This is a genomic window from Pseudomonas fluorescens (genome assembly GCF_902497855.1).
Lineage (GTDB): Bacteria > Pseudomonadota > Gammaproteobacteria > Pseudomonadales > Pseudomonadaceae > Aquipseudomonas > Aquipseudomonas fluorescens_BI.
The window spans coordinates 1-56,240 of sequence record NZ_CABVHU010000024.1 but is presented as its reverse complement, the minus strand read 5'-3'; the positions used below and the strand labels follow the sequence as shown (position 1 = coordinate 56,240).

The 56,240-nt window shown below is 57.3% G+C and carries 60 protein-coding genes and 4 tRNA genes (1 of these 64 running past the window's edge); 9 read left to right on the top strand and 55 right to left on the bottom strand.

The window, feature by feature from the left end; genetic code table 11:
• Positions 1–1,118, top strand: the end of a protein-coding gene (locus F8N96_RS31605; RefSeq protein WP_150801111.1) for a DEAD/DEAH box helicase. The gene continues 3,199 nt to the left of window position 1, outside the view; only the last 1,118 of its 4,317 coding nucleotides appear in the window; its start codon lies off the left edge, out of view; the stop codon is at positions 1,116–1,118.
• 135 nt (positions 1,119–1,253) lie between these two features.
• On the opposite strand, the gene F8N96_RS31595 is transcribed toward F8N96_RS31605, so the two are convergent.
• Entirely contained in the window at positions 1,254–3,371 is a 2,118-nt protein-coding gene (locus tag F8N96_RS31595) for a mechanosensitive ion channel family protein (protein ID WP_150801110.1), read from the bottom strand.
• A 316-nt stretch (positions 3,372–3,687) separates the two neighbouring features.
• Between F8N96_RS31595 and F8N96_RS31590 the strand changes: the two genes are divergently transcribed.
• The 5 genes from F8N96_RS31590 to F8N96_RS31570 all read left to right on the top strand — a co-directional run bounded on the left by F8N96_RS31590 (position 3,688) and on the right by F8N96_RS31570 (position 9,104).
• Positions 3,688–4,896 carry an MFS transporter gene (locus F8N96_RS31590; protein ID WP_150801109.1) on the top strand — a complete coding sequence of 403 codons (1,209 nt, stop codon included), beginning with the start codon at positions 3,688–3,690 and terminating at the stop codon, positions 4,894–4,896.
• A 221-nt stretch (positions 4,897–5,117) separates the two neighbouring features.
• Entirely contained in the window at positions 5,118–6,044 is a 927-nt protein-coding gene (locus tag F8N96_RS31585; protein WP_150801108.1) for a DUF72 domain-containing protein, read from the top strand.
• Positions 6,041–6,838, top strand: a complete 798-nt coding sequence (locus F8N96_RS31580) for an endonuclease/exonuclease/phosphatase family protein (protein WP_150801107.1) — start codon at positions 6,041–6,043, stop codon at positions 6,836–6,838. Before F8N96_RS31585 ends, F8N96_RS31580 begins: the two co-directional genes overlap by 4 nt.
• Positions 6,835–8,118 carry a cardiolipin synthase ClsB gene (gene clsB, locus F8N96_RS31575; RefSeq protein WP_150801106.1) on the top strand — a complete coding sequence of 428 codons (1,284 nt, stop codon included), beginning with the start codon at positions 6,835–6,837 and terminating at the stop codon, positions 8,116–8,118. Before F8N96_RS31580 ends, clsB begins: the two co-directional genes overlap by 4 nt.
• Positions 8,118–9,104, top strand: coding sequence for a lysylphosphatidylglycerol synthase domain-containing protein (locus F8N96_RS31570; protein ID WP_150801105.1), 987 nt, complete (start codon positions 8,118–8,120; stop codon positions 9,102–9,104). The genes clsB and F8N96_RS31570 overlap by 1 nt, the downstream gene beginning before the upstream one ends.
• Positions 9,105–9,205: 101 nt before the next feature.
• Here F8N96_RS31570 and F8N96_RS31565 read toward each other — a convergent pair whose 3' ends face one another.
• The 3 genes from F8N96_RS31565 to F8N96_RS31555 form a co-directional block, all read right to left on the bottom strand.
• Positions 9,206–9,964 carry an alpha/beta hydrolase family protein gene (locus F8N96_RS31565; RefSeq protein ID WP_150766953.1) on the bottom strand — a complete coding sequence of 253 codons (759 nt, stop codon included), beginning with the start codon at positions 9,962–9,964 and terminating at the stop codon, positions 9,206–9,208.
• Positions 9,954–11,063, bottom strand: coding sequence for a DUF3182 family protein (locus F8N96_RS31560; RefSeq protein ID WP_150801104.1), 1,110 nt, complete (start codon positions 11,061–11,063; stop codon positions 9,954–9,956). Before F8N96_RS31560 ends, F8N96_RS31565 begins: the two co-directional genes overlap by 11 nt.
• A 233-nt stretch (positions 11,064–11,296) precedes the next feature.
• Positions 11,297–12,289 (bottom strand): GlxA family transcriptional regulator, encoded by a 993-nt coding sequence (locus F8N96_RS31555; protein WP_150801103.1) that lies wholly within the window; start codon positions 12,287–12,289, stop codon positions 11,297–11,299.
• 101 nt (positions 12,290–12,390) lie between these two features.
• Between F8N96_RS31555 and F8N96_RS31550 the strand changes: the two genes are divergently transcribed.
• A complete protein-coding gene (locus F8N96_RS31550) occupies positions 12,391–12,945 on the top strand; it encodes a cysteine hydrolase family protein (protein ID WP_150801102.1) in 555 nt (184 codons plus the stop codon).
• A 150-nt stretch (positions 12,946–13,095) separates the two neighbouring features.
• Entirely contained in the window at positions 13,096–15,300 is a 2,205-nt protein-coding gene (locus F8N96_RS31545; RefSeq protein ID WP_150801101.1) for an OsmC domain/YcaO domain-containing protein, read from the top strand.
• 188 nt (positions 15,301–15,488) lie between these two features.
• Here F8N96_RS31545 and F8N96_RS31540 read toward each other — a convergent pair whose 3' ends face one another.
• Entirely contained in the window at positions 15,489–16,016 is a 528-nt protein-coding gene (locus F8N96_RS31540) for a single-stranded DNA-binding protein (RefSeq protein WP_010467282.1), read from the bottom strand.
• Positions 16,017–16,025: 9 nt separating this feature from the next.
• Positions 16,026–17,423 carry an MFS transporter gene (locus F8N96_RS31535; RefSeq protein WP_150801100.1) on the bottom strand — a complete coding sequence of 466 codons (1,398 nt, stop codon included), beginning with the start codon at positions 17,421–17,423 and terminating at the stop codon, positions 16,026–16,028.
• 191 nt (positions 17,424–17,614) lie between these two features.
• On the opposite strand from F8N96_RS31535, the gene uvrA reads away from it, so the two are divergent.
• Positions 17,615–20,449: an excinuclease ABC subunit UvrA gene (gene uvrA, locus F8N96_RS31530; RefSeq protein ID WP_064680053.1), complete on the top strand. Its 2,835-nt coding sequence runs from the start codon at positions 17,615–17,617 to the stop codon at positions 20,447–20,449.
• 141 nt (positions 20,450–20,590) lie between these two features.
• Here the strand turns inward: uvrA and bfr are convergent, their stop codons facing one another.
• From bfr to birA, 49 genes are all read right to left on the bottom strand, one after another.
• Positions 20,591–21,055 (bottom strand): bacterioferritin, encoded by a 465-nt coding sequence (gene bfr, locus F8N96_RS31525; protein ID WP_059402166.1) that lies wholly within the window; start codon positions 21,053–21,055, stop codon positions 20,591–20,593.
• A 149-nt stretch (positions 21,056–21,204) separates the two neighbouring features.
• The gene (locus F8N96_RS31520; protein ID WP_150801099.1) at positions 21,205–22,659 is read right to left on the bottom strand and encodes a catalase; all 1,455 of its coding nucleotides are present in this window, start codon (positions 22,657–22,659) and stop codon (positions 21,205–21,207) included.
• 238 nt (positions 22,660–22,897) lie between these two features.
• The gene (rplQ, locus tag F8N96_RS31515) at positions 22,898–23,284 is read right to left on the bottom strand and encodes a 50S ribosomal protein L17 (protein WP_008145500.1); all 387 of its coding nucleotides are present in this window, start codon (positions 23,282–23,284) and stop codon (positions 22,898–22,900) included.
• Between the two features lie 42 nt (positions 23,285–23,326).
• Positions 23,327–24,328: a DNA-directed RNA polymerase subunit alpha gene (locus tag F8N96_RS31510; protein ID WP_003186012.1), complete on the bottom strand. Its 1,002-nt coding sequence runs from the start codon at positions 24,326–24,328 to the stop codon at positions 23,327–23,329.
• Between the two features lie 22 nt (positions 24,329–24,350).
• Positions 24,351–24,971, bottom strand: coding sequence for a 30S ribosomal protein S4 (gene rpsD / locus F8N96_RS31505; RefSeq protein WP_003210056.1), 621 nt, complete (start codon positions 24,969–24,971; stop codon positions 24,351–24,353).
• An 18-nt stretch (positions 24,972–24,989) separates the two neighbouring features.
• Positions 24,990–25,379, bottom strand: coding sequence for a 30S ribosomal protein S11 (rpsK, locus tag F8N96_RS31500; RefSeq protein WP_002555466.1), 390 nt, complete (start codon positions 25,377–25,379; stop codon positions 24,990–24,992).
• 30 nt (positions 25,380–25,409) lie between these two features.
• Positions 25,410–25,766: a 30S ribosomal protein S13 gene (gene rpsM / locus F8N96_RS31495; protein WP_003186020.1), complete on the bottom strand. Its 357-nt coding sequence runs from the start codon at positions 25,764–25,766 to the stop codon at positions 25,410–25,412.
• Positions 25,767–25,895: 129 nt separating this feature from the next.
• The gene (gene rpmJ / locus F8N96_RS31490; RefSeq protein ID WP_002555468.1) at positions 25,896–26,012 is read right to left on the bottom strand and encodes a 50S ribosomal protein L36; all 117 of its coding nucleotides are present in this window, start codon (positions 26,010–26,012) and stop codon (positions 25,896–25,898) included.
• A gap of 28 nt (positions 26,013–26,040) precedes the next feature.
• Positions 26,041–27,369, bottom strand: coding sequence for a preprotein translocase subunit SecY (secY, locus tag F8N96_RS31485; protein ID WP_064680055.1), 1,329 nt, complete (start codon positions 27,367–27,369; stop codon positions 26,041–26,043).
• Entirely contained in the window at positions 27,370–27,807 is a 438-nt protein-coding gene (gene rplO / locus F8N96_RS31480) for a 50S ribosomal protein L15 (RefSeq protein ID WP_064680056.1), read from the bottom strand.
• Between the two features lie 3 nt (positions 27,808–27,810).
• Complete coding sequence (gene rpmD / locus F8N96_RS31475) at positions 27,811–27,987, bottom strand: 50S ribosomal protein L30 (RefSeq protein ID WP_003186033.1); 177 nt, start codon at positions 27,985–27,987, stop codon at positions 27,811–27,813.
• Positions 27,988–27,989: 2 nt separating this feature from the next.
• Positions 27,990–28,490, bottom strand: coding sequence for a 30S ribosomal protein S5 (rpsE, locus tag F8N96_RS31470; protein WP_007943782.1), 501 nt, complete (start codon positions 28,488–28,490; stop codon positions 27,990–27,992).
• Positions 28,491–28,493: 3 nt separating this feature from the next.
• Positions 28,494–28,844, bottom strand: coding sequence for a 50S ribosomal protein L18 (gene rplR / locus F8N96_RS31465; protein WP_003186037.1), 351 nt, complete (start codon positions 28,842–28,844; stop codon positions 28,494–28,496).
• Positions 28,845–28,854: 10 nt separating this feature from the next.
• Positions 28,855–29,388: a 50S ribosomal protein L6 gene (rplF, locus tag F8N96_RS31460; RefSeq protein WP_003176412.1), complete on the bottom strand. Its 534-nt coding sequence runs from the start codon at positions 29,386–29,388 to the stop codon at positions 28,855–28,857.
• Positions 29,389–29,400: 12 nt separating this feature from the next.
• On the bottom strand, positions 29,401–29,793 hold the full coding sequence (rpsH, locus tag F8N96_RS31455; RefSeq protein ID WP_003186040.1) for a 30S ribosomal protein S8: 393 nt from the start codon (positions 29,791–29,793) through the stop codon (positions 29,401–29,403).
• A gap of 210 nt (positions 29,794–30,003) precedes the next feature.
• Positions 30,004–30,309 (bottom strand): 30S ribosomal protein S14, encoded by a 306-nt coding sequence (rpsN, locus tag F8N96_RS31450; RefSeq protein WP_003176414.1) that lies wholly within the window; start codon positions 30,307–30,309, stop codon positions 30,004–30,006.
• A gap of 13 nt (positions 30,310–30,322) precedes the next feature.
• Positions 30,323–30,862, bottom strand: coding sequence for a 50S ribosomal protein L5 (rplE, locus tag F8N96_RS31445; RefSeq protein ID WP_003176415.1), 540 nt, complete (start codon positions 30,860–30,862; stop codon positions 30,323–30,325).
• Positions 30,863–30,884: 22 nt separating this feature from the next.
• Positions 30,885–31,199 carry a 50S ribosomal protein L24 gene (gene rplX / locus F8N96_RS31440; RefSeq protein ID WP_003176416.1) on the bottom strand — a complete coding sequence of 105 codons (315 nt, stop codon included), beginning with the start codon at positions 31,197–31,199 and terminating at the stop codon, positions 30,885–30,887.
• 11 nt (positions 31,200–31,210) lie between these two features.
• Positions 31,211–31,579 carry a 50S ribosomal protein L14 gene (gene rplN, locus F8N96_RS31435; protein ID WP_002555479.1) on the bottom strand — a complete coding sequence of 123 codons (369 nt, stop codon included), beginning with the start codon at positions 31,577–31,579 and terminating at the stop codon, positions 31,211–31,213.
• A gap of 23 nt (positions 31,580–31,602) precedes the next feature.
• Positions 31,603–31,869: a 30S ribosomal protein S17 gene (rpsQ, locus tag F8N96_RS31430; RefSeq protein ID WP_003176419.1), complete on the bottom strand. Its 267-nt coding sequence runs from the start codon at positions 31,867–31,869 to the stop codon at positions 31,603–31,605.
• A gap of 2 nt (positions 31,870–31,871) precedes the next feature.
• Entirely contained in the window at positions 31,872–32,063 is a 192-nt protein-coding gene (rpmC, locus tag F8N96_RS31425) for a 50S ribosomal protein L29 (protein WP_008030901.1), read from the bottom strand.
• Positions 32,063–32,476, bottom strand: a complete 414-nt coding sequence (gene rplP, locus F8N96_RS31420; protein WP_007943783.1) for a 50S ribosomal protein L16 — start codon at positions 32,474–32,476, stop codon at positions 32,063–32,065. The genes rpmC and rplP overlap by 1 nt, the downstream gene beginning before the upstream one ends.
• Positions 32,477–32,488: 12 nt before the next feature.
• The gene (gene rpsC / locus F8N96_RS31415) at positions 32,489–33,175 is read right to left on the bottom strand and encodes a 30S ribosomal protein S3 (protein ID WP_003176422.1); all 687 of its coding nucleotides are present in this window, start codon (positions 33,173–33,175) and stop codon (positions 32,489–32,491) included.
• A 13-nt stretch (positions 33,176–33,188) separates the two neighbouring features.
• Entirely contained in the window at positions 33,189–33,521 is a 333-nt protein-coding gene (rplV, locus tag F8N96_RS31410; protein ID WP_003103908.1) for a 50S ribosomal protein L22, read from the bottom strand.
• 13 nt (positions 33,522–33,534) lie between these two features.
• Entirely contained in the window at positions 33,535–33,810 is a 276-nt protein-coding gene (rpsS, locus tag F8N96_RS31405) for a 30S ribosomal protein S19 (RefSeq protein ID WP_002555486.1), read from the bottom strand.
• Positions 33,811–33,826: 16 nt separating this feature from the next.
• Entirely contained in the window at positions 33,827–34,651 is an 825-nt protein-coding gene (rplB, locus tag F8N96_RS31400; RefSeq protein ID WP_003176423.1) for a 50S ribosomal protein L2, read from the bottom strand.
• Positions 34,652–34,665: 14 nt separating this feature from the next.
• Entirely contained in the window at positions 34,666–34,965 is a 300-nt protein-coding gene (gene rplW, locus F8N96_RS31395; RefSeq protein WP_002555488.1) for a 50S ribosomal protein L23, read from the bottom strand.
• Entirely contained in the window at positions 34,962–35,564 is a 603-nt protein-coding gene (rplD, locus tag F8N96_RS31390) for a 50S ribosomal protein L4 (protein WP_007896707.1), read from the bottom strand. Before rplD ends, rplW begins: the two co-directional genes overlap by 4 nt.
• 12 nt (positions 35,565–35,576) lie before the next feature.
• The gene (gene rplC, locus F8N96_RS31385; protein ID WP_003186059.1) at positions 35,577–36,212 is read right to left on the bottom strand and encodes a 50S ribosomal protein L3; all 636 of its coding nucleotides are present in this window, start codon (positions 36,210–36,212) and stop codon (positions 35,577–35,579) included.
• Between the two features lie 80 nt (positions 36,213–36,292).
• The gene (gene rpsJ / locus F8N96_RS31380; protein WP_003186070.1) at positions 36,293–36,604 is read right to left on the bottom strand and encodes a 30S ribosomal protein S10; all 312 of its coding nucleotides are present in this window, start codon (positions 36,602–36,604) and stop codon (positions 36,293–36,295) included.
• A gap of 159 nt (positions 36,605–36,763) precedes the next feature.
• Positions 36,764–37,957 carry an elongation factor Tu gene (gene tuf, locus F8N96_RS31375; RefSeq protein ID WP_007896660.1) on the bottom strand — a complete coding sequence of 398 codons (1,194 nt, stop codon included), beginning with the start codon at positions 37,955–37,957 and terminating at the stop codon, positions 36,764–36,766.
• Positions 37,958–37,989: 32 nt separating this feature from the next.
• Positions 37,990–40,095 (bottom strand): elongation factor G, encoded by a 2,106-nt coding sequence (fusA, locus tag F8N96_RS31370; protein WP_064680057.1) that lies wholly within the window; start codon positions 40,093–40,095, stop codon positions 37,990–37,992.
• A 30-nt stretch (positions 40,096–40,125) separates the two neighbouring features.
• The gene (gene rpsG, locus F8N96_RS31365; protein WP_002555493.1) at positions 40,126–40,596 is read right to left on the bottom strand and encodes a 30S ribosomal protein S7; all 471 of its coding nucleotides are present in this window, start codon (positions 40,594–40,596) and stop codon (positions 40,126–40,128) included.
• A 118-nt stretch (positions 40,597–40,714) separates the two neighbouring features.
• The gene (gene rpsL, locus F8N96_RS31360) at positions 40,715–41,086 is read right to left on the bottom strand and encodes a 30S ribosomal protein S12 (protein ID WP_002555494.1); all 372 of its coding nucleotides are present in this window, start codon (positions 41,084–41,086) and stop codon (positions 40,715–40,717) included.
• A gap of 216 nt (positions 41,087–41,302) precedes the next feature.
• Positions 41,303–45,502 (bottom strand): DNA-directed RNA polymerase subunit beta', encoded by a 4,200-nt coding sequence (rpoC, locus tag F8N96_RS31355; RefSeq protein WP_150801098.1) that lies wholly within the window; start codon positions 45,500–45,502, stop codon positions 41,303–41,305.
• A 64-nt stretch (positions 45,503–45,566) separates the two neighbouring features.
• On the bottom strand, positions 45,567–49,640 hold the full coding sequence (gene rpoB / locus F8N96_RS31350) for a DNA-directed RNA polymerase subunit beta (protein ID WP_150801097.1): 4,074 nt from the start codon (positions 49,638–49,640) through the stop codon (positions 45,567–45,569).
• Between the two features lie 219 nt (positions 49,641–49,859).
• Entirely contained in the window at positions 49,860–50,225 is a 366-nt protein-coding gene (gene rplL, locus F8N96_RS31345) for a 50S ribosomal protein L7/L12 (protein WP_150801096.1), read from the bottom strand.
• An 80-nt stretch (positions 50,226–50,305) separates the two neighbouring features.
• Complete coding sequence (gene rplJ / locus F8N96_RS31340; RefSeq protein ID WP_008145489.1) at positions 50,306–50,806, bottom strand: 50S ribosomal protein L10; 501 nt, start codon at positions 50,804–50,806, stop codon at positions 50,306–50,308.
• Positions 50,807–51,004: 198 nt separating this feature from the next.
• Positions 51,005–51,700 (bottom strand): 50S ribosomal protein L1, encoded by a 696-nt coding sequence (gene rplA / locus F8N96_RS31335; RefSeq protein WP_007896626.1) that lies wholly within the window; start codon positions 51,698–51,700, stop codon positions 51,005–51,007.
• On the bottom strand, positions 51,700–52,131 hold the full coding sequence (rplK, locus tag F8N96_RS31330) for a 50S ribosomal protein L11 (RefSeq protein ID WP_003210097.1): 432 nt from the start codon (positions 52,129–52,131) through the stop codon (positions 51,700–51,702). Before rplK ends, rplA begins: the two co-directional genes overlap by 1 nt.
• Positions 52,132–52,248: 117 nt before the next feature.
• Positions 52,249–52,782: a transcription termination/antitermination protein NusG gene (gene nusG, locus F8N96_RS31325; RefSeq protein WP_007896622.1), complete on the bottom strand. Its 534-nt coding sequence runs from the start codon at positions 52,780–52,782 to the stop codon at positions 52,249–52,251.
• A gap of 9 nt (positions 52,783–52,791) precedes the next feature.
• A complete protein-coding gene (gene secE / locus F8N96_RS31320; protein ID WP_064680062.1) occupies positions 52,792–53,160 on the bottom strand; it encodes a preprotein translocase subunit SecE in 369 nt (122 codons plus the stop codon).
• Between the two features lie 45 nt (positions 53,161–53,205).
• Positions 53,206–53,281, bottom strand: a tRNA-Trp gene (locus F8N96_RS31315).
• 172 nt (positions 53,282–53,453) lie between these two features.
• Positions 53,454–53,529 (bottom strand) — tRNA-Thr (locus tag F8N96_RS31310).
• Between the two features lie 26 nt (positions 53,530–53,555).
• Positions 53,556–53,629: transfer RNA gene (locus F8N96_RS31305), tRNA-Gly, on the bottom strand.
• A gap of 23 nt (positions 53,630–53,652) precedes the next feature.
• Positions 53,653–53,737: transfer RNA gene (locus F8N96_RS31300), tRNA-Tyr, on the bottom strand.
• 142 nt (positions 53,738–53,879) lie between these two features.
• Positions 53,880–54,320, bottom strand: a complete 441-nt coding sequence (locus F8N96_RS31295) for a hypothetical protein (RefSeq protein WP_150801095.1) — start codon at positions 54,318–54,320, stop codon at positions 53,880–53,882.
• Between the two features lie 7 nt (positions 54,321–54,327).
• Positions 54,328–55,077 carry a pantothenate kinase gene (locus F8N96_RS31290; protein WP_150801094.1) on the bottom strand — a complete coding sequence of 250 codons (750 nt, stop codon included), beginning with the start codon at positions 55,075–55,077 and terminating at the stop codon, positions 54,328–54,330.
• Positions 55,067–56,026, bottom strand: coding sequence for a bifunctional biotin--[acetyl-CoA-carboxylase] ligase/biotin operon repressor BirA (birA, locus tag F8N96_RS31285; protein ID WP_150801093.1), 960 nt, complete (start codon positions 56,024–56,026; stop codon positions 55,067–55,069). Before birA ends, F8N96_RS31290 begins: the two co-directional genes overlap by 11 nt.
• Between the last annotated feature and the right edge of the window lie 214 nt (positions 56,027–56,240).

Here is a 56,240-nt window from a genome sequence, read left to right as displayed (position 1 = left end):
TGGCACTGCAGGATTTCATGCGCTTCCTGTTTGACTGGCAGCATCTGTCCGCGACGACCCAAGGCCAGGGCAGCGCGGTGCTGCAGGCAATTGTCGGTCAGTTCGAAGGCTACCCTGCCGCGGCCTCAGCCTGGGACAGCGACATGCTGCCGGCGCGGATCAAAGGGTATTCGGCGAGCTGGCTGGATGACCTGTGTCGCAGCGGCAAACTGGTCTGGACCCGGCTGACCGCGCGCAACAAGAGCGCCAGCACGGCGCTGCGCAGCACGCCGATTCTGCTGCTGCCGCGCAGCCAGGTCGGGTTGTGGAGCAGCCTGACCGAGCAAACCCCGGTCGACGAACTGTCGCCGAAAACCCAAAAGGTTCACCAAGCCCTCAGCCAACACGGCGCCCTGTTTTTCGATGAGCTTGTTCACGAGGCGCACCTGCTGCGCTCGGAGCTGGAAATCGCCTTGCAGGAACTGGTAGGCGCCGGACTGGTGAACGCCGACAGCTTCGCCGGCCTGCGGGCGCTGATCACCCCGGCCAGTAAACGCCAGGCCCGCAGCAGCCGACGCGGGCGCGGGGCCTTTGTCGGCGGGATGGACGATGCCGGGCGCTGGGCCTTGCTGCGCCGCGGTACTCCCGCGCCGGTGGTGGATGACAAACGTCCGGCACCGACGCCTGGCGAGACCCTTGAACATATCGCCATGACCTTGCTGCGCCGCTACGGCGTGGTGTTCTGGCGTCTGCTGGAGCGCGAGGCGGACTGGCTGCCGAGCTGGCGGGAATTGCTGCGCACCTTCCACCGACTGGAGGCACGGGGTGAGATTCGTGGCGGGCGATTTGTCAGTGGTCTGGCGGGCGAGCAGTTCGCATTGCCTGAAGCGATTCCATTGCTGCGCGAAGTTCGGCGCCGGCCCCATGACGGGAGTTTGATAGCCGTGTGCGGGGTCGATCCGCTGAACCTGGCGGGCACGCTGTTACCCGGTGCGAAGGTGCCGGCGTTGGCGAGTAATCGATTGGTGTATCGCGATGGCTTGCCGGCGGCTGCGGAGATTGCCGGCAAGCAGGTTTTCTGGCTGGAGCTGGATCAGCACGCCAGTGCTGAGGTGCGTAGTAAACTGATCCGGCATTGATGTTGTCTGGCGGGGCCTCTTCGCGAGCAGGCTCGCTCCCACAGTTGATCTGTGTTTGAGCAAGGTTTTGTGACCGACACATGTCCCCTGTGGGAGCGAGCCTGCTCGCGAAGAGGTCAGCAGCTCCACCACAAATCATTGGGTCCGCGGCTGATCCGGCAGCAACACCGACGAATGCTCCATCATCGCCCTCTCATCCTCCGACTCATGCACCTGCCGCCCAGGCATCAACACCTGCTGTGGATAAGTCTGCGCAAAATGCACCCACGGGCTGTTGTCCACCAGCTTTTTCAAGCGCTGATTGAACGCCCGGCTCACTGCATATTGCCCGCCCGACACGGTGCGGAACTGCGCCGTCAGCACCACGCCGTTGAGGTCCATCTTGTCGACGCCAAACACATCCAGCGGTCCTTGCAGGTTGTACTTGAGGAACGCGTCGTCACGGATCGAATCACCCGCCTCGCGGATCAGTTCGATGGCCTTGTCCACGTCAGTGTCGTAGGTGAACTGCACCGAGAAAAACGCATAGGCGAATTGCCGCGATTGGTTGGTCACCGCCTTGATCTGACCGAACGGCACCGAATGCACAAACCCCTTGCCGTCACGCAGGCGCAAGGTGCGAATGGTCAACCCTTCGACCGTACCGGCGTGACCGGAATCGAGCACCACCCAGTCGCCGATCGACAAGGTGTCTTCAATGATGATGAACAGCCCGGTGATGACATCCTGCACCAGTTGCTGCGAGCCGAAACCGATGGCCAGGCCGACCACCCCGGCACCGGCCAGCAGTGGCGCGACGTTGATGCCCAGGTTGGCCATGGTGGTGATCGCACAGATCACCACCAGGATGATTTTGATCGCGTTGCGCAGCAGCGGCAGGATGGTTTTGACCCGCGTGCTGGGCTGCGCCGCGCGTTTGTTGACCGGCGGTTTAAGCGCTTCCTGGATCGCCGTATCGAGCACCACCCAGAGCAGCCAGGTGACCAGAAAGATCAGACCGATACTGCTCAATGAATCGCTGATCGCCCGACCCACCGAGTTGCTCTCGGCGAATTCGAACAGCGACACACCCCAGATCCGCCCGAGAATTTCAATGAAAGCCACGGCCATGACGATCCGCGACAAGGCATGCAGTAAGCTGAGAAACCGTTCCTTGTAGGCGCTGCTGCGCTTGAGCGCTGCGGCCTGGCTCGTCTTGAACATGTGTTGGAAAATCGTGCTGAGAAATACCGAGGCAATCAGCAAAATGGTGGTGAACAGCGCACAGCGCAGTGCCTTTTGGTTGTCCTCGCCGACGCCGATCAGGTTGATCGCCGAGACCATGACCATCAGCAGGATCGGCCAGTACCAGAGCCAGGAAAAAATCCGCAACGATTCCTGCAGCGAAGGCTGTTTGAGGCGTTGGGCCAGCGGTCGATTGCGGATCAGGTGCGCCACTGGACGACGCAGGCGGATCACCAGCAAACCGAAGATGATCGAGGCGAACAGACCGGTAAACACCGCAATGCTGCTGGTGATGTTGCCACCCAGTTGCCGGGCGATTTGCGGGCTGGTCAAGGCGTCGCTGAGCGCTGCGAGGAAGCCGATCAGGAACAGCGGTCTGGGGCAGTAATCGCGAATCAGCTGCACCGCCGTGCGCTTGTGTCCGGTGTTGAACATGACAATCACGCAGAGCAGCATCGAGGTGGAGAAAATGCCGCTGCTGGTGGCGTAGGCGAAACACAATGCCAGGGCGCGACCCACCGAGGCTGGCAGGAAGTGGCTGACATAGAGCGTCAAGGGCAGGCAGATCACTGCAGGCAAGGTGTAAGGCAGCAAGTAGGTGAGCAAATCCTGGCTGCGTTGACGGGTCCGCAGCCAGCGCCCCTGGTTCAGGTGTTTGGCGAGAATGCCACCGAGTACGGTGAGCAAGGCAAAGACGCCGAGCCAGACACCGGACAACATCAGAAAATCGCCCGCCACGCTCCAGCCCGAACGACTCGAGGGCCGATTGACCAGTTTGTCCACTTCATCCACCGCCCGATCGGCCCGCAGGCGCCAGGCGTCGACCAGGTTTTCGTTGAGGTCGAGCTTGTCCTGAACGTCGTCGATGCTGGAACTGATGGCCCCGAGCAGACCGCCCTGCACCAGGGGCTCGGGCTTTGCGGCTTCCTCGGCGACGTCAGGAACACCTGGCAGTGTGGCGGCTTCCAGCTCGTTGCTGCCTAAGAACAGCAACGCCCCCAGTAGTATCGCGGTCTTGAATTTGAGCAAAACGCGGAGCTCCTTGAAAAGGGTCTGTTAGGAACTGATTGGCAAATGGCGGGCAAGTTCATATACCCCCTGTAGGAGCTGGCTCGCCAGCGAAGGCGGCCTCAAGCCTTGCACCGCCAATGAAAACGCTTTCGCCAGCAAGCCGGCTCCTACACAAGCCAGCGCGCACCAAGCCGGCTCCTACAGGGGACCGCGTGATCCCGTCGGGGCGATCTTTGCGCAGAGCTCAAATATCAAATGCCCATCCCTCTATTTTTCCGCACAACCGAAACCCCGACACTGCGCTCCATCAATCAAATCCACCGGAGTTGCAGCCATGCCCATTGCCTTGCTCGCGCTGACCCTCAGCGCCTTCGCCATCGGGACGACCGAGTTCGTCATCGTTGGCTTGTTACCCACTATAGGCGCCGATCTCGGTGTCAGCCTGCCGTCCGCCGGGCTGCTGGTCAGCCTCTATGCCCTGGGTGTCGCCATCGGTGCCCCAGTGTTGACCGCCCTCACCGGTAAAGTCCCGCGCAAATTGCTGCTGTTGTCGCTGATGGTGCTGTTCACCCTCGGCAACCTGCTGGCGTGGCAGGCACCGAGCTACGAATCACTGATCATTGCGCGGATCGTTACCGGCCTGGCCCATGGGGTGTTTTTCTCGATCGGTTCGACCATCGCCACCAGCCTGGTATCGAAGGAAAAAGCCGCCAGCGCGATCGCCATCATGTTCACCGGCCTGACCGTGGCGCTGGTCACTGGCGTGCCGCTGGGGACATTCATCGGCCAGCATTTCGGCTGGCGTGAAACCTTCCTCGCCGTGTCCGCGCTGGGTGTGATCGCCTTTATCGGCAGCCTGCTCTATGTGCCGAAGAACATCACCCACAGCAAACCGGCCTCGCTGCTGGAACAATTGCAGGTGCTCAAGCAACCCCGCTTGCTGCTGGTGTATGCCATGACCGCAGTCGGCTACGGCGGCTCGTTCATCGCGTTTACCTTCCTGGCACCGATTCTCCAGGACATTTCAGGCTTCAGTGCCGGCACTGTCAGCCTGGTGTTGCTGGTTTACGGGATCTCGGTGGCGGTCGGCAATATCTGGGGCGGCAAACTGGCAGACAAACATGGCCCGATCAGCGCCCTGAAAGTCATTTTCGCCCTGCTCGCCGCGGTCCTGTTCGTGCTGACCTTTACCGCGGGCAACCCATGGCTGGCCCTGGCGACCGTGCTGGTCTGGGGAGCAGTCGCGTTCGGTAACGTACCGGGCCTGCAGGTTTATGTAGTGCGTCAGGCCGAACATCACACCCCCAATGCAGTGGATGTGGCTTCCGGCCTGAACATCGCGGCCTTCAACCTCGGCATCGCCGGTGGCGCCTGGGGCGGTGGATTGATCGTCGCTCATCTGGGTTTGATCCATACCGCGTGGATCGGTGGTCTGGTGGTATTGGTGGCGCTGGCGCTGACGGTGTGGAGTGGACGTCTTGATCGCCTCGGTCCAGTGTATGCACAACCTGAAGACGCCGCCCGCGTAGTCACCGGCCATTGATCAACCCCTGTGGGAGCGAGACCGGCTTGCCGGCGAAGCCGGCAACACATCCAACATCGATGTAACTTGACCCACCGCTTTCGCGAGCAGGCTCGCTCCCACAATTGATCGACGGTGATCAATAAAGCGTTTACCGCCCGTAGCTCCGTCGAAACTTTATCCCTTGCCCCGCAGTCAGCAAAAGACAGGGGTAGTCCGAAGACCATTAGACGGGAGGCGATATGGCGACGATTCACATTGGCATTTCAGGTTGGCGGTACACGCCCTGGCGGGGGGATTTCTACCCGAAGGGGCTGACCCAGAAGCGCGAATTGCAATTCGCGTCGCGGGCCGTTAACAGTATCGAAATCAATGGATCGTTTTACGCCCTGCAGCGGCCCGAACGTTACGCCCAGTGGTACGCCGAAACGCCAACGGACTTCGTGTTCAGTGTCAAAGCGCCACGCTTCATTACCCACATCAAGCGCCTGCGTGACGTTCACAAACCGCTGGCGAACTTTTTCGCCTCCGGAGTACTGGAACTCAAGGAAAAACTCGGTCCGATCCTCTGGCAGTTCCCGCCCAACTTCAAATTCAATGCCGAGCTGTTCGAGACCTTCCTGCAGCAACTGCCGCACGACACCGAACAGGCCGCCGCCCTCGCCCGCCAGCATGATTCCCACGTCAACGGCCACGCCAGCCTGAGGGCTCACAAAAAAAAGCGTTTGCGTCATGCCGTGGAAATTCGCAATGAAAGCTTCGTCGACCCGGCCTTCGTCCATCTGCTGAAACGCTACGACACCGCCCTGGTCATCGCCGATACCGCCGGCAAATGGCCCTATCGCGAAGATATCACCAGCGACTTCGTCTATCTGCGCCTGCACGGCGCCGAAGAACTTTATGCCAGCGGCTACACGCCACAAGCGCTGAAACGCTGGGGCGACCGCATCGAGGCCTGGCATCAGGGCAAGCAACCGAGCGACCCACAGTTGATCGCGCCGAAGCAAAAGCCCAAGGTGCGCAAATCCCGCGAGGTGTTCTGCTATTTCGACAACGACATCAAGGTCCGCGCGCCGTTCGATGCGCGCAGCCTTCTGCAACGCTTCCATCTCGATAAAACCCTCACCACTGCCCCCGGCGAGCCTGCTGCCGAAGGAGTGCTGCCATGAACAGTTCCGAGCAGCTCAGCGTAGCGGATGATCAGGCACAAACCATTGAGCCGGTCAGTCGGTTCACCGTACTGACCGTCAACACCCACAAGGGCTTCACCGCCTTGAACCGGCGCTTCATCCTCCCCGAATTGCGCGAAGCGGTGCGTAGCGTGTCGGCCGACGTGGTGTTTTTGCAGGAGGTTCACGGCACCCACGAACATCATCCGGCGCGTTACAGCAATTGGCCGCAGATGCCGCAGTATGAGTTCCTCGCCGACACCCTGTGGCCGCAGTTCGCCTATGGACGCAACGCGGTCTACCCGGCGGGGGATCATGGCAATGCGCTGCTGTCGAAATTCCAGATCATTCGCCATGACAATCTCGACGTGTCCATCAGCGGGCATGAAAACCGGGGCATCCTGCATTGCGTGCTGCGCCTGCCCGGCGACGGTCAGGAAGTGCACGCCATTTGCGTGCATCTGGGCCTGCGCGAAAGCCACCGTAATGCACAGCTCAAGCTGCTGGCCAGCCGTCTTGCAGAGTTGCCGGCCAAGGCCCCGGTGGTGGTTGCCGGTGACTTCAACGACTGGCGCCAGCGCGCCGATGCACTGCTCAAGCCCTGTGGCCTGCGAGAAGTGTTCGCCGAACTCCACGGCAAACCGGCGCGCAGTTTCCCGGCACGCCTGCCGGCGTTGCGCCTGGACCGCATCTACGTGCGCAACCTCAAGGCCAGCCGTCCGCAAGTATTGGCGTCGCGCCCCTGGTCCCACCTTTCCGATCACGCACCGTTGTCGGTGGAGATCGAGCTATGAGCAGCCCATCGATGGAAAAAACCAGCGTGGAACACTTATCCGCCACCCCACCTGTGCGTGAACCCGGCACGGTCGATGTCGAGTACGGCTGGCAGGGCAACAATCTCGTGGAGCTGCTGGAAAACGGCGAAGCGTATTTCCCTCGGGTGTTCGACGTCATGCGCCAGGCCAAGAGTGAAATCCTCCTGGAAACCTTCATCGTGTTCGAGGACAAGGTTGGCAATGAACTGCAGCAAGTGCTGATCGACGCCGCCAGTCGCGGCGTGCGGGTCACCGCCAGTCTGGACGGTTTTGGCTGCGGCGAACTGAGCACCGCCTTTCTCGCGGCGCTGAGCGAGGCCGGCGTGCGTATCCAGATATTCGATCCCGCCCCCAAGCACTTCGGCATTCGTACCAACTGGTTCCGTCGCCTGCACCGCAAGATAGTGGTGGTCGACGGCACCATCGCGTTCATTGGCGGGATCAACTTTTCTGCCGACCATCTGGCCGACTTCGGTCCCGAGGCCAAACAGGATTATTCGGTGGAAGTGCAAGGCCCGGCGGTGGCCGATATCCATCACTTCGCACTGCTGCAAAGCGGCCGGCCAGCCCGGGCCAAATACTGGTGGCAACGTCGAAGGCAGCGGCGCCAGGAACTGGCCTTCACCGATCACGACGGCCAGGTGCGACTCGTCTATCGCGACAACGGTGAACACACCACCGATATCGAAGAGGTTTACCGCCAGGTGCTGCGCAGCGCCCAACGGCGGGTGGTGATCGCCAACGCCTACTTCTTTCCGGGGTATCGCCTGCTGCGCGAAATCCGCAACGCGGCCCGGCGTGGCGTCGATGTGCGTCTGATCCTGCAAGGCCAGCCCGACATGCTGGTGGCCAAACTCGCGGCGCGCATGACCTATGACTACCTGCTCAAATCCGGCGTGCGGATTTATGAATACTGTGACCGCCCGCTGCACGGCAAAGTCGCGCTGGTGGATGAGGACTGGAGCACGGTGGGTTCGAGCAACCTGGACCCGTTGAGCCTGTCCATGAACCTGGAAGCCAACGTGTTGATCCGCGATCGCGCCTTCAATCGCGACCTGTTCGATCGTCTCGAGGACCTGAGCGACCATCACTGCAAAGCCATGTCCGCGGACAAGTCACCCCGCGGACGGGTCTGGCACATGACCGTCGGTTTTCTGGTGTTTCACTTCCTGCGGCACTTCCCGGCCTGGGCCGGTTGGCTGCCGGCGCACAAGCCGCGCCTGAAACCTTTTTCCCACACCGCCCGGAGTGACACCTGATGAGCCACTCTGAAACACAACCGGCCACCCACGCCGACCACCCACACAAGTCGCGCTGGAGCCGCTGGAAAAAACCGCTGACGATGCTGTTTTTCCTGGCGCTGATCGTACTGTTCACCATGCTCGCCCAGCGCATCGAGTGGGATGAAGTGTTCAGCAACCTCGCTGATTTCAAGGTTCGCACGCTGATCATCGCGTCCGGGGTGACGTTGGTCAGTTTTCTGGTCTACGCCTGCTTCGACCTGATCGGCCGTACCTACATTCGCCAGGACCTGACCTGGAAGCAAATCCTGCCGGTGGGGATCATCAGCTACGCCTTCAACCTCAACCTGAGCGCCTGGGTCGGTGGCGTTGCCATGCGGTATCGCCTGTACTCGCGTCTCGGGGTGAGCAAAGGCAACATCGCGAAGATCCTCGGCCTGAGCCTGGCGACCAACTGGTTCGGCTACATGGTCATTGCCGGTGCAGTGTTCACCAGCGGGCTGGTGCGGATGCCGCCAGGCTGGAAGCTCAGCACCGGTGCGTTGCAAGGGGTGGGCGTGGTGTTGCTGTTGGTGAGCGCGGGGTACCTGGTGGCGTGTCAGTTTTCCCGGCGCCGGGAATGGTCGATCCGCGGGGTGGAAATCAATCTGCCGTCCCTGCGTATGGCGATCCTGCAACTGGCCCTCGGGGCGCTGAACTGGTCGCTGATGGCTGCGGTGATTTTCACCCTGTTGCCGAGCAAACTGGACTATCCGCTGGTGCTGGGGGTGCTGTTGATCAGCGCGATCGCCGGAGTGATCACGCATATTCCTGCGGGGCTTGGGGTGTTGGAGGCGGTGTTCGTGGCGTTGCTGCAACATGAGGCTTCACGGGGGAGTCTGGTGGCAGGGTTGCTGGCGTATCGGGCGATCTATTTCATCTTGCCGCTGTTGATTACGGTGGTGATGTATCTGGTTGTCGAGGCCAAGGCCAAGTCGTTGCGGATTGCGAAGAAACCCAAGTGATCGCCTGGGTCTGTCATGGCACCTTCGCGGGCAAGCCTCGCTCCCACGGACTTGGGTCTTTGTAGGAGCGAGGCTTGCCCGCGAAGAACCCACCGCCGATCTCAAGTCGATTGAATAATGCTCAACCGCTCGCCCACCACCATCTCTGTAATCCAGTCCACCAGGATCGAGGTGTACGCCTGTTGCGAAACCGGGTCGCTCAAGGCGTGATCCGATCCGTCGATAATCCGGTGTGTCAGGGAATGCGTCTGCTGACAGGCCGCCCGGTAACTCATGATGGTGGCGTGCGGCACATAGTCATCGGTCTCGGACTCGACCAGCAGCACGTCCCCGGTAAAGTGCGAACAGGCATGCAGCGCACGATTGCTGTCGGCGCGAACCAGCGTGCTGCGATAGTCACGCAGATCGAGCTTGTCCAGGTCACGCTTGGGGGTATTCCATTGATCGTCGCGATACAGCGCCGGCACCCGCAGCGCCAACCAGCGTACCGGGCGCAACGACGTCAGGATCGACGCCAGATAACCCCCATAGCTGGTGCCGACCACGGCAATCGCCGAGGTATCGAGCGCCGGATGGGCCAGCAGCCGGTCATAGGCCGCCAGCAGGTCGCGCAGGTTGTCCTCACGCGTCACCCGTGTCAGCGGAATGCCAGTGCCACCGGTGTGCCCGCGCAAGTCGAACGTCAGGCACACACACCCCAGGCCAGCGATGCCTTTTGCCCGTTCCAGATCCCGCTCCTGGCTGCCACCCCAGCCGTGCACGAACAACACGCCCGGGACTTTTGACTTGGGGCTGAGAAAGGTCCCGGTCATCTGTTCATCATCGATGTCGATCTGAATGGTTTCGCTTCTAGCCGTCATAGGATTTAACCGTTACGTACTTGAGTAGAAAGTCACTGTTCTGCGCCGGCCCGCGGTAGACCTCGATGGCGTCCGCGGGCAGGGGCTGATCGATGTACGTCTCCACCGAAGACACGCGAATCGCACGCATCCCCGGATCGTTGACGAAGCTCTGCAAGGCCGCCACTTCGGCACTGCTGGCACCGCCCATGCGCCAGGATTGCTCCAGCACACCGCTGCGCGACTTGCCGTTGCTGTCCAGTCCCTGGGCAATATCGTAGTTGCGCCGCGAGGCGTAGAAACCTGGATAGGATTCATCCGCGGCGCTGTCGAAGACCTGCGCTTGCCGGATCGCCAGTCGCACATCGTCAGGCAGTGCCAGCTCGAGCAAGTCATCGTAATAACCCTGGACCACGAGCAGATTGGAGCCTCCATAAACCTGCTCGCCTTGACCGTCTTCGGTCAAGTATTGATCACCGCAGTAACTCAGCACCTTGTCGCCGATAAAGCTCTGGCCGACGCTGTGGGTGATGACATTGGCCAGATCCTGCTCGAGCACCACGCCTTCGGTGAACAGCGTTCTCGCATCGGGTCTGGCAAGAATCCCATCGAACTGGTCGAGGCTCTTGATCACTTCCTGACCGCGTCCGGCGCAGGCATGGATGGGCTTGAGGCGAATGGGGCCGGTGTAGAGCAGGTGTTCTGCCGCAGGACGCGCATCGTCCAGAGAAAAAACACTGAGACCATCAAGCACAACACTGCGCACGCGCTCGGAAAACAGCGACGACCACCCTGGCGGGGCGTGGGCATTTTTACTACGCAACCCGTGGCTGATGGCTTTGGTGCAGATGAAGTCGTGGTCGACGTACCCGCCCCACAAATCATCCGGCCCTTTCACGCCCAACTCCAGGGCGGCCGCGGTGCCTACCAGGGTCTGGGTCGGTAATAGATAAAGGTCATGGCCGCGGTGTAATCGAGGGTCGTAACTGCCACCGAATTTGAGCCCGAGGATTTGCGCCAGCCAACGGGCCAGCGCGCGATTGGTTTCGACTTCGTGCTGTGGAGCGTCGGGGCGCACCGAATGGGCGACCACCAGTTTCTTGCGGTTTGCTGGGGTCATGCATCCCCCTTCAATCGGCACGTGATGAATGTAGTGTCAGGGGTGCAGAGATCAGGCCAAGGATGGCTGGTAAGAAACGGTTTTCAAATCAGGCAGTTGTGGGAAGAGTGATGGCACTAAGCCTGTTTTAATCTGCACGAAACCAGTCAAGACTCCTGCATTTTGCACGAATGACACACATCAATTGTAGGACTGAGCCCCTCACCACAACAGCGTATTCAGGGGTGAGGCGTCTATCGGGTTGCAGCACTGGATGCCACCCCAAACCGCGCCCGATATTCACTCGGCGCCAACCCGGTAATCTTTTTGAACATCGCCCGAAACGCCCCAGGATCCTGATACCCGACGGTCCAGGCAATGTGATCGATTGTGCCGTTGGTGAACTCAAGCATCTCCCGCGCCTTGCCCACCCGCAGATGCTGGCAGTACTCGGTGGGTTTCAAGCCGGTCGCCGCGCGGAATCGGCGCAGGAAGGTGCGCTCTTCCAGCCCTGCCCGCTCGGCCATCGCCGTCAGCGACACATCGGTCGCGCCAGTGCTTTGCAGCCAATGCTGAACCTTGAGTATCGACGCATCGCCATGGCTGAGAATCGGTGCAAAATTGCTGCCGCACTCGCTCGCGCTGTCGCTGTGTTCCACCACCAGGAAACGCGCAGTACTGGTGGCGATGCTCGGCCCGAGCAGACGGTTCACAAGACGCAAGCCCAGTTCGGACCAGGCCATCAAGCCGGCCGTCGTGATCAAGTCGCCGTCATCGACGATGGGCGTATCGGCCTTGAGCCTGATCGCCGGATAACGCTCGGCGAACGTCTTGGCCGATGTCCAGTGGGTGGTGGCGCTGCGACCGTCGAGCAAGCCGCTTTCAGCCAACAGAATCGAGCCCACGCAAACGCCGCCCAGGATCGCGCCATTGGCATGTTGCTGACGAAGCCAGCGGATCAACGCCTGGGGTGCCTGGCCTTCGGAAAAACCGGCGATCGCCGGCGGGATCAATACTGCAACCAATGCGCTATCCAGGACGGGATGACTGTCGTAGACCCGCTCGGGCACCTGCTCGCCATCGACCTGCCAATGGCTGATCCTCAGCTGCGGCAACCGCGCACTCTGGTGCTCGGCGGCAATCCGGTTCGCTACGGCGAACAAGTCCGTCAACCCGTGCACCGCCGCCAACTGCGCGCCGGGATACATCAGCACAGCCAGTTCGACGATTGCCCTTTCTGCGTCCATTGTCAGTTTTCCCCTTGCTATTGTCGGTGCAGCCAATCCTCGGGCGGCCGGCCAGACCCGATACTTCATTCCACACCAACCCACACTTCAAGGAAACAGTCATGACCCGACAAGCTCTCATCGTAGTCGATATCCAGAACGACTACTTTCCCCAAGGCAAGTGGCCGCTGGTGGGCGCCGATGCCGCGGCGGACAACGCTGTACGCTTGATCAAAGCCTTCCGTGACGCCGGTGATTCGGTGGTACACATCCGCCACGAGTTCACCTCCGACGACGCGCCGTTCTTCACGCCAGGCTCAAAAGGCGCAAAGCTGCACCCCAAAGTCCTCAACCGCGCCGACGAGCCGGTCGTGCTCAAGCACTTCGTCAATTCGTTTCGCGAAACCGAACTGAAATCGATCCTCGACGAGCAAGGCATCAAGGAGCTGGTGGTGGTCGGCAGCATGAGCCACATGTGCGTCGATGGCATCACCCGCGCGGCGGCCGACATGGGCTACACCGTCACCGTCATCCACGACGCCTGTGCCTCCCGCGATCTGGAGTTCAACGGTCTTACCGTTCCGGCAGCCCACGTGCACGCGGCCTTCATGTCGGCCTTGGGTTTTGCCTATGCGAGTGTGGTGTCCACCGACGAGTTCCTGGGGGCCAGTCGCTAAACGCCTCACTCCAAAACCAAAAGGCCAGTAGCGTTCGCAGGATTCTGGCCTTTTTTGTAAACCTGGCTCAGGACAGAGAACCACAAGACTTACCGCTGAAAAGCCGGATAATGGCGGCCAATCGTCTAGCCGTTATTCTGGTAATCCCCCATGGAAATCAAGGTCAACTTTCTCGACAACCTTCGACTTGAAGCCAAGTTCGATGACTTCACGGTGGTGGCCGATCAACCTATCCGCTACAAGGGCGATGGCTCGGCACCGGGTCCGTTCGACTACTTTTTGGCGTCATCGGCTTTGTGTGCGGCCTATTTCGTGAAGTTGTACTGCGACACTCGCAGCATTCCCACCGAAAACATCCGCTTGTCGCAGAACAACATTGTTGATCCGGAAAACCGCTACAACCAGATTTTCAAGATTCAGGTCGAGTTGCCCGCGGACATCTCGGACAAGGACCGCCAAGGCATCCTGCGCTCCATCGACCGTTGCACCGTGAAAAAAGTGGTGCAAGCCGGGCCTGAGTTTGTGATCGAAGAGGTCGAAAACCTCGACGCCGATGCCCAGGCATTGCTGATGCCTGCCGCCAACTCAGAGGCGAGCACTTATATTGCCGGTAAGGATCTGCCGCTGGAGCAAACCATTGCCAATATGTCGGCCATCCTGGCAGACCTGGGCATGAAGATTGAAATCGCCTCGTGGCGCAATATCGTGCCCAATGTGTGGTCGCTGCATATCCGCGATGCGCACTCGCCGATGTGCTTCACCAACGGCAAGGGTTCGACCAAGGAAGGCGCGTTGGCGTCGGCGCTGGGCGAGTTCATCGAGCGACTCAACTGCAACTTCTTCTACAACGATCAGTTCTGGGGCGAAGACATCGCCAACGCCGCGTTTGTGCACTACCCGAATGAGCGCTGGTTCAAGCCTGGCCGTAAAGATGCACTGCCGGCGGAAATTCTCGACGAGTACTGCCTGAAAATTTACAACCGCGACGGCGAGCTGCGTGGTTCCCATCTGATCGATACCAACTCGGGCAACGAAGAGCGTGGCATCTGCTCGCTGCCGTACGTGCGCCAGTCGGACGGCGAGGTGGTGTACTTCCCGTCCAATCTGGTGGAAAACCTGTTCCTGAGCAACGGCATGAGTGCCGGTAACACCCTGGCCGAAGCCCAGGTGCAGTGCTTGTCGGAGATCTTCGAACGCGCGGTAAAACGCGAAATCATCGAAGGTGAATTTGCCCTGCCGGATGTGCCGGCCAACGTGCTGGCGAAGTATCCCGGGATACTGGCCGGTATTCAGGCACTGGAAGAACAAGGGTTCCCCGTGCTGGTAAAGGATGCGTCCCTGGGCGGTGAATTCCCGGTGATGTGCGTCACGCTGATGAACCCGCGTACCGGCGGTGTGTTCGCCTCGTTCGGTGCGCATCCGAGCCTGGAAGTGGCGCTGGAGCGCAGCCTGACCGAATTGCTGCAGGGCCGCAGCTTCGAAGGCCTCAACGACTTGCCCCAGCCGACGTTTGAAGGCCATGCCGTGACCGAGCCGAATAACTTCGTCGAGCACTTCATCGACTCCAGCGGCGTGGTGTCGTGGCGCTTCTTCAGCTCGAAGTCGGATTACGAATTCGTGGAGTGGGACTTCTCCGGCCAGGGTGAAAACTCGAATGCCGAGGAAGCCGCGACCTTGTTCGGCATTCTCGAAGGCATGGGCAAGCAAGTGTACATGGCGGTCTACGAGCATATCGGCGCTAAGGCCTGCCGCATCCTGGTACCGGACTATTCGGAGATTTATCCGGTAGACGATCTGATCTGGGATAACACCAACAAAGCGCTGTTCTTCCGCGCCGACATCCTGAACCTGCATCGCCTGGACGAAGACGAGCTGCGAGCGCTGGTCGAGCGTCTGGTGGAAAGCGAACTGGACGACTACACCGACATCACCAGCTTGATCGGCATCGAATTCGACGACAATACCGCCTGGGGTCAGCTGACGATCCTGGAGTTGAAGCTGCTGATTTATCTCGCCTTGCAGCAATATGAAGAGGCGAAAGAAGCGGTGGAAATGTTCCTGCAGTACAACGACAACACGGTTGAGCGCGGCTTGTTCTACCAGGCCATCAACGTGGTGCTGGAGATGAAGCTGGACGAAGACCTGGAACTGGAAGACTACGAGGCTAATTTCCGCCGGATGTTTGGCAACGAGCGGATGGATGCAGCGATCGGATCGGTCGACGGCAGCGTGCGCTTCCATGGCTTGACGCCGACCAGCATGAAACTGGAGGGGCTCGACAGGCACCTGCGCCTGATTGAGAGCTACAAAAAGCTGCACACGGCACGGGCCAACGTCACGACGTTATCCCGTTGACCGCAATCCTGTAGGAGCCAAGCTTGCTGGCGAAGAACGATGACGCGGTAAATCAGGAAAACCGCGTTATCGTTCTTCGCCAGCAAGCTTGGCTCCTACAAAATGAGGTGCAAAAGAAAACCCCCGACCAGTCCAGAGGATTGATCGGGGGTTTCGGGGCTAAACCTTACAAAGGTCTAAGCCATATCCTAGAACGGGATATCGTCATCAAAGCTGTCGAAATCCGGAGCTGGTTGCGGCGCGGCCTGCTGTGGAGGCGGAGCCTGGCGCGACTGTTGCGGTGCCGACTGCTGCGGACGCGGAGCCTGTTGGCGCGGGGCCGGGGCGGACTGCTGGTAGTTATTGCCCCCGCCTTGTTGGTCGCCCTGCTGTGGACGGCCGCCCAGCAGTTGCATGGTGCCTTGCATGTCGACCACGATTTCAGTGGTGTAACGCTTGATGCCGTCTTTTTCCCACTCGCGGGTCTGCAGCTTGCCTTCGATGTAGACCTGCGAACCTTTACGCAGGTATTCGCCGGCGATTTCCGCCACCTTGCCGAACATCGACACACGGTGCCACTCGGTTTTCTCGACCTTCTGACCGGTTTGCTTGTCGGTCCACTGTTCGCTGGTCGCCAGACTCAGGTTGGTCACGGCGTTACCGTTCGGCAGGTAGCGAACTTCGGGATCCTGGCCGCAAGTGCCGACCAATATGACTTTGTTAACCCCACGGGCCATAACGTTCTCCTAGGCTTCGCACGCTGTCGCGGCCGGGTTGTTCACCAGACGCTCGAGGGTGGTGCGATCCAATAGTTCTGTGTCCAATTTGATGTAAATGGCCGCTTCATCCGCGACTATCACTGCATCTGTTACCCCTACGACGGCCATCAGGCGCTCGACCAGACCCGCTTCGCGGATTGCCTCGGGCGACAGCGGCAAGCGCAGGCTCGTGACGTAGGGAGGTTCGCGCATGGTAACAGCAAAGGCCAACCAGAGGGCAGACAGCCCGGCGCATCCGAGGAAGACAACCGACAAACCGCCATGCTGGAACAGCCAGCCGCCGAGGATCCCGCCCAACGCCGAACCGAGGAACTGGCTGGTGGAGTAAACTCCCATCGCCGTGCCCTTGCCGCCCGCCGGTGAAACCTTGCTGATCAGCGATGGCAACGAAGCTTCCAGCAAGTTGAACGCGGTGAAGAACACCACCGTCCCGATCACCAGGGCCCGCAAGCTATCGCCGAACTGCCAGAAGAATAGCTCAGTGAGCATCAGCGTCAGCACCGCGCCCAGTAAAACTCGTTTCATTTTGCGTTTCTTCTCGCCGTAGATGATGAACGGGATCATGGCGAAGAAGGAAATCAGCAGCGCGGTCAGGTACACCCACCAGTGCTGCTCCTTGGGCAGCCCGGCTTTTTCGACCAGGGCCAGGGGCAATGCAACGAAGCTCGACATCAACATCGCGTGCAACACAAAAATGCCCAGGTCCAGGCGCAGCAGGTCCGGATGCTTGAGCGTCGGCAGCAGCGCCTGACGCGCGACGCCGGACTCGCGATGCTGCAGCGGTCCGGTGGAGCGCGGCACCATGAACATCACAATCAGGATGCCCAACAGCGCCATGCCGCCCGTGGCCAGGAACAGCCCGGACAGACCGAAGGCGCGCGTCAGCAACGGCCCCACCACCATGGCGACAGCGAACGACAGGCCGATGGTCATGCCGATCATGGCCATGGCCTTTGTCCGATGCTGTTCACGGGTCAGGTCCGACAATAGCGCCATCACCGCCGCTGAAATCGCCCCGGCACCTTGCAGGATGCGTCCGGCGATCACGCCCCAGATCGAATCGGCATTGGCCGCCAGCACGCTGCCGAGGGCGAATACGATCAGTCCCAGGTAAATCACCGGTCGGCGACCGATGCGGTCGGAAATGAAACCGAAAGGAATCTGGAAGATCGCCTGGGTCAGGCCGTAAGCGCCAATCGCCAGCCCGATGAGGGCCGGGGTCGCTCCCGCCAGATCCATGCCATAGGTCGCCAGTACCGGCAACACCATGAACATGCCAAGCATACGGAACGCGAACACCAGGGCCAGACCGCTTGCTGCGCGTGTCTCACTGCCACTCATGCGTTCGCTGTGGGGATCGTGCATGGAAAAACCTCATGTGAACCGGCGGCGATTCTACCAGTCCCATCGATTGACAGGGTATATCGCGACGCTTTGACGCGCTTCGCTGACAGACTCTTCATGTAAGGCAACAATCCGCTCGTTTGATAGTGTGCATCCATCCAGTATTTGGCCGTATACTCCTACGTTTTCGACGCCCGCCAAGCGAGGCCACTTTGGACAAGATCCTGATTCGTGGGGCCCGAACCCACAACCTGAAGAACATCGACCTGACCCTGCCACGGGACAAACTGATCGTTATCACCGGCCTGTCCGGATCCGGCAAATCGTCCTTGGCCTTCGACACGCTGTACGCTGAAGGCCAGCGCCGCTACGTCGAATCGCTTTCGGCCTACGCCCGGCAGTTCCTGTCGATGATGGAAAAACCGGACGTCGACACCATAGAAGGTTTGTCGCCAGCCATCTCCATCGAACAGAAATCGACCTCGCACAACCCGCGCTCGACGGTCGGCACCATCACTGAAATCTACGACTACCTGCGCCTGCTCTACGCTCGCGTGGGAATTCCCCGCTGCCCGGATCACGACATTCCACTGGAGGCCCAGACCGTCAGCCAGATGGTCGACCTGGTCCTCGCGCAACCGGAGGGCAGCAAGCTGATGCTGCTGGCCCCGGTGATCCGCGAGCGTAAAGGCGAACACCTGTCGGTTTTCGAGGAACTGCGAGCCCAGGGTTTCGTGCGGGCCCGGGTCAATGGCAGGCTGTGCGAGCTGGACGAGTTGCCGAAGCTGGATAAACAGAAGAAGCACACGATCGATGTGGTGGTCGACCGTTTCAAAGTGCGCGCCGACCTGCAACAGCGTCTGGCAGAGTCGTTCGAGACCGCGCTGAAGCTGGCGGACGGCATCGCCCTTGTGGCGCCGATGGACGACGAGCCGGGTGAAGAGATCATCTTCTCCGCGCGTTTCGCCTGCCCGATCTGCGGCCACGCCATCAGTGAGCTCGAACCCAAGCTGTTCTCTTTCAACAACCCGGCCGGTGCTTGCCCGACCTGCGATGGCCTGGGCGTGAAGCAGTTCTTCGACATCAAGCGACTGGTCAATGGCGAGCTGACCCTGGCCGAGGGCGCGATTCGTGGCTGGGACCGGCGCAACGTCTATTACTTCCAGATGCTCGGGTCGTTGGCTTCGCACTACAAGTTCAGCCTGGAAGTGCCGTTCAACGAACTGCCGGCCGATCAGCAGAAGTTCATCCTGCACGGCAGCGGTTCGCAGAACGTCGACTTCAAGTACCTGAACGACCGGGGCGATATCGTCAAACGCTCGCACCCGTTCGAAGGCATCGTGCCGAACCTGGAGCGTCGCTACCGAGAGACCGAGTCCGCCTCGGTGCGGGAAGAACTGGCCAAGTTCCTCAGCACACAACCTTGCCCTGATTGCCGTGGTACCCGTCTGCGTCGCGAAGCGCGGCACGTTTGGGTAGGCGAGAAAACTTTGCCGGCAGTGACCAATCTGCCGATCGGCGATGCCTGTGAGTATTTCGGCGTGCTGAAGCTGACGGGCCGCCGCGGCGAAATTGCCGACAAGATTCTCAAGGAAATCCGCGAGCGCCTGCAGTTCCTGGTCAACGTAGGTCTTGATTATCTGTCGCTGGACCGCAGTGCGGATACGCTGTCTGGCGGCGAGGCCCAGCGGATTCGCCTGGCCAGCCAGATCGGTGCCGGCCTGGTGGGGGTTCTGTACATCCTCGATGAGCCGTCGATTGGCCTGCACCAGCGGGACAACGACCGGTTGCTCGGCACGCTCAAGCACCTTCGGGATATCGGCAACACGGTGATTGTGGTCGAGCACGACGAAGATGCGATTCGCCTGGCCGACTACGTGGTCGACATTGGCCCGGGCGCTGGCGTGCATGGCGGGCATATCGTCGCCGAAGGCACACCGGCCGAGGTCATGGCTCACCCTGACTCGCTGACGGGCAAGTATCTGTCGGGACGAGTGAAGATCGCCGTTCCCGCTAAACGCACACCGCGTAATAAAAAGTTGTCGCTGTCGCTCAAGGGCGCGCGCGGCAATAACTTGCGCGATGTCGACCTCGACATCCCGATCGGCCTGCTCACCTGCGTGACCGGCGTGTCCGGTTCGGGCAAGTCGACGCTGATCAACAACACGCTGTTTCCGTTGAGCGCCACCGCACTCAACGGTGCCACGACCCTGGAGGCTGCCGCCCACGACAGCATCAAGGGCCTCGAGCATCTGGACAAGGTGGTCGACATCGACCAGAGCCCGATCGGGCGCACGCCGCGCTCCAACCCGGCGACCTATACCGGGCTGTTCACGCCGATTCGCGAACTGTTCGCCGGTGTGCCGGAGTCCCGCTCGCGTGGATACGGTCCAGGGCGCTTCTCTTTCAACGTGAAGGGCGGGCGCTGCGAGGCCTGTCAGGGCGATGGCCTGATCAAGGTGGAGATGCACTTCCTGCCGGACATCTATGTCCCGTGCGACGTCTGCAAGAGCAAGCGCTACAACCGCGAAACGCTGGAGATCAAGTACAAGGGCAAGAGCATCCACGAAACCCTGGAGATGACCATCGAGGAAGCCCGGGTGTTCTTCGACGCGGTGCCGGCGTTGGCGCGCAAGCTTCAGACGCTGATGGATGTGGGCCTGTCGTACATCAAGCTGGGGCAATCGGCGACTACGCTATCGGGTGGTGAAGCCCAGCGGGTGAAACTGTCCCGCGAGCTGTCCAAACGCGATACCGGCAAGACCTTGTACATCCTCGATGAGCCGACCACCGGCCTGCACTTCGCGGATATCCAGCAACTGCTCGACGTGCTGCATCGTCTGCGCGACCACGGCAATACCGTGGTGGTCATCGAGCACAACCTCGACGTGATCAAGACAGCCGACTGGTTGGTGGACCTGGGGCCGGAGGGCGGTTCCAAGGGCGGGCAGATCATTGCTGTCGGCACGCCGGAGGAAGTGTCGGAGATGAAGCAATCGCATACCGGCTTCTATCTCAAGCCGCTGCTGGAGCGCGACAGGGCCTGAATCAAGGCCCATGAAAAAGCCCCTGTCACTTTGTCGGTGACAGGGGCTTTTTGTTAAGAACCTGCAGGAGCCAAGCTTGCTGGCGATAGCGGTCTCATGGACGCCTTCGCCGGCAAGCCGGGCTCCTACGGTTCCGCGGCATCAGAACTGCGATTGCAGGTAATTCTCCAGCCCGATCAACTTGATCAGACCCAACTGCTTCTCCAACCAGTAGGTGTGATCTTCTTCGGTGTCATTGAGCTGGATACGCAGCATCTCGCGACTGACGTAGTCCTTGTGCTGCTCGCAGAGCTCGATGCCCTTGCAGAGTGCTGCGCGTACTTTGTATTCCAGGCGCAGGTCGGCAGCGAGCATGTCGGGCACGGTGGTGCCGACATCCAGGTCATCCGGGCGCATACGTGGCGTGCCTTCGAGCATCAGGATCCGGCGCATCAGCGCATCGGCATGCCCTGCTTCTTCTTCCATCTCGTGGTTGATACGTTCGTAGAGCTCGGTGAAACCCCAGTCCTCGTACATCCGCGAATGGATGAAATATTGATCACGCGCCGCCAGTTCGCCGGTCAGCAACGTGTTGAGGTAATCGATTACGTCTGGGTGGCCTTGCATCGCCCTACATCTCCCTGCTTTAAAGTCTGTAGTTTGAACCAACCTGAGCGCAAGGTCACTCACTTGACGCTATAAAAGCGAAGATATTCTGAGAAAAGCAGCTTAAATAACGCAAAAACCGCCCAAATGAGGGCGGTTCTGCTTCTCGTTTAGACTTCGTTAAGCTGTACGCCCAACGCCTGTGCGATTGCTTCTCCATACGCCTGATCGGCCCTGAAGAAATGCTGCAATTGTCGGTCAACCACATCACCGGAAACACCTGCCATGGCACCGGCAATATTGTTTACCAGCAGGGTTTTCTGCTCGGCGCTCATCAAACGGAACAGCGCACCGGCGTGGCTGTAGTAATCGGTATCTTCGCGGTGATCGTAACGATCCGCCGCACCGCTGAGGGCCAGGGCGGGCTCGGCGTAACGAGTCACTTGCTTCGGCGATTCGACGTAGCTGTTGGGTTCATAGTTAGGTGCCGCACCGCCATTGGCGCCGAACACCATCGACCCATCACGCTGGTAGCTGTTAACCGGACTGCGCGGCGCGTTCACCGGCAGTTGCTGGTGGTTGGTGCCGATACGGTAGCGATGCGCATCCGCGTAAGCGAACACCCGACCTTGCAGCATGCGGTCTGGCGACAGCCCGACGCCGGGCACCATGTTGCTTGGACCGAATGCCGCCTGCTCCACTTCTGCGAAGTAATTCAGTGGATTGCGGTTGAGTTCCAACTCGCCGACTTCGATCAGCGGAAATTCTTTCTGCGACCAGGTCTTGGTCACGTCGAAAGGGTTCTCATAGTGCGCCGCGGCTTGAGCCTCGGTCATGATCTGAATACACACGCGCCATTTCGGGAAATCACCGCGCTCGATCGCCTCGAACAGGTCACGCTGTGCGTAATCTGGATCGGTACCGGCCAAGCGTGCCGCCTCAGCCGGCGCCAGGTTCTTGATCCCTTGTTGGGTCTTGTAGTGCCATTTCACCCAGTGCCGCTCGCCATTGGCGCTGATCAGGCTGTAGGTGTGGCTACCGAAGCCGTGCATGTGACGATAGCCGTCAGGAATGCCGCGGTCCGAGAACAGGATCGTCACCTGGTGCAGCGCCTCGGGGGAGTGCGACCAGAAGTCCCACATCATCTGCGCGCTTTTCAGGTTGCTTTGCGGCAAGCGCTTTTGGGTGTGGATAAAGTCCGGGAATTTGAGGGGATCACGGATGAAGAATACGGGCGTGTTGTTGCCGACAATGTCCCAGTTACCTTCCTCGGTATAGAACTTCAGGGCGAAGCCGCGCGGGTCGCGCTCGGTGTCGGCTGAACCGCGCTCCCCGCCGACGGTGGAAAACCGCAGGAAGGTTGGGGTTTGCTTGCCAACGGACTCAAACAGCTTGGCGCTGGTGTACTCGGTGATGTCGCGTGTCACAGTGAACGTACCGTAAGCACCCGAGCCTTTGGCGTGCACACGACGCTCAGGAATGTTTTCACGGTTGAAGTGGGCAAGCTTCTCGATCAGGTGGAAGTCGTCGAGCAGCAGCGGGCCTCGAGGGCCGGCGGAACGGGAATTCTGGTTATCGGCGACAGGAGCGCCACTGGCGGTGGTAAGCGTTTTACTTTGGCTCATGCGATCTCATCCTTTGTCAGTCTTGAACTGCCGGCTAATCGGCTTGGGACGGAGTATTGACCATTGATCAGGAAAGCTACCAATTTATTAAGTCGCAGAGATCAATAGAAAAATACTACCAATCATCCCGTTCGCATAATGACGGCATGAATCGCAGGAGAGCTTGTACAGATCGCGCGTTTCTCACAGACACAAAAAACCGGGCGCTAGGCCCGGTTCTTTGTTTCAGACTGACGTCTTACTCAGCGGATACAGCTTCACCACCGGCAGGACGATCAACCAACTCGACGTACGCCATAGGCGCGTTGTCGCCAGTGCGGAAGCCGCACTTGAGGATGCGCAGGTAGCCACCCTCACGGGTAGCGTAACGCTTGCCCAGGTCGTTGAAGAGCTTACCAACGATAGCTTTCGAACGAGTACGGTCGAAAGCCAGACGGCGGTTAGCCAGGCTGTCTGTCTTGGCCAAAGTGATCAGCGGCTCAGCAACGCGACGCAGTTCTTTAGCTTTCGGCAGTGTAGTTTTGATCAGCTCGTGCTCGAACAGCGACACTGCCATGTTTTGAAACATGGCCTTGCGGTGCGAGCTAGTGCGGCTCAGGTGACGACCACTTTTACGATGACGCATGGTTCATTCCTTACCAAACACAACGTTCGGTGATTACGACGATCAGGCAGTCGCCTTGTCGTCCTTCTTAAGACTTGCAGGCGGCCAGTTGTCGAGGCGCATGCCGAGGGACAGACCGCGGGAGGCCAGAACGTCCTTGATTTCAGTCAAGGATTTCTTGCCCAGGTTCGGAGTCTTCAACAGCTCTACTTCGGTACGCTGAATCAGGTCACCGATGTAGTAGATGTTTTCCGCCTTAAGGCAGTTAGCCGAACGTACAGTCAGTTCCAGATCGTCAACCGGGCGAAGCAGGATCGGATCGATCTCGTCTTCCTGCTCGACAACCACTGGCTCACTGTCACCTTTGAGATCGACGAACGCAGCCAACTGCTGTTGCAGGATGGTTGCAGCACGACGGATAGCCTCTTCAGGATCCAGGGTACCGTTGGTTTCCAGATCAATAACCAGCTTGTCCAGGTTAGTACGCTGCTCGACACGGGCGTTTTCCACCACGTATGCGATACGGCGAACCGGGCTGAACGAAGAGTCAAGCTGCAAGCGACCGATGCTGCGGCTTTCGTCTTCATCGCTCTGACGCGAGTCTGCCGGTTCATAACCACGACCACGAGCTACGGTGAGCTTCATGTTCAAGGCGCCGTTAGACGCCAGGTTAGCGATTACGTGATCGGGGTTAACGATCTCGACATCATGATCCAGCTGAATATCGGCAGCGGTAACCACCCCCGAACCCTTCTTCGACAAGGTCAGCGTAACTTCGTCACGGCCGTGCAGCTTGATAGCCAGACCTTTAAGGTTCAACAGGATTTCAATTACGTCTTCCTGTACACCTTCGATGGCGCTGTACTCGTGGAGCACACCGTCAATCTCGGCCTCGACTACTGCACAGCCGGGCATTGAGGACAACAGGATGCGGCGCAGCGCGTTGCCCAGGGTGTGGCCAAAACCACGCTCGAGAGGCTCGAGAGTGATCTTGGCGCGGGTTGGACTGACAACCTGCACATCAATATGGCGGGGTGTCAGGAACTCATTTACCGAAATCTGCATGGATGCACCTATTTTCTAGCCCTTACTTGGAGTAGAGCTCGACAATCAGGCTTTCGTTGATGTCGGCGGACAGATCACTGCGAGCTGGAACGTTCTTGAAAACGCCCGACTTCTTCTCAGTGTCTACTTCTACCCATTCTACGCGGCCACGTTGGGCACACAGATCGAGAGCTTGGACAATGCGAAGTTGGTTCTTTGCTTTCTCGCGAATCGCGACCACGTCACCAGCACGAACCTGGTACGACGGCACGTTTACGGTCTGACCGTTAACGCTGACGGATTTGTGCGATACCAGCTGACGGGATTCGGCACGAGTAGAGCCAAAACCCATACGGTATACAACGTTGTCCAGACGGCATTCGAGCAGCTGCAACAGGTTTTCGCCGGTTGCGCCTTTCTTGCCAGCAGCTTCTTTGTAGTAGCCGCTGAATTGACGCTCGAGAACGCCGTAGATACGACGGACCTTCTGCTTTTCACGCAGTTGGGTGCCGTAATCGGACTGGCGACCGCGGCGTTGGCCGTGGATACCAGGTGCTGCTTCGATGTTGCACTTCGATTCGATCGCGCGCACGCCGCTCTTCAGGAAGAGATCGGTGCCTTCGCGACGAGCGAGTTTGCATTTTGGACCAATGTAACGAGCCATTCTTTACAATCTCCTGGATTACACGCGGCGCTTCTTCGGCGGACGGCACCCGTTGTGCGGGATTGGCGTCACGTCGGTGATGCTGGCGATCTTATAGCCACAGCCGTTCAAAGCACGGACAGCAGACTCACGACCTGGACCTGGACCCTTGACGTTAACGTCGAGGTTTTTCAGGCCGTATTCCAGCGCAGCTTGACCAGCACGTTCAGCAGCTACTTGAGCAGCAAACGGGGTGGACTTGCGGGAACCGCGGAAACCCGAACCACCGGAGGTAGCCCAAGAAAGCGCGTTACCTTGACGGTCGGTGATGGTCACGATTGTGTTGTTAAAAGAAGCATGGATGTGGGCGATGCCATCAACCACTGTCTTTTTAACTTTTTTACGAGGACGAGCAGCAGGTTTTGCCATGATAATTTTCCTGTCGATTCGCTGGGGCGATTACTTGCGGATCGGCTTACGCGGACCTTTACGGGTACGCGCGTTAGTCTTGGTACGCTGACCGCGTACTGGAAGACCACGACGATGACGCAGACCGCGATAGCAACCGAGGTCCATCAAACGCTTGATTTTCATGTTGATTTCGCGACGCAGGTCACCTTCAGTGGTGAACTTCGCCACTTCGCCACGCAGCTGTTCAATCTGCTCGTCGCTCAGATCCTTGATCTTTGCGGCTGGGTTTACCCCAGTCACTGCACAAATTTTCTGTGCAGTTGTGCGACCAACACCATAGATGTAGGTCAGCGAGATAACAGTGTGCTTGTTATCTGGAATGTTAACGCCTGCAATACGGGCCATTCAGTGGGACTCCAATTGACAGCTACCTACGCCCCGGAAGCCAAGAAATAGGGCGCGAGATAATATCGCTGTAATAACAAATAATCAACCCGGCAGCGCACTAGCTGCCGGGCTTCAAGCGGATCACACTCAGCCTTGGCGCTGTTTGTGACGCGGTTCCGCGCTGCAAATTACTCGAACAACACCTTCGCGGCGAATAATCTTGCAGTTGCGGCACAGCTTTTTCACCGATGCACGAACTTTCATCACCAACTCCTCGAACCTTATGGGGTACTCAGCGCAACATGCCGCTGCCGTAGCCCTTCAGGTTGGCTTTCTTCATCAGGGATTCGTACTGGTGCGAAACGAGGTGCGATTGTACTTGGGACATGAAGTCCATCACAACCACGACGACGATCAGCAACGAGGTCCCGCCAAGGTAGAACGGAACGTTTGCTGCAACCACCAGGAACTGGGGCAACAGGCACACGGCCGTCATATATAGAGCACCGAACAGGGTCAAACGGGTCAGAACGCCATCAATGTAGCGCGCCGACTGCTCGCCTGGACGGATGCCCGGAATAAAGGCACCGGACTTCTTCAGGTTTTCCGCTACGTCTTTCGGATTGAACATCAACGCCGTATAGAAGAAGCAGAAGAAAATAATCCCTGCACTAAACAGCAGAATATTCAACGGCTGACCAGGAGCGATCGACTGCGAGATGTCCTGCAACCAGCCCAAACCTTCGGACTGGCCGAACCAGGTACCCAACGAAGCCGGGAACAGCAAGATGCTGCTCGCGAAAATGGCCGGAATAACACCGGCCATGTTCACCTTCAGCGGCAAGTGGCTGGTCTGCGCAGCGAAGACCTTACGGCCCTGCTGGCGCTTGGCGTAGTGAACAGCAATACGACGCTGACCACGCTCAATGAACACCACGAAACCGATAATCGCTACTGCCAGCAAACCGATGGCAACCAGGGCGAAAATGTTGATATCACCCTGACGCGCAGACTCGAAAGACTGCCCGATCGCTCTCGGAAGACCGGCGACGATACCTGCGAAAATCAACATCGAGATACCGTTGCCAACACCACGCTCAGTAATCTGCTCACCCAGCCACATCATGAACATCGCACCAGCCACAAACGTGGATACCGCGACGAAATGGAAGCCAAAGTCACCAGTGAACGATACGCCCTGCCCCGCCAGACCAATGGACATGCCAATGGCCTGAACAAGAGCGAGGACGACAGTGCCGTAGCGGGTGTACTGGGCGATCTTGCGACGCCCAGCTTCACCTTCCTTCTTCAACTGCTCCAGTTGCGGGCTGACGGCGGACATCAGCTGCATGATGATCGATGCCGAAATGTACGGCATGATCCCCAGTGCAAAGATGCTCATCCGTTCCAGCGCGCCGCCGGAAAACATGTTGAACAAGCTAAGAATGGTCCCCTCATTCTGTCGAAACAGGTCCGCGAGTCGGTCCGGGTTGATACCTGGAACCGGGATGTGTGCGCCTATTCGGTAGACGATAATCGCCAGGAACAGAAAACGCAGACGAGCCCAGAGTTCAGACATACCGCCTTTGCCGAGCGCAGAGAGAGCACCTTGCTTAGCCATTTATTCCTCGAACTTGCCGCCAGCTGCTTCGATAGCCGCACGCGCACCTTTGGTGGCGCCGATTCCCTTTCCGATGGTGACAGCGCGAGTAACTTCGCCGGACAGCATGATTTTCACACGCTGTACGTTGACGTTGATCACGTTGGCATCTTTCAGGGACTGCACGGAGACGATGTCGCCTTCCACTTTAGCCAGCTCGGACAGACGCACTTCTGCGCGGTCCATGGCCTTCAGGGAAACGAAACCGAACTTCGGCAGGCGACGATGCAGCGGCTGTTGACCGCCTTCAAAGCCTGGAGCAATGGTGCCACCGGAGCGGGAGGACTGACCTTTGTGGCCACGGCCACCGGTCTTGCCCAAACCACTACCGATACCACGGCCCGGACGATGCTTTTCGCGACGGGAACCCGGCGCTGGACTCAGATCATTGAGTTTCATCGATTAACCCTCGACACGCAGCATGTAGTAAGCCTTGTTGATCATCCCGCGATTCTCGGGAGTATCAAGTACTTCTACAGTGTGACCGATGCGACGCAGACCCAGACCCTTAACGCACAGTTTGTGGTTAGGGATGCGGCCGGTCATGCTTTTGATCAGCGTAACTTTAACGGTAGCCATGATCAGAAGATCTCCTTGACGCTTTTGCCACGCTTGGCGGCAATGGATTCAGGAGACTGCATGGCCTTCAAACCTTTGAAAGTGGCGTGAACCACGTTTACCGGGTTAGTCGAGCCGTAGCACTTGGCCAGAACGTTCTGAACGCCAGCAACCTCGAGGACAGCACGCATAGCGCCGCCAGCGATGATACCGGTACCTTCAGAAGCAGGCTGCATGTACACCTTCGAAGCGCCGTGACCGGACTTCATTGCGTACTGCAGCGTGGTGCCGTTCAGATCAACTTGGATCATGTTGCGGCGAGCAGCTTCCATTGCCTTCTGGATCGCAGCAGGCACTTCACGTGACTTGCCACGGCCGAAGCCAACACGCCCTTTACCATCACCAACCACGGTCAACGCGGTGAAAGTGAAGATACGGCCGCCTTTAACGGTTTTGGCTACGCGGTTAACTTGAACCAGCTTCTCGATGTAGCCTTCGTCGCGCTTTTGGTCGTTATTTGACATAACTTAGAACTCCAGCCCAGCTTCACGAGCAGCATCAGCCAGCGCCTTGACGCGGCCGTGGTACTTGAAGCCAGAGCGGTCGAAAGCCACCTGCGAGACGCCAGCGGCTTTTGCACGCGTAGCGACCAGCTGGCCAACCTTAGTGGCCGCGTCGATGTTGCCAGTGGCGCCATCACGCAGTTCTTTATCCAAAGTCGAGGCAGATGCCAGGACTTTGTTGCCGTCGGCCGAAATGACCTGGGCGTAGATGTGCTGCGACGAGCGGAACACGCAGAGACGCACGACTTCGAGTTCGTGCATTTTCAGGCGTGCTTTGCGAGCGCGACGCAGTCGAGTAACTTTTTTGTCGGTCATTTGCTATGCCCTACTTCTTCTTGGCTTCTTTACGACGGACGACTTCGTCCGCGTAGCGCACACCTTTGCCTTTGTACGGCTCTGGTGGACGGAAGTCGCGGATCTCGGCGGCCACTTGACCTACCAGCTGCTTATCGATGCCCTTGATCAGGATATCGGTCTGGCTAGGAGTCTCAGCGGTGATGCCTTCCGGCAGTTCATAATCCACTGGGTGCGAGAAGCCAAGAGCCAGGTTCAGCACTGTGCCTTTTGCTTGCGCTTTGTAACCAACACCGACCAGCTGGAGCTTGCGCTCGAAGCCTTGGCTTACGCCTTGGACCATGTTGTTTACCAACGCACGAGTGGTACCAGCCATTGCGCGAGTCTGTTGATCGCCATTGCGAGCAGCGAAACGCAGCTCACCGGCTTCTTCAACGATCTCAACGGACGAATGGATGTTCAGTTCGAGAGTGCCCTTGGCACCCTTCACCGAAAGCTGTTGGCCTGCGAATTTGACTTCGACACCGGCTGGCAGCTTAACGGGGTTCTTAGCGACGCGTGACATGCTTATCCCCCCTTAGAACACAGTGCAAAGAACTTCGCCGCCGACACCGGCAGCGCGCGCAGCACGATCCGTCATCACACCTTTGTTGGTGGAGACGATAGACACACCGAGACCGCCACGAACTTTCGGCAGATCATCGACGGACTTGTACTGACGCAGGCCTGGACGGCTAACGCGCTTCACTTCTTCGATGACCGGACGGCCTTCGAAATATTTCAGCTCGATAGACAGCAGTGGCTTGATTTCGCTGCTGATCTGATAACCCGCAATGTAACCTTCGTCCTTCAGGACTTTGGCAACAGCTACCTTCAAAGTAGAAGATGGCATGCTTACGACGGACTTTTCAGCCATCTGGGCATTACGGATTCGAGTTAGCATGTCCGCTAACGGGTCCTGCATACTCATGGGCTAGACGCTCCTAATACACAAAAAATTAGCCTTGCGGCTACTACGTGTCGCCGAGTACATCCATGCGAAAAAAGCACGGGCTCAGGCGAGCCGGGTATTCTAGACACACCCCACAAATGAATCAAGCCCCAAAAGGGGCTTGATTCAAGTTCAAGGTCACCGGTGGTCAGGATCTTGCGATTCCAACCACCGAGACTTTGACAGTGCTTACCAGCTGGCTTTAACCAGACCAGGTACGTCACCACGCATTGCAGCTTCACGCAGCTTGTTACGGCCAAGGCCGAACTTGCGGTAAACGCCGTGTGGACGACCGGTCAGGCGGCAGCGGTTACGCATGCGCGAAGCGCTTGCGTCACGTGGCTGCTTCTGCAGAGCGACTGTAGCTTCCCAACGTGCTTCTGGACTTGCGTTCAAATCAACGATGATAGCTTTCAGTGCTGCACGCTTCTTGGCGTACTTGGCAACCGTGAGCTGACGCTTCAGCTCGCGGTTTTTCATGCTCATCTTGGCCATTTTCCTACTCCAATCAGTTGCGGAACGGGAATTTGAAAGCACGCAACAGGGCGCGACCTTCATCATCGTTCTTGGCAGTGGTGGTCAGGGTAATGTCCAGACCGCGGAGAGCATCGATCTTGTCGTAGTCGATTTCCGGGAAGATGATCTGCTCTTTAACGCCCATGCTGTAGTTACCACGACCATCGAAGGACTTGGCATTCAGGCCGCGGAAGTCGCGAACCCGAGGCAGGGAGATCGACAGCAGACGATCCAGGAATTCGTACATACGCTCACGGCGCAGGGTCACTTTGACGCCGATCGGCCAACCTTCACGGACTTTAAAGCCAGCGATGGATTTCCGAGCGTAAGTCACAACGACTTTCTGACCGGTGATCTTTTCCAGGTCGGCAACAGCGTGCTCGATGACTTTTTTGTCACCGACTGCTTCGCCCAGACCCATGTTCAGGGTGATTTTTGTAACGCGTGGAACTTCCATCACGTTCGAAAGCTTAAGTTCTTCCTTAAGTTTCGGTGCGATTTCCTTCCAGTAAATCTCTTTTAGTCGTGCCATGGTCTCATCTACCTAGCAGTGTTCAAGCATCAACCGCTTTTTGGGTCGACTTGAAGACACGAATTTTCTTGCCGTCTTCTACCTTGAAACCAACGCGATCAGCCTTGTTGGTTTCGCCGTTGAAAATGGCGACGTTAGAAGCATCCAGTGGAGCTTCTTTTTCGACGATACCGCCTTGCACGCCCGACATCGGGTTAGGCTTGGTATGACGCTTTACCAGGTTCAGACCGCCAATAACCAGACGGTTGTTAGCGAGAACCTTAAGCACCTTACCGCGCTTACCTTTGTCTTTGCCGGCGATCACGATGATCTCGTCGTCACGACGAATCTTTTGCATGTCGGATCTCCTTACAGCACTTCTGGGGCGAGCGAGACGATCTTCATGAACTTCTCAGTACGAAGTTCACGGGTCACTGGCCCAAAGATACGGGTGCCGATCGGCTCTTGCTTGTTGTTCAGAAGAACAGCAGCGTTGCCATCAAAGCGGATAATGGAGCCATCAGCACGACGTACGCCGTGACGAGTGCGGACTACAACAGCAGTCATCACTTGGCCTTTTTTCACTTTACCGCGAGGAATTGCTTCCTTCACGGTAACTTTGATGATGTCACCGATACCAGCGTAACGACGATGGGAGCCACCCAGCACCTTGATGCACATAACGCGGCGTGCGCCGCTGTTATCGGCCACATCGAGCATGGATTGAGTCTGAATCATATAATTTCTCCGACCCCTAGTCCTTAGACTTCCACAGCGCGTTCGAGAACATCAACCAGCGCCCAAGACTTGGTCTTGGCCAAAGGACGAGTTTCACGAATAGTGACTTTGTCGCCGATGTGGCACTGATTGGTTTCGTCGTGCGCGTGCAGCTTAGTCGAACGCTTAACGTATTTACCGTAGATCGGGTGCTTTACGCGACGCTCGATCAGAACGGTGATGGTCTTGTCCATTTTGTCGCTGACAACACGGCCAGTCAGCGTACGGACGGTTTTTTCGGCTTCAGCCATGATTACTTACCTGCCTGCTGTTTGAGCACAGTCTTCACGCGAGCGATGTCACGCTTAACTTGCCGGAGCAGGTGAGACTGCCCCAACTGGCCAGTTGCTTTCTGCATGCGCAGATTGAACTGGTCGCGCAGCAGGCCGAGCAGTTGCTCGTTAAGCTGCGGCGCGTCTTTTTCACGAAGTTCGTTCGCTTTCATCACATCACCGTCCGTTTAACAAAAGCGGTGGCGAGCGGCAGCTTTGCAGCAGCCAGGGCAAAAGCCTCACGCGCCAGCTCTTCAGAAACACCCTCGATTTCATACAGGACTTTGCCTGGCTGAATCTGGGCAACCCAGTACTCGACACTACCCTTACCTTTACCCATCCGAACTTCGAGGGGCTTTTTGGAAATAGGCTTGTCCGGGAATACACGGATCCAGATCTTGCCGCCACGTTTAACGTGACGGGTCAGTGCACGACGCGCTGACTCGATCTGACGAGCGGTGAGACGACCACGAGCTACAGACTTCAGCGCATACTCGCCGAAGCTGACTTTGCTACCGCGCTGAGCCAAGCCACGGTTGTGGCCAGTCATCTGCTTGCGGAACTTCGTACGCTTTGGTTGCAACATTTGGCGTACCCCTTACTTAGCAGCTTTTTTACGAGGCGCTGGTGCTTGTGGTTTCAGTTCTTCTTGGCGACCACCAATTACTTCGCCTTTGAAGATCCAAACCTTTACACCGATCACACCATAAGTGGTGTGAGCTTCGTAGTTGGCATAGTCGATGTCGGCACGCAGGGTGTGCAGTGGCACACGACCTTCGCGATACCATTCAGTACGTGCGATTTCAGCACCGCCGAGACGACCGCTCACTTGGATTTTGATGCCTTTGGCACCAATGCGCATGGCGTTCTGTACAGCGCGCTTCATAGCGCGACGGAACATTACGCGACGCTCCAGCTGCTGAGCTACGCTCTGCGCAACCAACATACCGTCGAGTTCCGGCTTGCGGATTTCTTCGATATTGATGTGCACAGGCACACCCATTTGCTTGGTCAGGTCCTGACGCAGTTTCTCAACATCTTCACCTTTCTTCCCGATAACGATACCTGGACGAGCGGTGTGGATGGTGATACGTGCAGTTTGAGCCGGACGATGGATATCGATACGGCTTACGGACGCGCTTTTTAGTTTGTCTTGGAGATACTCACGCACCTTCAGATCAGCGAACAAATAGTCCGCATAAGTCCGACCGTCTGCGTACCAGACGGAGGTGTGCTCCTTGACGATTCCCAGGCGAATGCCAATGGGATGTACTTTCTGACCCATCTCTTCGACTCCGTTACTTGTCAGCAACCTTGACAGTGATATGGCAAGACCGCTTGACGATGCGATCAGCACGGCCTTTGGCACGTGGCATGATTCGCTTCAGCGAACGCCCTTCGTTGACGAAAACGGTGCTGACTTTAAGGTCATCAACGTCTGCGCCTTCGTTATGCTCGGCGTTGGCTACGGCCGACTCCAGCACTTTCTTCATGATCTCGGCGGCTTTCTTACTGCTGAAAGCCAACAGGTTGAGCGCTTCGCCCACCTTCTTCCCGCGGATCTGGTCGGCGACCAAGCGGGCTTTCTGGGCGGAGATTCGAGCGCCCGACAACTTAGCGGCTACTTCCATCGTTCCTTACCCCTTAACGCTTGGCTTTCTTGTCTGCCACGTGCCCACGATATGTGCGGGTACCGGCAAACTCGCCCAGTTTGTGGCCGACCATGTCTTCGTTCACGAGAACTGGAACATGTTGACGACCGTTATGCACTGCAATGGTCAAACCGACCATTTGTGGCAGGATCATCGAACGACGCGACCAGGTTTTCACTGGTTTGCGATCGTTCTTTTCCGCCGCCACTTCGATCTTCTTCAGTAGGTGAAGATCAATAAAAGGACCTTTTTTCAGAGAACGTGGCACTGTCGTATCCCTCTATTTACTTGCGACGACGGACGATCATTTTGTCGGTACGCTTATTACCACGAGTCTTCGCGCCCTTAGTCGGGAAGCCCCATGGCGATACCGGATGACGACCACCAGAGGTACGACCTTCACCACCACCATGTGGGTGGTCAACCGGGTTCATGGCAACACCACGAACGGTTGGGCGAACGCCACGCCAGCGTTTGGCACCAGCTTTACCCAGCGAACGCAGGCTGTGCTCGGAGTTCGAGACTTCACCCAGGGTCGCGCGGCATTCAGCCAGCACTTTACGCATCTCACCAGAACGCAGACGCAGGGTCACGTAGACACCTTCACGAGCGATCAGCTGAGCCGAAGCACCAGCGGAACGAGCGATCTGTGCGCCTTTACCTGGCTTCAATTCGATGCCGTGTACGGTGCTACCAACTGGAATGTTACGCAGTTGCAGAGCGTTGCCCGGCTTGATCGGTGCCAGAGCACCTGCGATCAGCTGGTCGCCAGCACTCACGCCTTTAGGCGCGATGATGTAGCGACGCTCGCCATCTGCGTACAGCAGCAGAGCGATGTGAGCAGTACGGTTTGGATCGTATTCGATACGCTCGACAGTGGCAGAGATGCCATCTTTGTCGTTACGACGGAAATCGACCAGACGATAATGCTGCTTATGGCCACCACCGATGTGACGAGTGGTAATGCGACCATTGTTGTTACGACCACCAGTCTTCGATTTTTTCTCGAGCAGCGGTGCGTGAGGAGCGCCTTTATGCAGCTCCTGGTTGACCACCTTGACCACAAAACGGCGGCCAGGGGAAGTCGGTTTGCATTTAACGATTGCCATGATGCACCCCTTCCTTACTCAGCACTGCTGCTGAAATCGAGATCTTGGCCTGGCTGAAGGGAGATAACTGCCTTCTTCCAGTCATTACGCTTGCCCAGACCGCGAGCAGTGCGCTTGCTCTTACCCAGAACGTTCAGGGTAGTAACACGCTCTACTTTCACGCTGAACAGGCTTTCGACGGCCTTCTTGATTTCCAGCTTGGTTGCGTCAGTTGCAACCTTGAAAACGAACTGGCCTTTCTTGTCAGCCAGAACCGTAGCCTTCTCGGAAACGTGCGGGCCAAGCAGAACTTTAAATACGCGTTCCTGGTTCATCCCAGCAGCTCCTCGAATTTCTTCACGGCCGACACGGTGATCAACACCTTGTCGTATGCGATCAGACTAACTGGATCGGAACCTTGCACGTCACGTACATCAACGTGTGGCAGGTTGCGAGCAGCCAGGTACAGGTTCTGATCAACCACTTCAGACACGATCAAGACGTCAGTCAGGCCCATGCCGGTCAGTTTGTTCAGCAGATCTTTGGTCTTCGGTGCATCAACAGCGAAGTCCTGAACCACAACCAGACGATCAGTACGCACCAGCTCAGCAAGGATGGAACGCATTGCTGCGCGATACATCTTCTTGTTCAGCTTCTGGGTGTGATCCTGAGGACGAGCTGCGAAAGTGGTACCGCCGCCACGCCAGATTGGGCTACGGATAGTACCGGCACGAGCACGGCCAGTACCTTTCTGACGCCATGGGCGCTTACCGCCACCACGAACGTCGGAACGGGTCTTTTGCTGCTTGGAACCCTGACGGCCGCCGGCCATGTAGGCCACGACTGCTTGGTGAACCAGCGTCTCGTTGAATTCGCCGCCAAATGTCAGTTCGGAAACTTCGATCGCTTGAGCGTCATTTACATTTAATTGCATGTCAGCTTCCCCTTAACCGCGAGCCTTGGCTGCTGGACGTACAACCAAGTTGCCGCCAGTAGCGCCAGGAACAGCACCCTTGACCAACAACAGATTGCGTTCAGCGTCCACGCGCACTACTTCGAGGGACTGCACGGTCACGCGCTCAGCGCCCATATGACCGGACATTTTTTTGCCCTTGAATACACGACCAGGAGTCTGGCACTGGCCGATAGAGCCTGGAACGCGGTGGGACACGGAGTTACCGTGGGTATTATCTTGCCCGCGGAAATTCCAACGCTTGATCGTACCCTGGAAGCCTTTACCCTTGGACTGACCGGTTACATCAACCAGTTGACCAGCGGCGAAGATTTCAGCGTTGATCAGATCGCCGGCCTGGTACTCGCCTTCTTCAAGGCGGAATTCCATTACGGTACGACCAGCGGCAACGTTCGCTTTAGCGAAGTGGCCAGCCTGAGCTGCTGTAACACGCGAAGCACGACGCTCGCCTACAGTGACTTGCACTGCACGATAGCCATCGGTCTCTTCAGTTTTGAACTGGGTGACGCGATTCGGCTCGATCTCAATGACCGTGACCGGAATGGAGACACCTTCTTCGGTGAAAATACGGGTCATACCGCATTTACGACCGACTACACCAATAGTCATGTTGTAAACCTCATGAGTGTACGGGGCTTTCACCCGCTATGGCCGCCCATTTCAGAGCGTTACACGACTAAGACCGAGTCTTAGCCGAGGCTGATCTGCACTTCCACACCGGCCGCAAGATCAAGCTTCATAAGTGCATCAACGGTTTTATCCGTTGGCTGGACGATGTCCAGAACGCGCTTATGAGTACGGATCTCGTACTGGTCACGCGCGTCTTTGTTGACGTGCGGGGAGACCAGAACGGTGAACCGCTCTTTACGGGTAGGCAGTGGAATTGGACCACGCACTTGAGCACCAGTACGTTTCGCGGTTTCCACGATTTCCTGGGTGGATTGGTCGATCAGGCGATGGTCAAAAGCCTTCAACCTGATACGGATTTGCTGATTTTGCATTGGATTTCAGACTCCGGCTGCTATTCCCACCGAGCGCAATACGCCCGTTAAAAGGAGGCGCAATTCTATAGACGCCCCATATGGGTGTCAACCCAATAAAAAAGCCCCCCGCTGAGCGGGGGGCTTTTTCAACTCATCGAAGCTTACTCAAAAAAGAGCTTACTCGATGATTTTGGCTACGACGCCAGCGCCGACGGTACGACCGCCTTCACGGATAGCGAAACGCAGACCGTCTTCCATTGCGATGGTCTTGATCAGGGTGACAACCATTTTGATGTTGTCGCCTGGCATTACCATTTCAACGCCTTCCGGCAGTTCGCAGTTACCAGTCACGTCAGTAGTACGGAAGTAGAACTGTGGACGGTAGCCTTTGAAGAACGGAGTGTGACGACCGCCTTCTTCTTTGCTCAGTACGTAGACTTCAGCTTCGAACTTGGTGTGCGGCTTGACCGAACCTGGCTTGACCAGAACCTGACCACGCTCAACGTCGTCACGCTTGGTACCACGCAGCAGAACGCCGCAGTTCTCGCCAGCACGACCTTCGTCGAGCAGCTTACGGAACATTTCAACACCGGTGCAGGTGGTGACGGTAGTGTCACGCAGACCAACGATTTCCAGTGGATCCTGAACCTTGACGATACCGCGCTCGATACGGCCAGTTACAACAGTACCGCGACCGGAGATCGAGAATACGTCTTCGATTGGCATCAGGAACGGCTTGTCGATAACACGGACTGGATCTGGAATGTAGCTGTCCAGAGTCTCAACCAGTTTACGAACGGCAGTGGTGCCCATTTCGTTGTCGTCTTGGCCGTTCAGAGCCATCAGAGCCGAACCGATGATGATCGGAGTGTCGTCACCTGGGAAGTCGTAAGTGCTCAACAGATCGCGCACTTCCATCTCAACCAGTTCCAGCAGCTCTGCGTCGTCAACCATGTCAGCCTTGTTCAGGAAGACAACGATGTACGGAACGCCAACCTGACGGGACAGCAGGATGTGCTCACGGGTTTGTGGCATCGGACCATCAGCGGCCGAGCAAACCAGGATAGCGCCGTCCATCTGAGCAGCACCGGTGATCATGTTCTTCACATAGTCAGCGTGACCTGGGCAGTCAACGTGAGCGTAGTGACGGATCAGCGAGTTGTATTCAACGTGCGCGGTGTTGATGGTGATACCACGAGCCTTTTCTTCCGGAGCGCTGTCGATCTTGTCGAAAGCAACAACGGCCGAACCGAAAACTTCGGAGCAGACGCGAGTCAGAGCAGCGGTCAGCGTGGTTTTACCGTGGTCGACGTGACCGATGGTGCCAACGTTGACGTGCGGGAGGGTACGGTCAAATTTTTCTTTAGCCACGACAATTAACTCCTAGCCTAAAGGGGGCTGAATCAGCCTTGTTTTTTGGTAACAGTTTCGACGATGTGCGACGGAGCTGTATTGTATTTTTTGAATTCCATAGAGTAGCTTGCGCGACCTTGGGACATGGAACGGACGTCGGTCGCATAACCGAACATCTCACCCAACGGAACTTCGGCACGAATTACTTTGCCGGAGACCGTGTCTTCCATACCCAGGATCATGCCGCGACGACGGTTAAGGTCGCCCATCACGTCACCCATATAGTCTTCAGGTGTAACAACCTCTACCGCCATGATTGGCTCAAGCAACTCACCACCGCCCTTCTGGGCCAGTTGCTTGGTTGCCATGGAAGCAGCCACCTTGAACGCCATCTCGTTGGAGTCGACGTCGTGGTAGGAACCATCAAACACGGTAGCCTTCAGGCCGATCAGCGGATAGCCGGCGACAACGCCGTTCTTCATCTGCTCTTCGATACCCTTCTGGATAGCCGGGATGTATTCCTTAGGAACCACACCACCCACTACTTCGTTCACGAATTGCAGACCTTCCTGACCTTCGTCAGCAGGAGCAAAGCGAATCCAGCAGTGACCGAACTGGCCACGACCGCCGGACTGGCGAACGAACTTGCCTTCAATTTCGCAGTTCTTCGTGATGCGCTCACGGTACGAAACTTGAGGCTTACCGATGTTGGCTTCGACGTTGAACTCACGGCGCATCCGGTCAACCAGGATGTCCAGGTGCAACTCGCCCATGCCGGAGATGATCGTTTGACCAGTCTCTTCGTCGGTTTTAACGCGGAAAGATGGATCTTCCTGAGCAAGCTTGCCCAGAGCGATACCCATTTTTTCCTGGTCGTCCTTGGTCTTAGGCTCTACGGCAACCGAAATAACCGGCTCCGGGAAGTCCATGCGAACCAGGATGATTGGCTTGTCAGCGTTGCACAAAGTCTCACCAGTGGTGACGTCCTTCATGCCGATCAAGGCCGCGATGTCGCCAGCGCGTACTTCCTTGATTTCTTCACGGGCGTTTGCGTGCATTTGCACCATACGACCCACGCGCTCTTTCTTGCCTTTAACCGAGTTGATCACGCCGTCGCCGGAGGCCAACACGCCCGAGTAAACGCGGACGAAGGTCAAGGTACCCACGAATGGGTCGGTAGCGATCTTGAACGCCAGCGCCGAGAACGGCTCGCTGTCGTCTGCGTGACGCTCCATTTCCTTGGTCTCGTCATCCGGGTCGGTACCCTTGATGGCAGGAATGTCGGTAGGAGCAGGCAGGTAGTCGATCACGGCGTCGAGAACCAGGGGAACGCCCTTGTTCTTGAAGGAAGAACCGCAAACAGCCAGGACGATCTCACCAGCGATAGTACGCTGACGCAGAGCGGCCTTGATTTCCGCGTTGGTGAGTTCTTCACCTTCGAGGTACTTGTTCATCAGCTCTTCGCTGGCTTCGGCCGCAGCCTCAACCATGTTGCCGCGCCATTCGTCAGCCAGTTCCTGCAGTTCAGCAGGGATAGGCTTGCGAACTGGAACCATGCCTTTGTCAGCGTCATTCCAGTAAACAGCTTCCATGGCCAACAGATCGATCTGACCCTGGAAGTTGTCTTCGGAACCGATAGCCAACTGGATTGGCACCGGGGTGTGACCCAGACGCTGCTTGATCTGACCGATCACGCGCAGGAAGTTGGCACCAGCACGGTCCATCTTGTTTACGTAAACAAGACGTGGAACGCCGTACTTGTTGGCTTGACGCCATACGGTTTCCGACTGAGGCTCAACACCCGAGGTGCCGCAGAACACAACGACCGCGCCGTCGAGAACACGCAGGGAACGTTCAACTTCAATAGTGAAGTCAACGTGGCCCGGGGTGTCGATGACGTTGAAGCGGTATTGGTCCTTGTGCTGCTTCTCGGAACCCTGCCAGAAGGCGGTGATGGCAGCAGAAGTAATGGTAATACCACGCTCCTGCTCCTGCACCATCCAGTCTGTGGTCGCGGCGCCGTCATGCACCTCGCCCATTTTGTGACTTTTGCCAGTGTAAAAAAGGACGCGCTCGGTGGTGGTGGTTTTACCAGCATCCACGTGAGCAACGATACCAATGTTACGGTAGCGGTTAATCGGTGTAGTACGAGCCATAAAGCCCTCGCAAAATTAGTGACGCTAAAATTAGAAGCGGTAGTGCGAGAAAGCCTTGTTGGCTTCAGCCATACGGTGCACGTCTTCACGCTTCTTAACTGCAGCACCTTTGCCTTCGGCAGCGTCCAGCAGTTCGCCAGCCAAACGCAGAGCCATAGACTTCTCGCCGCGCTTGCGAGCGAAGTCTACCAACCAGCGCATTGCCAGAGCGTTACGACGGGACGGACGAACTTCAACCGGAACCTGGTAAGTAGCACCGCCTACACGGCGCGACTTTACTTCGACCAGCGGAGCGATGGCGTCGAGAGCTTTCTCGAAGATTTCCAGGGGGTCGCTGTTCTTGCGTTCTTTAACTTTTTCCAGCGCGCCATAAACGATACGCTCGGCAACGGCTTTCTTGCCGCTTTCCATCACGTGGTTCATGAACTTGGCCAGGATCTGGCTGCCGTATTTTGGATCGTCAAGCACTTCGCGCTTGGCTGCTACGCGTCTTCTTGGCATGGATAAGCCCTCAAACGGTCTTCAGGTTCGCTCGGAATCGGTGCCCTTTCGGGACGCCTCCGACCTTACTCTTATCGACTCAGAAAAATAGAAAATCGTTTTTTACAAAAAGCCACTACTACTTAGGCTTCTTGGTACCGTACTTCGAACGACCCTGGTTACGACCTTTAACGCCGGAAGTATCCAGAGAACCGCGTACGGTGTGGTAACGAACACCTGGCAAGTCTTTTACACGACCGCCGCGGATCAGTACCACGCTGTGCTCTTGCAGGTTGTGGCCTTCACCGCCGATGTACGAGGAAACCTCGAAACCGTTGGTCAGGCGCACACGGCATACTTTACGCAGTGCCGAGTTAGGTTTTTTCGGCGTGGTGGTATACACACGGGTGCATACGCCACGACGTTGCGGGCAGTTCTGCAGCGCAGGCACGTCGGATTTCTCGACGATACGCTTACGCGGCTGACGTACCAGCTGGTTGATAGTTGCCATCTACTAGCTCCACTGTTGTCTTGCGACGCTATTGTCTTGCAAGAAAAGCAAAATGGCAGGAACGAGTTCCCGCCAAATTTAGGGGTACAAGAGTCTAAAGAGGATCTTGCCCCCAGTCAAGGCAAGGCCCCGACCTCCCCGCTCATCCAACCTCGACAAATTGTCTCGATTCGATGAACGGAGCGACCAGGGCCTTACGCTCATTTACCGCAGAACTCAGTTACCGCTCGAGTTCAGCGCTTCGGTCAGTGCAGCTTCCACTTCACTGGCGCTTACGCGCAACGGTTTGTCAGCATCACGGCGGCGCTTGCGCTCGCTGTGGTAAGCCAGACCGGTACCGGCCGGGATCAGACGACCCACGACCACGTTTTCTTTCAGGCCGCGCAGGTAATCGCGCTTGCCGGTTACCGCCGCTTCGGTCAGTACGCGGGTGGTTTCCTGGAAGGAAGCCGCCGAGATGAACGATTCGGTGGACAACGACGCCTTGGTGATACCCAGCAGTACGCGAGTGAACTTGGAAACGAATTTCTCGTCGCCAGCCAGACGCTCGTTCTCTACCAGAACGTGAGTCAATTCCATCTGGTCGCCCTTGATGAAACTGGAATCGCCGGATTCAGCGATTTCAACTTTACGCAGCATCTGACGCAGGATGGTCTCGATGTGCTTGTCGTTGATCTTCACGCCTTGCAGACGGTAAACGTCCTGGATCTCGTTCACGATGTACTTGGCCAGCGCACTCACACCCAGCAGACGCAGGATGTCGTGTGGATCGCTCGGGCCGTCGGAGATAACTTCGCCGCGGTTTACCTGTTCGCCTTCGAAGACGTTCAGGTGACGCCACTTCGGAATCAGCTCTTCGTACGGATCGCTACCGTCGTTCGGGGTAATGACCAGACGGCGCTTGCCCTTGGTCTCTTTACCGAACGCGATGGTGCCGCTGACTTCAGCCAGAATCGAGGCTTCTTTCGGACGACGGGCTTCGAACAAGTCGGCAACACGCGGCAGACCACCGGTGATGTCACGGGTTTTCGAAGTCTCTTGCGGGATACGAGCGATAACATCACCGATCGCAATCTTCGCACCGTCCGCTACACCGACCAGGGCGTTGGCTGGCAAGAAGTACTGAGCGATAACGTCAGTGCCTGGCAGCAACAGATCCTTGCCGTTGTCATCAACCATCTTCACAGCAGGACGGATATCTTTACCGGCGGCTGGACGGTCTTTGGCGTCGAGTACTTCAATGTTGGTCATACCGGTCAATTCGTCAGTCTGACGCTTGATCGTGATGCCTTCTTCCATGCCCACGTAGGTCACGGTACCTTTCATTTCGGTAACGATTGGGTGAGTGTGCGGATCCCACTTGGCCACGATTGCGCCAGCGTCGACCTTGTCACCCTCTTTAACCGAAATCACGGCACCGTACGGCAGCTTGTAACGCTCGCGCTCACGACCGAAGTCGTCAGCGATTGCCAGCTCACCGGAACGGGACACCGCAACCAGGCAACCATCCACTCGCTCAACGTGCTTCAGGTTATGCAGACGGACGGTACCGCCATTCTTCACCTGAACGCTGTCGGCTGCGGAGGTCCGGCTTGCCGCACCACCGATGTGGAACGTACGCATGGTCAGCTGGGTACCCGGCTCACCGATGGACTGGGCAGCGATAACGCCGACCGCTTCACCGATGTTCACCTGGTGACCACGAGCCAGGTCACGGCCGTAGCACTTGGCGCAAATGCCGTAGCGGGTTTCGCAGCTGATCGGCGAACGCACGATCACTTCGTCGATGCTGTTCAGCTCGATGAACTCGACCCACTTCTCGTCTACCAGCGTGCCGCCAGGAACGATAACTTCCTCGGTGCCCGGCTTGAATACGTCACGGGCAATGACACGACCCAATACGCGCTCACCCAACGGCTCGACAACGTCACCGCCTTCAATGTGCGGGGTCATTACCAGGCCATGTTCGGTGCCGCAATCGATCTCGGTCACAACCAGATCCTGCGCCACGTCTACCAGACGACGAGTCAGGTAACCGGAGTTCGCAGTTTTCAACGCGGTATCCGCCAAACCTTTACGAGCACCGTGAGTGGAGATGAAGTACTGAAGTACGCTCAAACCTTCACGGAAGTTCGCAGTAATCGGCGTTTCGATGATGGAACCGTCCGGCTTGGCCATCAGGCCACGCATACCGGCGAGCTGACGGATCTGCGCAGCAGAACCCCGTGCGCCCGAGTCGGCCATCATGTACATCGAGTTGAAGGATTCCTGGTCGACTTCGACGCCATGACGGTCGATGACTTTCTCTTTCGAGAGGTTGGCCATCATCGCCTTGGAAACTTCGTCGTTCGCCTTGGACCAAAGGTCGATCACTTTGTTGTACTTCTCGCCCTGAGTTACCAGGCCGGAGGCGTACTGACTTTCGATCTCTTTCACTTCGTCGGTAGCAGCACCGATGATGCGGGCTTTTTCATCCGGGATAACGAAGTCGTTAACACCGATGGAAACGCCGGAAATGGTCGAATAGGCAAAACCGGTGTACATCAACTGGTCAGCGAAGATCACGGTCTCTTTCAAACCAACCACGCGGTAGCACTGGTTGATCAGCTTGGAGATCGCTTTTTTCTTCATCGGCTGGTTGACGACGTCGTACGACAGGCCAGGTGGAACAACCTGGAACAACAGCGCACGGCCGACAGTGGTGTCGACGATACGGGTGTTCTTGACGCTGCCACCATCACGATCGTTGACGGTTTCGTTGATCCGCACTTTGACCTTGGCGTGCAGTGCGGCTTCGCCGGCACGGAACACACGGTCAACTTCTTGCAGATCCGCGAACACACGACCTTCGCCCTTGGCGTTGATCGCTTCACGAGTCATGTAGTACAGACCCAATACAACGTCCTGCGACGGAACGATGATTGGCTCACCGTTGGCTGGCGACAGAATGTTGTTGGTCGACATCATCAACGCACGCGCTTCGAGCTGGGCTTCCAGCGTCAGCGGTACGTGCACGGCCATTTGGTCGCCGTCGAAGTCGGCGTTGTACGCAGCACAGACCAGCGGGTGCAGCTGGATAGCCTTACCTTCGATCAGTACCGGTTCAAACGCCTGGATACCCAGACGGTGAAGGGTCGGTGCACGGTTGAGGAGAACCGGGTGTTCACGGATCACTTCAGCGAGAACGTCCCAAACCTCTGGCAGCTCGCGCTCGACCATCTTCTTGGCAGCTTTGATGGTGGTAGCAAGACCACGCATTTCCAGCTTGCCGAAAATGAACGGCTTGAACAGCTCGAGAGCCATTTTCTTCGGCAGACCGCACTGGTGCAGACGCAGGGTCGGACCTACGGTAATTACCGAACGACCGGAGTAGTCAACACGCTTACCGAGCAAGTTCTGACGGAAACGACCTTGTTTACCCTTGATCATGTCAGCCAGGGATTTCAGAGGACGCTTGTTCGAACCGGTGATAGCGCGGCCACGACGACCGTTGTCGAGCAGTGCGTCGACAGCTTCCTGCAACATACGCTTTTCGTTGCGCACGATGATGTCCGGAGCGGACAGATCCAGCAGGCGCTTCAAGCGGTTGTTACGGTTGATCACTCGACGATACAGATCGTTGAGGTCGGAAGTCGCGAAGCGACCGCCATCGAGCGGGACCAGTGGACGCAGATCTGGCGGCAGAACCGGCAGAACGGTCAGCACCATCCATTCTGGAAGGTTGCCGGAACCCTGGAAGGCTTCCATCAACTTCAGACGCTTGGACAGCTTCTTGATCTTGGTTTCGGAGTTGGTTTGCGGAATTTCTTCGCGCAGACGGCCAATCTCGTGTTCCAGGTCGATAGCGTGCAGCAGTTCACGGACAGCTTCGGCACCCATGCGGGCATCGAAATCGTCGCCGAACTCTTCCAGCGCTTCGAAGTACTGCTCGTCGTTGAGCAGCTGACCTTTTTCAAGGGTGGTCATGCCTGGATCGATAACGACGTAGCTCTCGAAGTAGAGAACGCGTTCGATATCACGCAGGGTCATGTCCATCAGCAAGCCGATACGCGACGGCAGCGATTTCAGGAACCAGATGTGGGCAACCGGCGAGGCCAGTTCGATGTGCGCCATGCGCTCACGACGAACCTTGGCCAGCGCGACTTCAACGCCGCACTTCTCGCAGATCACACCACGGTGCTTCAAGCGCTTGTACTTACCGCACAGGCACTCGTAATCCTTTACCGGGCCAAAGATCTTGGCGCAGAACAGGCCGTCACGCTCAGGTTTGAACGTACGGTAGTTGATGGTTTCCGGCTTTTTAACTTCACCGAACGACCATGAGCGGATCATCTCAGGCGAGGCCAATCCGATACGGATGGCGTCGAACTCTTCGACTTGACCCTGGTTTTTCAGCAAATTCAGTAGGTCTTTCAAGGCCTTTCCTCCTGGCGGAGCAGAGAGCGGGCAATCCTGCCCCGCTCTCGATTCGCGTCACGTGTTATTCGGTTTCCAGATCGATATCGATGCCGAGGGAACGAATTTCCTTGATCAACACGTTGAAGGACTCGGGCATGCCCGGCTCCATACGGTGATCGCCATCCACGATGTTTTTGTACATCTTGGTACGGCCGTTCACATCGTCCGACTTCACTGTGAGCATTTCTTGCAGAGTGTAAGCAGCACCGTATGCTTCCAGTGCCCAGACCTCCATCTCCCCGAAACGCTGACCACCGAACTGCGCCTTACCACCCAGCGGCTGCTGGGTAACCAGGCTGTACGAACCGGTAGAACGCGCGTGCATCTTGTCGTCTACCAAGTGGTTCAGCTTCAGCATGTACATGTAGCCAACAGTCACCGGGCGCTCGAACTTGTTGCCGGTACGGCCGTCGGTCAGCTGCATCTGGCCGCTTTCTGGCAGGTCCGCCAGTTTCAGCATGGCCTTGATTTCGCTTTCCTTGGCACCGTCGAATACTGGAGTGGCCATTGGAACGCCGCCACGCAGGTTCTTCGCCAGATCCAGGATTTCCTGGTCGGAGAAGCTGTCCAGATCTTCGTTGCGACCGCCGATCTCGTTGTAGATCTCGTGCAGGAACTTGCGCAGATCGGCAACTTTACGCTGCTCTTCGATCATGCGGTTGATCTTCTCGCCCAGGCCTTTGGCCGCGAGGCCCAGGTGGGTTTCAAGGATCTGACCAACGTTCATACGCGAAGGTACGCCCAACGGGTTGAGGACGACGTCGACCGGGGTGCCATTGGCATCGTGCGGCATGTCTTCAACCGGCATGATCACGGAGACCACACCTTTGTTACCGTGACGACCGGCCATCTTGTCGCCCGGCTGGATGCGGCGACGGATTGCCAGGTAAACCTTGACGATTTTCAGCACGCCTGGAGCCAGGTCATCGCCCTGCTGCAGTTTGCGCTTCTTGTCTTCGAACTTGTCGTCCAGCAGACGACGACGATCAACGATGTAGGCCTGGGCCTTCTCGAGCTGCTCGTTCAGAGCATCTTCAGCCATGCGCAGTTTGAACCACTGGCCATGCTCAAGACCGTCGAGCACTTCGTCGGTGATGTCCTGACCTTTCTTCAGGCCGGCGCCGCCTTCGGCTTTGTGGCCGACCAGAGCGGAACGCAGACGTTCGAAGGTCGCGCCTTCAACGATACGGAACTCTTCGTTCAGATCCTTGCGGATCTCGTCGAGCTGAGTCTTCTCGATCGACAGTGCACGAGCATCACGCTCAACGCCGTCGCGGGTGAAGACCTGTACGTCGATGACAGTACCCTTGGTGCCGGTAGGCACGCGCAGGGAGGTGTCTTTAACGTCGCTGGCTTTTTCACCGAAGATGGCACGCAGCAGTTTTTCTTCCGGAGTCAGCTGGGTCTCGCCTTTCGGAGTGACCTTGCCAACCAGGATGTCGCCTGCGCCTACTTCGGCACCTACGTAAACGATACCGGCTTCGTCCAGCTTGTTCAGTGCCGCTTCACCCACGTTCGGGATGTCGGCAGTGATTTCCTCTGGCCCAAGCTTGGTGTCACGTGCCACACAGGTCAGTTCCTGGATGTGGATCGTGGTGAAGCGGTCTTCCTGAACCACACGCTCGGACAGGCAGATGGAGTCTTCGAAGTTGAAGCCGTTCCATGCCATGAACGCGATGCGCATGTTCTGACCCAGTGCCAGTTCACCCATGTCGGTGGACGGACCGTCGGCCATGATGTCGCTGCGCTGAACCCGATCACCTTTACGCACCAGCGGACGCTGGTTGATGCAGGTGTTCTGGTTGGAGCGGGTGTATTTGGTCAGGTTGTAGATGTCGACACCGGCTTCACCGGTTTCAACTTCGTCATCGGCAACACGAACCACGATACGGCTGGCGTCGACGGAATCGATCACGCCGCCACGACGAGCCACGACGCAAACGCCGGAGTCACGGGCTACGTTACGCTCCATGCCGGTACCGACCAGCGGCTTGTCAGCGCGCAGGGTTGGTACAGCTTGACGCTGCATGTTCGAACCCATCAACGCACGGTTGGCGTCGTCGTGCTCGAGGAACGGGATCAGCGACGCTGCAACCGAAACTACCTGCTTCGGCGATACGTCCATCAAGGTGACATCTTCCGGCGCCTTGACGGTGAACTCGTTCAAGTGACGAACAGCTACCAGCTCGTCGATCAGGACTTTCTTGTCGTTCATCGTGGCCGAAGCCTGAGCGATCACGTGATCAGCTTCTTCGATGGCGGACAGGAACACGATCTCGTCGGTGACCAGAGCGTCTTTCACCACACGGTACGGGCTCTCGAGGAAGCCGTACTGGTTGGTGCGCGCATAGGCGGCCAGGGAGTTGATCAGACCGATGTTCGGACCTTCCGGCGTTTCAATCGGGCATACACGACCGTAGTGAGTCGGGTGTACGTCACGCACTTCAAAGCCGGCACGCTCACGAGTCAAACCGCCAGGGCCGAGTGCAGACACACGACGCTTGTGGGTAATCTCGGACAGCGGGTTGTTCTGGTCCATGAACTGGGACAGCTGGCTGGAACCGAAGAACTCTTTCACCGCCGCAGCCACTGGCTTGGCGTTGATCAGGTCTTGCGGCATCAGGCCTTCGCTTTCAGCCATCGACAGACGCTCTTTGACCGCACGCTCAACACGTACCAGGCCAACGCGGAACTGGTTCTCGGCCATTTCGCCTACACAGCGAACACGACGGTTACCCAGGTGGTCGATGTCATCGACGATGCCTTTACCGTTACGGATGTCGACCAGAGTCTTCAGCACCGCGACGATGTCTTCCTTGCACAACACGCCCGAACCTTCGATCTCGGTACGACCGATACGACGGTTGAACTTCATCCGGCCGACCGCAGACAGGTCATAGCGCTCAGGGCTGAAGAACAGGTTGTTGAACAGGGTCTCGGCAGCGTCTTTGGTTGGCGGCTCGCCTGGACGCATCATGCGATAGATCTCGACCAGCGCTTCCAATTGGTTGCTGGTGGAGTCGATCTTCAGGGTGTCGGAGACGAACGGACCGCAGTCGATATCGTTGGTGTACAGAGTTTCGATGCGAACAACCTGGGCCTTGGCGATTTTTGCCAGGATCTCGGTGTTCAGCTCGGTGTTGCACTCTGCCAGGATTTCGCCGGTTGCCGGATGCACGATGGCCTTGGCGGTAGTGCGACCCAGGACGTAGTCCAGAGGCACTTCCAGGGTCTTGAGACCGGCTTTTTCGATCTGGTTGATGTGGCGCGCAGTAATACGGCGACCAGCCTCAACGATGACCTTGCCCTTCTCGTCCTGAATATCAAGAACAGCGATTTCACCACGCAGACGCGAAGCAATCAGCTCCAGACTGAGGGTTTCGCCGCTCAGGTGGAAGACGTTGGTGGTGTAGAACGCGTCGAGCACTTCTTCGGTGGTGTAACCGAGCGCACGCAGCAATACCGATGCAGGCAGCTTGCGACGACGGTCGATACGCACGAACACGCAGTCTTTCGGGTCGAACTCGAAGTCCAGCCACGAACCGCGGTAAGGAATGATGCGCGCGGAGTACAGCAGTTTGCCGGAGCTGTGCGTCTTGCCACGGTCGTGGTCGAAGAACACGCCCGGGGAACGGTGCAGCTGGGAAACGATTACTCGCTCGGTACCGTTGATTACGAAGGTACCGTTTTCAGTCATCAGGGGGATTTCACCCATGTAGACTTCTTGCTCTTTGATGTCCTTGATCGCTTTGTTCGACGATTCTTTGTCGAAAATGATCAGGCGCACTTTTACCCGCAAAGGTACGGCGTAAGTCACACCGCGCAATACGCATTCTTTGACATCAAATGCCGGTTCGCCCAGGCGATAACCGACGTACTCCAGCGCAGCATTGCCGGAGTAGCTGATGATCGGGAAAACGGATTTGAAGGCCGCATGCAGGCCCACGTCGCGGAACTTATCTTTGGTCGCTCCCGCCTGCAAGAATTCACGATACGAATCCAGCTGGATTGCCAGGAGATACGGCACATCCATGACGTCCGGCAACTTGCTAAAGTCCTTGCGGATACGTTTTTTCTCAGTATATGAGTAAGCCATCAGCGTTCCCCAGCTTGGTCACCTGCTTGTTTGGCCCCTCCCGACGGGAGCAGCCAGAAAATCGTGCAAACCCCATGGTTTGCGCCACCGCATCGGGTGGTTACAGCTCGTTACCAGCACCGACCCAGTCGGCTGCCAATAACGGAAAAAGGCCGGTGGCAAGAGCCACCAGCCATCAGCCTTCGCTTAGCGCTCGGGCTGGAGACGCAAGGTCGATGCTTACTTCAGCTCGACTTTAGCGCCTGCTTCTTCCAGAGTTTTGGCGGCTTTGTCAGCTGCGTCTTTCGAAACAGCTTCCAGAACCATGCCAGGAGCGCCGTCAACTACAGCCTTGGCTTCTTTCAGGCCCAGACCGGTCAGTTCACGTACTGCCTTGATCACGTTAACTTTCTTCTCGCCAGCTTCCAGCAGCATGACGTTGAATTCAGTTTGTTCTTCAACAACGGCAGCAACAGCAGCAGGACCAGCGGAAGCAGCGGCAGCAGAAACGCCGAACTTCTCTTCCATGGCCTTGATCAGCTCAACGATTTCCAGAACGGATTTTTCGCCGATTGCTTCGATGATTTGCTCGTTAGTCAGAGACATGACTATAAATTCCTGTATTGGGGTGACAGCCTACGCGGCCATCGAAATAAACAAAAAACGCTGAAAGGAGTCGCTCAGCCTTAGGCTGCAGCGGCCTCTTTCTGGTCGCGAAGAGCCGCCAGAGTACGAGCCAATTTGCTGGTTGCGCCTTGAATCACGCTCATCAGCTGAGAAATTGCTTCGTCACGGGTCGGCAGGCTTGCCAGTACGTCGATCTGATTAGCTGCGAGGAACTTGCCCTCGAACGCAGCTGCCTTGATCTCGAACTTGTCCTGACCTTTTGCGAACTCTTTGAAAATACGGGCAGCAGCGCCCGGATGATCTTTGGAGAATGCAATCAAGGTCGGGCCGGTGAACACGTCGTTGAGCACGTCATATTGAGTGCCAGCAACGGCGCGCTTGAGCAGGGTGTTACGTACAACACGTACGTAAACGCCAGCTTCACGAGCCTCTTTACGGAGTCCGGTCATAGCGCCTACTGTTACGCCACGGGCATCAGCCACGACAGCGGACAGAGCAACTTGGGCAGCCTTGTTGACTTCAGCGACGATGGCCTTCTTGTCTTCAAGTTTAATTGCCACGGGAAAAACTCCTGCTTGTTACCGTTTCATCCAACCGAAGCCGGATGTCGTTTTGGTGTCTGATTCGGTAAGGAACCGGGAGCACCATCTGCGTAGGCTTGAGGTTTAAGACTTGCGTCGCCTACGGTCTTGGATAGCCCCCGCCAGGCAGGGACCCCAATCTTTCAATTGGCGCAATCGCTTGCGCCAATCTGTGTCTTACGCGTCGAGCGAACCTTGGTCGATGACCAGGCCTGGACCCATGGTGGTGCTCAGGGTAACGCGCTTGACGTAAATACCTTTCGAGGAAGCCGGCTTGATACGCTTCAGATCAGCGATCAGGGCTTCAACGTTTTCCTTCAGCTTGACGGCATCGAAGCCGACTTTGCCAACGGAGGTGTGGATGATGCCGTTCTTGTCGGTGCGATAACGAACCTGACCAGCCTTGGCGTTTTTAACCGCGGTAGCTACGTCTGGGGTTACGGTGCCGACTTTAGGGTTAGGCATCAGGCCGCGTGGACCGAGGATCTGACCCAACTGGCCTACAACGCGCATGGCATCCGGGGATGCGATCACTACGTCATAGTTCAGGTCGCCGCCTTTCATTTCGGCAGCCAGATCGTCCATACCTACACGGTCAGCGCCGGCAGCCAGAGCGGCCTCGGCAGCTGGACCCTGGGTGAACACAGCAACGCGAACGGTCTTGCCAGTGCCGTGTGGCAGCACAGTAGCGCTACGAACGACCTGGTCGGATTTACGCGGGTCAACACCCAGGTTTACAGCAACGTCGAACGACTCGCTGAACTTGACGGTCGACAGCTCAGCCAGCAGGGCAGCAGCGTCTACAAAATTGTAGGACTTGCCTGCTTCGATTTTGCCGGCGATAGCCTTTTGACGCTTGGTCAGCTTAGCCATTACACACCCTCCACGTTAAGGCCCATGCTACGAGCAGAACCGGCGATAGTACGCACGGCTGCATCCATATCAGCTGCAGTCAGATCCGCGTTTTTGGTTTTCGCGATTTCTTCCAGCTGAGCACGGGTCACGGTGCCAACCTTAACGGTGTTCGGACGAGCGGAACCGCTGGTCAGACCGGCCGCCTTCTTCAGCAGAACCGAAGCAGGAGTGGATTTGGTTTCGAACGTGAAGCTACGGTCGCTGTAGACAGTGATGATCACTGGAGTCGGCAGGCCTGGCTCAATACCCTGAGTACGGGCGTTGAAAGCCTTGCAGAATTCCATGATGTTCACGCCGTGCTGACCCAGGGCAGGACCAACAGGTGGGCTTGGGTTAGCCTGAGCGGCCTTCACTTGCAGCTTGATGTAAGCGGTAATTTTCTTGGCCATGAGGCACTCCAATTACGGGTTCAAACGCCTCGAAAGGCTCCCCGGTTACTTGCGCGTTTATCCCAGTGACGACAAAACCCCACAGCCTGAGGCTGCGGGGTTGGGATGCTTGCTCAGCTAGACTTTTTCGACCTGGCTGAACTCAAGCTCTACCGGAGTAGAGCGTCCGAAAATAAGCACTGCCACTTGGATCCGGCTCTTTTCGTAGTTAACTTCTTCAACCGTGCCGGTAAAATCGGCGAACGGTCCGTCATTGACCCGCACCGACTCACCTGGCTCGAACAACGTCTTCGGCTTCGGCTTGTCGCTACCGTCAGCAACGCGACGCAGAATCGCTTCTGCCTCTTTGTCTGTGATCGGCGCAGGCTTATCAGCGGTACCGCCAATGAAACCCATCACCCGAGGTGTATCCTTGACCAAGTGCCAAGTACCCTCGTTCATGTCCATCTGGACCAGCACATAACCTGGGAAGAACTTGCGCTCGCTTTTGCGTTTCTGGCCATTACGCATTTCAACCACTTCTTCAGTGGGAACCAGAATTTCGCCAAAGCCATCTTCCATGCCAGCCAGCTTTACGCGCTCTACCAACGAGCGCATGACATGCTTCTCGTAACCGGAGTAAGCATGCACAACGTACCAACGCTTAGCCACGGGACACCCTTAGCCGACAATCAAGGAAACAAGCCAGCCGAGCAGGGAATCAAGCCCCCACAACAGCAACGCCATAACCAGGACAACAGCCACAACGATCAACGTGGTCTGCGTGGTTTCTTGGCGAGTTGGCCATACGACTTTACGAATCTCGGTGCGAGCTTCCTTCACCAGTACAAAGAAAGACTTGCCCTTGGCTGTCTGCAGGCCTACAAAGGCAGCTACAGCAGCAATGACAAGCAAAGCAAGTACGCGGTACAGGATCGGCGAAGCAGAGTAGTACTGATTGCCAACAACGCCAACAACCACCAAAGCAGCTACTGCTAGCCACTTGAGCAGATCGAAGCGAGAGCCTTGAGCTTCAGCTTTAGGAGTCATCTATGAAGATCCTGTGAAAAGAAAGCCAAACCCACCAAGTGAATCTGGCAGGTCAGGAGGGAATCGAACCCCCAACCTACGGTTTTGGAGACCGTCGCTCTGCCAATTGAGCTACTGACCTAAAACAAAATCAGGCCGACCATTATGCCGGCCCGAAGAAGACTTTACAACAATTTACTCGGCGACCCTGGCTGTGGCGTCCGCCCTGACGGCACGACCGCCACCGCGAACAACCAACGACAACCTGGACCACTTAAAACAAAGGCAGATATTTTCATATCTGCCTTGTTATATGGAGCTCTTGAGCGGATTTGAACCGCTGACCTCACCCTTACCAAGGGTGTGCTCTACCAACTGAGCTACAAGAGCGTAACACCGTGCAAAACCTGCAAACTTGGAGCGGGTAGCGGGAATCGAACCCGCATCATCAGCTTGGAAGGCTGAGGTTCTACCACTAAACTATACCCGCGAGGCTTGCAGCTCTCGCTAAAATGGTGGAGGGGGAAGGATTCGAACCTTCGAAGTCGTAGACGTCAGATTTACAGTCTGATCCCTTTGGCCGCTCGGGAACCCCTCCTAAGCGAGCCGGCATTCTATACTACGCCGGCCTTCTGTCAAGCATTTTCTCATTAAAAACCTGAGGTTAGCTGCGTTGACTTCGCTTCGTAGCGTTAACCGTTAAAGGTGTTCACTGCGGAGCGGGCGCCATTCTATGCAAACTATTGAGCGGGTGCAACCCCCTCACAGGGCATTATTTTATGTTTTAACTCATTGAATTCTCTGGAAAGGTTTTTCAGCTGCGAATCATCCAGCCAACGCCGGCTTTCGGGCGCCACACGCACCCAGTAACCAGCAGATTCGGCGTAATCCTTGGGCAATGACTGGAATTTGACCTCCATGCCACTCAATCGCCGCTCGACCGCCTGAGCGGCCTCCTGACGCGCAAAACCACCCAGATAAAGGCAACCATCATCCGCCCGGGGCGATTTGTTTTTATCTCGCGCCGCGTCAGTCGCCTCACTCAACAGGCGGATATCCTGCTGCGAACCTCGATACAAGCTCAACGGAGTTACATCTTTCGCACGCAGAGGCGCCTCTTGTTGATGCCAGATGTAATAGAACACATTGAGAACGAGTAGCAGCAGGAACAACCAACGCATAAAAACCTCAGGACAAGGGACATGCCATAGCCAAGCCTACGAACACCAGGTCTGGAACCACCCTGGCTTCAGGCACGATCCCGGAAACCAGGTCTGCATCCCCCCCAGTGAGGAACACAGTAAAATCATCCCCCCAGTAGCTGCGCGCCATCTCCAGCTGGGTCAGGACAAAGCCCCTGAGCATCAGCGAGCATCCTCGCTCCACCGCCTCGACGGTGGTACGACCCGGCACGAGACTTTCCAGGGCGCGCTCAGCGGCGAGATCCCCGTAACGGATTCTACGCGTATGGGTCCGCAGCTGATTGCGCATCAGCGGCATTCCCGGGCAGATGAATCCGCCGAGATGCTCCCCGTCGCCGGCAATGAAGTCGGCAGTGACCGCGGTACCGAAATCGAGCACCAGGCAGGCACCCGAGGCCAGGTGAAACCCGCCGAGCATCGCCAGCCAACGATCGAGCCCCAGCCGTTCGAATTCCTCATACCCGTTGCGAACACCGGACATTTCACGAGCCGGCGCGGCACAGACCACCGACACTCCGAAAGCTTGCGTCAGCAGCGCAATCAACGCCTGGGTTTCTTCAGGGGTCCTGACACTGACCAACCGGCAAAACCTGAGAGCGAGCCCCTTGAGCGCCTTCAAGCTCTCCAGCAAAGCGAGGTCCGAATCAACGACGCCCTCACCCACCACCCGACGCACATCTGCTTCGAGCACCCGCCACTTGATGAAACTGTTTCCACAGTCGAGCTCAAGAATCATCACGCAACCTCAGACTGAGCTCACCGCCACTAAAGACTTTTTCCACACCATCCACCTTCAAGCGCAAGGCACCCTGGCTATCAATACCCAGCACTTCGCCATCTATTTGATTAACGCCAGCAATCAGCGACACAGCGCGCCCCTGCCACAGATTATTTTGCTCCCACTCCGCCTGGATAGCTGAAAATCCGCCGACCTGATGACGACTCAAATAGGCCTGGAGCCTCTCCCCCAAGGCCGCAACGAGCTGATTGCGATCAAACACCTTGCCCGACTCAAGACGCATAGACGTCCACTGCTGATCAACCTCATCGGTCATCTGCATGTTCACATTAATCCCGACACCCAGGACCACGTGACAGACATCAGCAGGATCCCCCACCAACTCGAGCAGTATCCCTGCGATCTTTTTTTGCCCTACCAGAACATCATTGGGCCACTTCAGCCCCGCTGCCGAAATGCCAAGCTCTCGCAAGGCCTGCATTACCGCAAGCCCGACGACCAGGCTCAAGCCCTCCAGCTGCCGCATTCCCCCCTCGATACGCAACACCAGGCTGTAATAGATGTTTTCCGCAAAAGGGCTGGCCCATTTTCGCCCTCGTCGCCCTCGCCCGGCAGTCTGCCGCTCGGCAAGCACCAGGAATGGCGCAGCCTGGCCGCGCTCGATGGCGCGCAAGGCTTCGGCGTTGGTGGAGTCGATTGAGTCGAAGACCAGAACAGGCCAGTCACAAGAAGGGGCCAGCTCTCTGATGCCGAGAGGATCAAGCAGCGTCAAGGGTGCAGCCAGCTGATACCCGCGCCCGCGCACCTTGTGAATGGACAAGCCAAGTTCAGCCTCCAGATGCTGAAGCTGCTTCCATACCGCGCTACGACTGATACCCAAGGCAATGCCCAGGGCCTGGCCGGAATGAAACCGACCATCTTTAAGAAGCTCTAACAACGTCAGCATGCAAGTCTCGCCTCACAATGAGGCCCGCATGATAGCCATGCACCGAGCCGTTGCATAGAAAACCCGGGGGTCGGATTTTCCGGCGGACAAAAACAAAACCCCTACCTGCATACGCAGATAGGGGTTTCGGAATTTAATCTTGACGATGACCTACTCTCACATGGGGAAACCCCACACTACCATCGGCGATGCATCGTTTCACTGCTGAGTTCGG

Excerpts from the sequence above, each read along its gene's own strand:
- rpmJ (WP_002555468.1), bottom strand. The coding sequence starts at position 26,012 with ATGAAAGTTCGTGCATCGGTGAAAAAGCTGTGCCGCAACTGCAAGATT.
- bfr (WP_059402166.1), bottom strand. The coding sequence starts at position 21,055 with ATGCAAGGCCACCCAGACGTAATCGATTACCTCAACACGTTGCTGACC.
- rpoB (WP_150801097.1), bottom strand. The coding sequence starts at position 49,640 with ATGGCTTACTCATATACTGAGAAAAAACGTATCCGCAAGGACTTTAGC.
- secE (WP_064680062.1), bottom strand. The coding sequence starts at position 53,160 with ATGACTCCTAAAGCTGAAGCTCAAGGCTCTCGCTTCGATCTGCTCAAG.
- fusA (WP_064680057.1), bottom strand. The coding sequence starts at position 40,095 with ATGGCTCGTACTACACCGATTAACCGCTACCGTAACATTGGTATCGTT.
- F8N96_RS31565 (WP_150766953.1), bottom strand. The coding sequence starts at position 9,964 with ATGACGGCTAGAAGCGAAACCATTCAGATCGACATCGATGATGAACAG.
- rplO (WP_064680056.1), bottom strand. The coding sequence starts at position 27,807 with ATGAAACTCAATGATCTGAGTCCAGCGCCGGGTTCCCGTCGCGAAAAG.
- rplF (WP_003176412.1), bottom strand. The coding sequence starts at position 29,388 with ATGTCACGCGTCGCTAAGAACCCCGTTAAGCTGCCAGCCGGTGTCGAA.
- rpsQ (WP_003176419.1), bottom strand. The coding sequence starts at position 31,869 with ATGGCTGAAGCCGAAAAAACCGTCCGTACGCTGACTGGCCGTGTTGTC.
- rpsJ (WP_003186070.1), bottom strand. The coding sequence starts at position 36,604 with ATGCAAAATCAGCAAATCCGTATCAGGTTGAAGGCTTTTGACCATCGC.
- rplW (WP_002555488.1), bottom strand. The coding sequence starts at position 34,965 with ATGAACCAGGAACGCGTATTTAAAGTTCTGCTTGGCCCGCACGTTTCC.
- rpsD (WP_003210056.1), bottom strand. The coding sequence starts at position 24,971 with ATGGCTCGTTACATTGGTCCAAAATGCAAACTCGCTCGTCGCGAAGGC.
- rplC (WP_003186059.1), bottom strand. The coding sequence starts at position 36,212 with ATGACTATTGGTGTAGTCGGTCGTAAATGCGGTATGACCCGTATTTTC.
- rpsN (WP_003176414.1), bottom strand. The coding sequence starts at position 30,309 with ATGGCCAAGATGAGCATGAAAAACCGCGAGCTGAAGCGTCAGCTCACG.
- F8N96_RS31520 (WP_150801099.1), bottom strand. The coding sequence starts at position 22,659 with ATGAGCCAAAGTAAAACGCTTACCACCGCCAGTGGCGCTCCTGTCGCC.
- F8N96_RS31510 (WP_003186012.1), bottom strand. The coding sequence starts at position 24,328 with ATGCAGATTTCGGTAAATGAGTTCCTGACACCCCGCCATATTGATGTG.
- rpsK (WP_002555466.1), bottom strand. The coding sequence starts at position 25,379 with ATGGCAAAACCTGCTGCTCGTCCTCGTAAAAAAGTTAAAAAGACAGTG.
- rpsL (WP_002555494.1), bottom strand. The coding sequence starts at position 41,086 with ATGGCAACTATCAACCAGCTGGTACGTCAGCCGCGTAAGCGTATCGTC.
- birA (WP_150801093.1), bottom strand. The coding sequence starts at position 56,026 with ATGCTGACGTTGTTAGAGCTTCTTAAAGATGGTCGGTTTCATTCCGGC.
- F8N96_RS31545 (WP_150801101.1), top strand. The coding sequence starts at position 13,096 with ATGGAAATCAAGGTCAACTTTCTCGACAACCTTCGACTTGAAGCCAAG.
- F8N96_RS31540 (WP_010467282.1), bottom strand. The coding sequence starts at position 16,016 with ATGGCCCGTGGGGTTAACAAAGTCATATTGGTCGGCACTTGCGGCCAG.
- rplA (WP_007896626.1), bottom strand. The coding sequence starts at position 51,700 with ATGGCTAAGCTGACCAAGCGTCAAAAGGCTATCGCCGGCAAAATCGAA.
- rplR (WP_003186037.1), bottom strand. The coding sequence starts at position 28,844 with ATGACCGACAAAAAAGTTACTCGACTGCGTCGCGCTCGCAAAGCACGC.
- rpsC (WP_003176422.1), bottom strand. The coding sequence starts at position 33,175 with ATGGGTCAGAAAGTACATCCCATTGGCATTCGCCTGGGAATCGTCAAG.
- rplE (WP_003176415.1), bottom strand. The coding sequence starts at position 30,862 with ATGGCACGACTAAAAGAGATTTACTGGAAGGAAATCGCACCGAAACTT.
- secY (WP_064680055.1), bottom strand. The coding sequence starts at position 27,369 with ATGGCTAAGCAAGGTGCTCTCTCTGCGCTCGGCAAAGGCGGTATGTCT.
- rplX (WP_003176416.1), bottom strand. The coding sequence starts at position 31,199 with ATGCAAAAGATTCGTCGTGACGACGAGATCATCGTGATCGCCGGCAAA.
- rplN (WP_002555479.1), bottom strand. The coding sequence starts at position 31,579 with ATGATTCAGACTCAATCCATGCTCGATGTGGCCGATAACAGCGGCGCA.
- rpsM (WP_003186020.1), bottom strand. The coding sequence starts at position 25,766 with ATGGCCCGTATTGCAGGCGTTAACATTCCAGATAACAAGCACACTGTT.
- rpsE (WP_007943782.1), bottom strand. The coding sequence starts at position 28,490 with ATGTCAAATAACGACCAAAAGCGCGACGAAGGCTACATCGAGAAGCTG.
- F8N96_RS31555 (WP_150801103.1), bottom strand. The coding sequence starts at position 12,289 with ATGGACGCAGAAAGGGCAATCGTCGAACTGGCTGTGCTGATGTATCCC.
- F8N96_RS31585 (WP_150801108.1), top strand. The coding sequence starts at position 5,118 with ATGGCGACGATTCACATTGGCATTTCAGGTTGGCGGTACACGCCCTGG.
- F8N96_RS31560 (WP_150801104.1), bottom strand. The coding sequence starts at position 11,063 with ATGACCCCAGCAAACCGCAAGAAACTGGTGGTCGCCCATTCGGTGCGC.
- rplP (WP_007943783.1), bottom strand. The coding sequence starts at position 32,476 with ATGTTGCAACCAAAGCGTACGAAGTTCCGCAAGCAGATGACTGGCCAC.
- F8N96_RS31290 (WP_150801094.1), bottom strand. The coding sequence starts at position 55,077 with ATGATTCTTGAGCTCGACTGTGGAAACAGTTTCATCAAGTGGCGGGTG.
- F8N96_RS31295 (WP_150801095.1), bottom strand. The coding sequence starts at position 54,320 with ATGCGTTGGTTGTTCCTGCTGCTACTCGTTCTCAATGTGTTCTATTAC.
- F8N96_RS31550 (WP_150801102.1), top strand. The coding sequence starts at position 12,391 with ATGACCCGACAAGCTCTCATCGTAGTCGATATCCAGAACGACTACTTT.
- rplK (WP_003210097.1), bottom strand. The coding sequence starts at position 52,131 with ATGGCCAAGAAAATTACCGCTTACATCAAGCTGCAAGTGAAGGCCGCT.
- rplQ (WP_008145500.1), bottom strand. The coding sequence starts at position 23,284 with ATGCGTCATCGTAAAAGTGGTCGTCACCTGAGCCGCACTAGCTCGCAC.
- F8N96_RS31580 (WP_150801107.1), top strand. The coding sequence starts at position 6,041 with ATGAACAGTTCCGAGCAGCTCAGCGTAGCGGATGATCAGGCACAAACC.
- rpmC (WP_008030901.1), bottom strand. The coding sequence starts at position 32,063 with ATGAAAGCGAACGAACTTCGTGAAAAAGACGCGCCGCAGCTTAACGAG.
- F8N96_RS31570 (WP_150801105.1), top strand. The coding sequence starts at position 8,118 with ATGAGCCACTCTGAAACACAACCGGCCACCCACGCCGACCACCCACAC.
- rplD (WP_007896707.1), bottom strand. The coding sequence starts at position 35,564 with ATGCAATTAAATGTAAATGACGCTCAAGCGATCGAAGTTTCCGAACTG.
- F8N96_RS31535 (WP_150801100.1), bottom strand. The coding sequence starts at position 17,423 with ATGCACGATCCCCACAGCGAACGCATGAGTGGCAGTGAGACACGCGCA.
- clsB (WP_150801106.1), top strand. The coding sequence starts at position 6,835 with ATGAGCAGCCCATCGATGGAAAAAACCAGCGTGGAACACTTATCCGCC.
- rplB (WP_003176423.1), bottom strand. The coding sequence starts at position 34,651 with ATGGCAATCGTTAAATGCAAACCGACTTCCCCTGGCCGCCGTTTTGTG.
- F8N96_RS31590 (WP_150801109.1), top strand. The coding sequence starts at position 3,688 with ATGCCCATTGCCTTGCTCGCGCTGACCCTCAGCGCCTTCGCCATCGGG.
- rpsH (WP_003186040.1), bottom strand. The coding sequence starts at position 29,793 with ATGAGTATGCAGGACCCGTTAGCGGACATGCTAACTCGAATCCGTAAT.
- rpmD (WP_003186033.1), bottom strand. The coding sequence starts at position 27,987 with ATGGCTACCGTTAAAGTTACGCTGATCAAAAGCATGACCGGCCGCATC.
- rpsG (WP_002555493.1), bottom strand. The coding sequence starts at position 40,596 with ATGCCAAGAAGACGCGTAGCAGCCAAGCGCGAAGTGCTTGACGATCCA.
- rplV (WP_003103908.1), bottom strand. The coding sequence starts at position 33,521 with ATGGAAGTAGCCGCTAAGTTGTCGGGCGCTCGAATCTCCGCCCAGAAA.
- rplL (WP_150801096.1), bottom strand. The coding sequence starts at position 50,225 with ATGTCTCTGACTAACGAGCAAATCATCGAAGCAATCGGCGAAAAATCC.